The sequence below is a fragment of the Variovorax sp. UMC13 genome, assembly GCF_014170375.1.
Classification (GTDB): domain Bacteria; phylum Pseudomonadota; class Gammaproteobacteria; order Burkholderiales; family Burkholderiaceae_C; genus Variovorax.
This window is the reverse complement of record NZ_LZZW01000002.1, coordinates 1-57671: the sequence shown is the minus strand read 5'-3', so window position 1 is coordinate 57671 and position 57671 is coordinate 1. Positions and strand designations below refer to the sequence as shown.

Genomic DNA, 57671 nt, shown 5'->3' with positions numbered 1-57671 from the left:
CCCTGCTCGACCGCATAGCGGATCAGCGAGTTCTCGGGCTGCAGGTCGAGGATGTAGAACTTGTTGATGCAGGGCGGCACCAGCAGGAAGGGCCGCTCGTGGACCTTGGCCGTGAGCGGCTTGTACTCGAGCAGCTGGAACAGCTCGTTTTCGAACACCACCGCGCCCTCGGTGGTCGCGACGTTGCGGCCGACCTCGAAGGCGCTCTCGTCGGTCATGCTCAGGTGGCCCTGCTGGATGTCATGGACCAGGTTCTGCACGCCCTTGGCAATGCTCTCGCCGCGGCTTTCGAGCGCCTTCTGCTGCGCCTCGGCGTTGAAGGCCAGCGAGTTGCTGGGCGAGGAGGCCGCGAGCCATTGCTCGATCGCGAAGCGCAGGCGGGCGCGGGTTTTGGCATCGCTCTCGACCGCGTCGGCCATGCCCAGCAGCGTGCGCGCATTGAGCAGGTAGACGGCGGCGGCGAAGGCCGACAGCGGGTTGCTCGTCCAGGCTTCGCCGGCAAAACGCTTGTCGGCCGCAGGTTGCGCGCTCATGCCCTTGCGCCAGAGTTCGCCGGCCTCGGCCACGTACTGTTCCTGGATCGCCTTGAGCTTGTCGGGGGCGAAGCTCAAGCGGGGTATCTCGGGTGCGGCACCGGGCGCGCCCATCGACTGGAAGGACGACAACGCCTTCTGCCAGCCTTGGGTCAATGCTTCCTGGAACGGGGTGAAGGCATCGGAGGATGCGGCCTGCTGCTTCATGGGTTCTCCTGGTTCCTGGACTGCTTTTGATTTTGAGTATCCTGCATTCGATGGGTGCCCACAACGCGGCGCCCGCGCATTTCAGCTTTTCTCTTTCCCTCCTTCGCATCCCATGTCTCTCTACCTCGTGATCATCGCCTGGCTCTACGTCACCGTGATGATGGCCGTGGCCGAAGCCACCAACACGAACGGCACGGTGCTGGGCGCCATCTTCACCTTTCTACTCTATGGCCTGCTGCCGCTGTCCCTGGTGGTTTACCTGATGAGCACGCCCGCGCGGCGCCGGGCACTGAAGGAAAAGGAAGCCGCGGCCCGTGAAGCCGCGCGCCTCGCGGCCGCCGCCAAGGCGGCATCAGACGCGCCAGATGGCGGCGGCGAAGCGCCCGCTGACACCGTCGCGCCGGTGCGAGAAAAACCGTAACGGATTGCGCACCGTGCACCAGGCCTCGCTGCCGTCGTTGCCGTAGATCCCCGTCACGCCGGCCGAGCGCAGCCGCTGGCGCGCGAGCGCGGGCAGGTCGGCCCACCACTTGCCCGGGGCGCCCGTGGGGCGAAAGCATTGCCCAGCCTCGGCCGATGACGCCTCGAACGCGGCCTTGACCTCGTCGCCGACCTCGAAGGCCTGCGGCCCGATGCAAGGGCCGAGCCAGGCGATGGGACGCGCTTCACCGAAGCTGTCGACGCTGCGCTCGAGCACGCCCGCGGCCAGGCCGCGCCAGCCTGCATGCGCGGCCGCCACGCGCCGGCCCTGCGCATCGGTGAACAGCACCGGCAGGCAGTCGGCCACCATCATCGTGCAGGCCAGGCCCGCGTGGGTGGTGGTGCAGGCATCGGCCACCGCGCCGTCGGGCGTGCCGGGCTGCAGCGCCAGCACGTCGGCGCCATGGACCTGCTGCAGGAACACCGCCTTCGCACCGATGGCCGCGCGCAACTGCGCCCGGTTGGCGGCCACATGCGCCGGGTCATCGCCCACATGGTCGCCGAGGTTCAGCCCGCGCCAGGCGCCCTGCGAGACGCCGCCCGCGCGCGTGGTGCAGACGGCCCGCACGCCCGCGGGCGCGGGCCAGTCGGGCTGCAGCCAGTCCAGGCGCTCAAGCTGCGACATCGGCGACCCGCATCAGCACGGAACGGATCTGCGCCAGAGATACCGTGGAACCGGCTTCGCCGGGCCACTGGTATCGCCCCCTGGAGGGGGAGGCGCCGAAGGCGCATCGGGGGTGAGTCATGTTTCTGCGTCAGGGCAGTGGGAAGGTTGCGCGCGTTGAAACGCATCGAGCTGCATCGCCGCTTCATACGCCGCCATCGTGCGCGGCAGGCCGCTCAGGTCGGCGTCGAAACGCTGGGCGTTGAAGATCTGCGGCACCAGGCAGCAGTCGGCCAGCGTGGGCGTGTTGCCGTAGCAGTAGAGGCTGGCGGGCAGGCGTGCCAGCTGGCGCTCGAAGGCTTCGAGGCCGTCGCGCACCCAGTGGCGGTACCAGGCGTTCTTGGCGGCCTCGTCGACCTTGAGCTCGCGCACCAGGTACTTGAGCACGCGCAGGTTGTTGATCGGGTGGATCTCGCAGGCGATCATCTGCGCCAGTGCGCGCACGCGCTGGCGGCCCACCGGGTCGTGCGGCAGCAGCGGCGGCTCGGGGTGCAGTTCGTCGAGGTATTCGATGATCGCCATCGACTGCGAGAACAGTTCGCCGCCCGACGACGCATCCTCTTCCAGCACCGGCACCAGCATGTCGGCCGACAGCGTGTTGAACGGCGCCTGGTGGTTCTCGCCGCGCGCGATGTGCACCGGCACGTAGTCGTAGGCCAGGCCCTTGAGGTTCAGCGCGATGCGCACGCGGTACGAGGAGGAGGAGCGAAAGTAGTTGTGCAGCTTCATCATGCATCGAGCATATCGCGGCCCCTGCGCGGCGGGGCCCCGGCACACGGGCCCGAGGGCCTATCACGTCCCGATGACGAAGCGCCTTGCTTACCCCCTCGACGCACGGGTTTACCCTGAGTTGTCACACAAAGTTTCTCTAATCGGAAGGCGCCCGGCAACGGGCGCCACGCGCATGTCCGGCGCCCCGCGCAAGCAGCCGCCGGCATCCCCCCAACGAAGAAACGACTTCCATGAAAAACACTCTCGTCGCCATCGCGGCCCTGACCGCCGCCGCCGGCGCCTTCGCCCAATCCAACGTCCAGCTCTTCGGTGTGCTCGACGCCTCGCTGGCCCACATCAAGGCCGACAATTCCAGCATCACCGGCCTGGCCAACGGCGGCCAGTCGAGCAGCCGCCTGGGCTTCCGCGGCGTCGAGGACCTCGGCGGCGGCCTGGCCGCGGGCTTCTGGCTCGAAGCCGGCATCAACGTCGACAACGGCAACAGCGCCGGCCTGTCCTTCGACCGCCGCTCGACCGTGAGCCTGTCGACCAACGAACTGGGCGAGCTGCGCCTGGGCCGCGACAAGTCGCCGGCCTACCTCAACATCGAGACCTTCGATCCCTTCGGCGACGTCGGCGTGGGCGGCATCGGCGGCTCGAACCTGGTCGGCAGCGCCTCCTCGGCGGTCGGCACGCCCGAAGGCAGCGCGCCCAAGCGCACCAGCAACGGCATCAACTACCTGCTGCCCGCCACGCTGGGCGGCTTCTACGGCCAGGTCCAGTACGCCTTCGGCGAACAGGTCTCGAACGTGGCCAACGACACGCTGCGCGACTCGGTCGCCCTGCGCCTGGGCTACGGTTCGGGCCCGCTGAACGTGACCCTGGGCTACGGCGAGACGCGCGGCGGCACCACTGCCGTGGGCGTGGACTACAAGTCGACCAACATCGGCGCCTCGTACAACTTCGGCGTCGCCAAGCCCATGATCGTGTACGCCAGCGAGAAGGGCAACGGCCGCCGCGTCGACCTGCTGGGCGTGGGTGTGACCGTGCCCGTGGGCGCCGGCGAGATCCGCGCGGCCTACAGCCACTTCCAGCGCAAGGACATCGACAACGCCGACTCGGACAAGTTCGCGCTGGGCTACGGCTACAACCTGTCCAAGCGCACCCAGGTCTACGGCACCATCGCCCGCGTGAGCAACGACGACCGCGCGAACCGCGGCCTGGCCGTGTCCTCGTCCTCGCTGGCCAGCCCGACCATCGCGCTGGGCAGCAGCGTGACCGGCTACGAACTGGGCCTGCGCCACAGCTTCTGATCCCCGCCAGCGGCCTCCACGGGCCCTGACCTGACGCGTGCCGCGCCGTCCCTGCGAAGGGGCGCCGCGGCACGTCTTCGTTGCGCCTCTGGCAAACTGCCGTTCTCGCTTCAAAGGACGAACAAGCAAATGGCTTCCGAGTACGTTTTCCCCGCGCCGGCCGTGGTCAGCATCCCCGTCGCCGGCCAGCCCGCCCGCTTCCCGGTGCACCGCATCTACTGCGTGGGCCGCAACTACGAGGAACATGCCAAGGAAATGGGCTTCACCGGCCGCGAGCCGCCCTTCTTCTTCATGAAGCCGGCCGACGCGGTGGTGGTGGTCGATGCCGGCCAGACCGGCACCATGGCCTACCCTTCGCTCACCCACAACCTGCACCACGAGATCGAGCTGGTGGTGGCCATCGGCACCGGTGGCAAGAACATCGCCGCGGCCGATGCGCAAAAACACATCTTCGGCTATGCCGTGGGCCTGGACATGACCCGGCGCGACCTGCAGGGCGAGATGAAGAAGCAGGGCCGCCCCTGGGACATCGGCAAGAGCTTCGAGCAGAGCGCGCCCATCGGCCCGATCGTGCCCGTGGCTGAGGCCGGCGACGCACCCAACGCCGAGATCGCGCTGCAGGTCAACGGCAGCGACCGCCAGCGCAGCACGGTGAGCAAGCTGATCTGGAACATCGCCGAGACCATCGAGCACCTGTCGGCCGCCTGGGAGCTGCAGCCCGGCGACCTGATCTTCACCGGCACGCCCGAGGGCGTGACCGCGGTGGTCGCGGGCGACACGCTGGTCGGCACCGTGGCCGGCCTGCCGACCCTCACCGTGAAGATCGTCTGAGCGATGAGCGTCATCCACCTTCCCATCAAGCACTGCAAGAACTGCGGCACCGCCGTGGTCTACCGCGTGCCCGACGACGGCGACACACGCGAGCGCGCCGTGTGCCCGGCCTGCCACACCATCCACTACGAGAACCCGGTCAACGTGGTGGGCACCATCCCCGTGCTGGGCGAGCGCGTGCTGCTGTGCAAGCGCAACATCGAACCGCGCTGGGGCAAGTGGACGCTGCCGGCCGGTTTCATGGAACTCAACGAATCGACGGCCCAGGGCGCCGCGCGCGAGACCGATGAAGAGGCCGGCGCGCACTTCGAGATCGAAGGCCTGTTCGCCGTGATGAGCGTGATCCGCGTGGGCCAGGTCCACCTGTTCTACCGCGCGCGCCTGCTCGACGACGTGTTCGACCCGGGCCACGAGACCATCGAGGCGAAGCTCTTCACCGAGGAAGAGATTCCCTGGGACGAGATCGCCTTCCGCACGGTGCGCGAGGCGCTGCGCTGCTATTTCGACGACCGTCGGCGCGGCAATTTCGACCGCGTGCACACCCTGGACATCACTTGAACCTCTTCATGAAGACCCAACGCCTCGCCTTCGTTCTCTTCGGCGCCATCGCCGCCTGCACGGCCGGCGCCGAGCAGGTGGGCGAGGTCGACACGGTCTTCAAGCTCATCGGCCCCGACCACAAGATCGTGGTCGAGGCCTACGACGACCCGCAGGTCGCCGGCGTGACCTGCTATGTCTCGCGCGCCAAGACCGGTGGCGTCAAGGGCGCCTTCGGCCTGGCCGAGGACAAGGCCGAGGCCTCGATCGCCTGCCGCCAGGTCGGCCCAGTGAGCTTCACCGAGCCGATCAAAAAGCGCGACGAGATCTTCAGCGAGCGCCAGTCGATCATGTTCAAGCGCCTGCGCGTGGTGCGCATGGTCGACGCCAAGCGCAACACGCTGGTCTACCTGAGCTACTCCGACCGGCTGGTCGAGGGCTCGCCGCAGAACAGCGTGACCGCGGTGCCGGTCGACCGGGCCACGCCGATTCCCCTGAAGTAGACGAAGCGAACCCGCACGGATGACCACAGCCCCCGGCAACGCCGTCCGCGAACTCTATGCCGCGCTGTGGCGCTTCGCCGAAGGCGCGCGCGGGCAATTGCTGGGCGCGACCGCGCTGCTCACCGGCTCGCAGTTGGTCAAGCTGACCCTGCCCTACCTCGCGGGCCAGGCCATCAACGCATTGCAACGCGGCGACCTGCGCGGCTCGGGCGGCTGGATCGCCACGCTGACCGGCGTCTACCTGTTCTCCTGGATGCTGCACGGCCCGGGCCGCATCCTCGAGCGCAACGTCGGCGTCAGGGTGCGCGAATCGCTGGCCGACCAGCTCTATGTGCGGCTGGCGTCGGCGCCGCTGGTCTGGCACGACGGGCACCATTCGGGCGAGCTGCAGCACCGCGTGCACCAGGCCAGCCGCGCGCTCTCGGACTTCGCGCAGAACCAGTTCATCTGGCTCACCAACGTGGTCAACATCGTCGGCCCGCTGGTGGCGCTGACGCTGCTGTCGCGCAGCAGCGGCATCACCGCGCTCGCGGGCTATGTGGTGATCGGCCTGATCATCCTGCGCATCGACCGCGCGCTGATGCGGCTCGCGCGCACCGAGAACGACGCCGACCGGCGCTACGTGGCCGCGCTGCTGGACTTTGTCGGCAACACCTCGACCGTGATCGGCTTGCGGCTGCAAGGCGCCTCGCGCCTGCTGCTGCGCGCGCGCATGGCGGCCATCTCGGTGCCGCTCAAGCGCACCGTGGTGCTCAACGAAGGCAAGTGGTTCACCGTCGACATGCTGGGCCTGATGCTGACCTGGGGCCTGGTGGTGCTGTACGTGTGGCAGTCGCGCACGCCGGGCCAGGCGGTGCTGCTGGGCTCGGTGTTCATGATCTACCAGTACGCGCAGCAGGCGGCCGGCGTGGTGTCGTCGATGGCGGCCAACTTCCAGTTCTTCGCGCGCATGCACACCGACTACGGCAGCGCGGCGCCGATCTGGGAAGCGCCGCACGGCCCCGCGCTGACCACGCCGCCCGAGCAGGTGCCCGCGCACGAGCGCATCGACGCCGGCACGCGCTGGTCGCAGCTCGCGGTGGACGGCCTGCGCTGGGACTACGCGCGGCGCGGCGAGCCGGTCGAAGGCGAGACCGTGCGCAGCGGCTTGCACGAGGTGGCGCTCACGCTGCGCCGCGGCCAGCGCGTGGCGCTGGTGGGCCCCAGCGGCGGCGGCAAGAGCACGCTGCTGCGGCTGCTGGCCGGCCTCTACGCACCGCAGGCCGGCACGCTGGCCTTCGACGGCCAGCCAGCCGACTGGGGCCGGCTGCGCCAGATCGCCACCCTGATCCCGCAGGAGACCGAGGTGTTCGAGGCCAGCGTGCGCGAGAACCTCACCTTCGGCCGGCCCGGCGACGACGCGGCCCTGCTCGCCGCGCTGCATGCCAGCGCCTTCGACGAGGTGCTGGCGGCCACGCAGGGCAGCCTCGACACACCCCTGTCGGAGCGCGGCTTCAACCTCTCGGGCGGCCAGCGCCAGCGGCTGTGTCTGGCGCGCGGCGTGCTCGCGGCCCAAGGCAGCACGCTGCTGCTGCTCGACGAGCCTACCAGCGCGCTCGACGCGGCCACCGAGGCCCGCGTGCTCGAGCGCATCGCCAACGCCTTCCCCGAAGCCTGCGTGGTGGCCTCGATCCACCGGCTGAGCCTGCTCGATCGCTTCGACACCGTGGTGCTGATGGAAGCCGGCCGGGTGCTCGATGCCGGCCCGCGCGAGGCCGTGCTGGCCCGCCAGCCGCTGCTGCAACGCATGGTTGCGCCGAACTAGGGCCTTGGGGGAACCCTCGGGGGCGAATGCGTTCCAATCGGCCCATGTCCCGTTCCATTTCACTCCCCTCCCTGCGCACCGTGCTGCGCGGCGGCCTCGCGGCCCTCGCCGCGTTCGGCCTGCTGGCCTGCACCACCACGCCCACCCCGGGCCCGGGCAAATCGGCCCCGGCCGCGGCGCCGCAGGCCAAGGCGACCTTCATCCGTCCCGCGCCCGGCGCCACGCTGGCGCGCTTCGACGGCAACCGCAACAAGGGGCTCGACATCGCGGGCAACGCGGGCGACCCGATCGTCGCCGCGGCCGACGGCCGCGTGGTCTTCGTGGGCGGCCAGCTGCGCGGCTACGGCAACATGGTGATCATCAAGCACAACGAGACCTTCCTCACGGCCTATGCCCACAACCGGGCCATCGTGGTCAAGGAGAACCAGATCGTGCGCCAGGGCCAGAAGATCGCCGAGATGGGCCAGAGCGACGCCGACCGCGTGAAGCTGCACTTCGAGATCCGCAAGAACGGCACGGCCGTGAACCCCGAGCCCTACCTCAGCGGCGCGGCGCGCTAAGCCCGCGGCAGGGCCGGCGCAAGACGCTGGCCGGCGGCGGCACCCAGGCCGCCCGCGTCGCCGATCTTGCGCGTGCCGAACCAGTCGAGCAGCGCCGAGGCATCCATCGGCTTCGCATAGAAGAAGCCCTGCAGCTCGTCGCAGCCCATGGCCAGCAGCAGGTCGCGCTGCGCCTGCGTCTCCACCCCTTCGGCCACCACGCCCAGGCCCAGCGCATGGGCCAGGCGGATCACCGCATCGACCACCGCGCGCGCGTCCTCCTGCGTTTCGAGGTCCTGCACGAAGCTGCGGTCGATCTTGACCTGGCGCGCCGGCAGCTGGCGCAGGTGGCTCAGGCTCGAGTAGCCGGTGCCGAAGTCGTCGATCGAGAGGAAGACGCCGATGCGCGCCAGCCCCGCGATCGTGCGTTCGGTGGCGCGGAAGTCCTCCATTGCCAGCGACTCGGTGATCTCGCACAGCAGCAGCGAGGCCGGCACGCCATGCCGCGCCAGCGCCTGCCCCACGCGGTCGGCGAAGTCGGCCTCGCGCAGCTGCATCACCGACAGGTTCACCGCCACCGACATCGTCATGCCCTGCGATTGCCACTGCGCGATCTGGCGGCAGGCCTCGTCGATGATCCAGTCGCCCAGGCGCACGATCAGGCCGAAGCGCTCGGCCAGGCCGATGAAGTGCACCGGCGCGATCAGGCCGCGCTGCGGATGGTTCCAGCGCACCAGCGCTTCGACGCCGCTGGTGCGCGTGCTGCGGCCGTCGATCTTGGGCTGGTAGTAGAGCTCGAACTGCTTGAGCACGAGCGCCTGCCGCAGGTCGCTCTGCAGCTCGAGCTGCTGCGAGGCATCGGCGCCCATGGACGATTCGAACATCGCGTAGTTGCCGCCGCCCGCGCGCTTGGCGGCGTACATGGCGGCGTCGGCGTTCGACACCAGCTTGTCCGGCTCGCCCTGGTCGGGGTGCAGCACGATGCCGATCGAGCAGGCGATCTGCAGCTGCTTGCCCATGATGCTGAAGGGCTCGGACAGCGCGCGCAGCACCTTGTTCGCGGCCTGCGCGCATTCGGCGTCGTCGCGCACCCCCTCCAGCAGGATCAGGAACTCGTCGCCGCCCACGCGCGCGACCGTGTCGCTTTCCTTCACCAGCCGGACCAGCCGGTCGGCGGTGGCGCGCAGGATGTGGTCGCCCGCCGCATGGCCGAAGGAATCGTTGATGGGCTTGAAGCCGTCGAGGTCGACGAACAGCACCGCGATCCGCTCCTCCACCTTGAGCAGGTTGGCGCGCCCCATGCGCAGCAGCGCGTGGCGCAGGCGGTCCTCGAACAGCACACGGTTCGGCAGGCCGGTGAGCGCGTCGGTGAAGGCGCGCTGGTGCAGCTCGTGGTTGGCGCGCGTGAGTTCGGTGTTGGCCTCCTGCAGCGAATGCGCGAGGCGCTGCGCCACCACCTGCAGGCGGGCTTCCAGCGTCGAGGTGAACAACGTGCCCAGCAGCAGGATGCTCGTCGCGAGCCCGACCACGGTGGTGAGCCCGGTGCCCTGCAGCGCGTCGGTGCTCAGGCAGACCGAGCCGGCCGGGAAGGCCGCGGCCGCCATGCCGGTGTAGTGCATGCCGCAGATGGCCAGGCCCATCACCAGCGCGGCCAGCAGCTGCAGCGGCACCCGCCGCTCGGGCGCCGCATCGCCGAGGTGCTTGAAGATCAGCAGCGAGGCCGCCGAGGCGCCGATCGCGATCGCGGCCGACAGCGCGACCGTCGGCGCATGCCAGACGATGCCCGGCGCCATGTCGAGCGCGGCCATGCCGATGTAGTGCATGGCGCAGATGCCGGCCCCCATGGCCACCGACGCCAGCACCAGTCGCAGGGGCCCGTAGCGCCCCTGGCTCGCGACCCACAGCGCGATGCCGGAGGCGCCCACGGCGGCGATCCAGGAGGCCAGCGTGGCGCCCACGGTGAAGCCCAAGTCGATCGGCAGCGAGAAGCCCAGCATGCCGACGAAATGCATCGACCAGATGCCGGTGCCCAGCGTGAGGGAGCCGGCGACCCACCAGATGGCGTGGAGCCGGCCGTCCGACTGGCGCACGCGCCGCGCGAGGTCGAGCGCCACGTAGGACGCGAGCATCGCGATCAGCACCGAGGCGGCGACGGCCCACAGGTTGTGATGGGAGGGGAGGAATTCGGGCAGGAGGGAAGGGTTCACGGCAAAAGGGTACGCAGCCGATCGCACATTGGATCTGCCGCAGGAGAAATGGAAGTCGATGCCGGCCCGCGGCGTCGTGCGCGCGCGGCCGGGCTCGGTGGTGAGGGCGGCGGTGGCTAGCCCGGGCGGTCCAGTCTTTCGAGCAAGCCGCTGGCGCGCCGCGTGCGCTGTGCCAATGCCTCGCCGAAGGCCTGGGCGCGTGGCGTGACCAGCGTGAAGGCCTGGCGCGCGCGCGTGATGCCGGTGTAGACCAGCTCGCGCGTGAGCACGCGGCTCGGGTCGCGCGGCAGCACCAGCACCGTGTGCTCGAACTCCGAGCCCTGCGACTTGTGCACGGTCATGGCGAAGGCGGTCTCGACCGCGGCCAGCCGGCTCACGCCGACCGAGCGCGCCTCGGCGCCGTCGAGGAAATAGGCGCGCAGCGGGGCGCCCGGTGTGGCCGGCGGCAGCGCGATGCCGATGTCGCCGTTGAACACGCCCACGCCCGCGTCGTTGCGGGTCACCATCACCGGCCGCCCTTCGTACCAGGCGCCGCGCTTGGCCAGCAAGCCGGCCGACACCAGCGCGCGCTCGATCGCCAGGTTGAGCCCCTCCGAGCCCCACTCGCCCTGGCGCACCGCGCACAGCAGGCGGAAGCGCTCGAAGGCGTGGAGCACCGACAGCACCCAGGCCGCATGCGCCTGCGCGTCCGGCGCCGCGGGGCGCTGCTGCAGCGCGCGCAGGTAGTGGCCGAAGCCGCCGGGCGCATCGGCGCGGCCGTGCAGGGCCAGCTGCACCACGACCGCTGTCGAGGGCGCATCGAGCCAGGCCAGTTCACCCTTCGCCCTGGTGTGCAGCAGCTGTGTCGCAGCCCGCACGTCGCCGCCGTTGGCCGCCAGCGCCAGTTGCCCGATCGGGCCGCCGAAGCGCCGGCTCTCGCGCAGCATCACCGTCTGCTGCGCCAGCGGCGAGCCCGCGCCCGCGAAGCGGTCGGGCACGCGCTGCCCGGTCACGGCCTCGATGAAGGCCAGCGTCGGCGCGCTGTAGCGGCCTTCCTCGGCCGTGCGGCACAGGTCGCCCAGCACCGCGCCGGCCTCGACCGAGGCCAGCTGGTCCTTGTCGCCCAGCAAGATCACGCGCGCCTGCGGCGGCAAGGCCTCCAGCAGCGCGGCCATCATCTCCAGGTGGATCATCGAGGCCTCGTCGACGATCAGCACGTCGACCTCGAGCGGGCGCGCCGCGTCGAAACGGAAGCGCCGCGTGTCGGGCCGCGCGCCCAGCAGCGAATGCAGCGTGCGCGCGGGCTGGATGTGCGAGGCCAGTTCGTTGAGCGGCAGGCGGTCGCCGACCTGCTCGCCCAAGGCCCCCAGCGCGGCGTCGATCGACTGCTTGAGCCGCGCGGCCGCCTTGCCCGTGGGCGCGGCCAGCATCACGCGCAGGCGTTCGGGCGAGCGGTCCATCGCGAACAGCAGCGCCAGCAGGCGGGCCGCGGTGTAGGTCTTGCCCGTGCCCGGGCCGCCGGTGACGATCGACAGCCGGCCGCGCAGCGCGATGCCGCAGGCGATCTTCTGCCAGTCCAGCGCGCCGTCGGCCGAGGGCCCGAACAGCAGGTCGAGTTGCGCGCGCAAGGCCGCTTCGTCGACCTTGCGCGACGCCGCGCCGCGCGCCAGCACCTGGGCCGCGACGCGCTGCTCGTAGGCCCAGTAGCGGCGCAGGTAGAGCTTGCCGGCCTGCAGCACCAGCGGCTCGCCGCGGCCGGCTGCCGCGGCCTCGTCGCCGTTGGCGACCAACGGGCTCGCGCGCAAGGCCTCGGCCCACTGCGCCACCGGCGGCAAGGTCGCCAGCGCGGCCTGCAGTTCGACCATCGCCTCGGCCGGCCAGTTGAGCAGCGCGGCCGGGTCGCCGCGCAGTTCGTCGAGCAGCAGGCAGGCATGGCCGCGGCCTTCCATGTGCGCGACCAGCGCGCCGGCCATCAGCACCTCGGGCGGGGTGGCGGATTGCAGCTCGCCCAGGAAGGCGGCGAAGGCGCTGTCGAGCCGGCGCAGCCAGCCCTGGGCGGCCCAGCGGCGCAGCGTGTCGAGCAGCATGGGTGTCGATTCCGTCGTCATGCGTCGGCCTCCTGCGCCGTGCCCAGCAGCTGGTCGAGCCCGTCGAGCAGCGCCAGCGGCGGCTGCACGTGGTAGCAGCCGCGGGCCGGCCCGGCTACGCCGCGCAGGAACAGGAAGACCGCGCCGCCCAGGTGCTGCGCGGGGTCGTAGGCCTCGCCCAGCCGCTCGCGCAGCAGGCGGTGCAGCGCCAGCAGGTAGATGCCGGCCTGCACGTCGTAGCGGTGCGCGGCCATCGCGGCCTCGAGCACCTCGGGCGTGTAGTCGGCATCGGCGTCGCCCAGGTGGTTGGACTTGTGGTCGAGCACCCAGTAGCGGCCCTCGTGCGCGAACACGATGTCGGCGAAGCCCATCAGCATGCCGTGCAGTTCGCGCTCGGGCAGCGGCGGCCGCGCGCGGCCGGCCAGCAGGTGCGCACTGCACAGCGCATCGATCTGCAGCGCATCGAGGCTGCGGCTGGGCAGCCAGAACTCCATTTCGGGCAGCGTGGCCTGCAGACCCTCGAGCGCGCTGCCGATCGGCGGCAGCGGCGTCTGCAGCACCTGCAGCAGCCAGGCCAGCACCTCGGCCGCGCGCTCGCCCCAGCCCTGGCGTTCGCAGCGGCGCAGCAGCTGCTGCTGGCGTTCTTCCGAGGCGGCGAGGTCGAAGCCTTCGCCGGCCAGCCATTCGAGCTGGTCGTGCAGGAAGTTGCCCGCGAAGGCGCCGCGCGGGAAGCGGTGCCAGGGGGCGTCGCCCGGTGCAGCGGAGACCGCGGCGATCGGCTCGGGCGCCTCGTCGCTCGCTTCGTCGTTGCGCACCGCCGCCACGCTGGACGCCAGCACGCCCGGCATCGAAGGCAGCGTGCGCACCAGCGCCGAGAAACTGCCGATGGACCAGCGCCGGTCGAAGCGCGCGTCGTAGACCGCGACCTCGCGCAGCGCGGGCGGCGCGCCGCGCGGCTGCAAGGGCGTGGTCGCCAGACCAGCCATGTCGGCGGCCGGCACCAGCGCGATGTCGGCGCAACCTTGCACCGCTTCCACGATGCGCGCCTGCAGCTGCTCGGGCAGCACCGCCTCGGTGCCGTTGAGCACATAACCGATCGCGCTGCGGTGCAGGGTCGGCGCGTTCGCGCTGCCCTCCTTGAGCGCGGCCAGCCCGACCCAGACCGCATGCCGCGCGCGCGTGAGCGCCACGTACAGCAGGCGCAGGTCTTCGCGGTGGCGCTCCTTGTCGGCCTCGGCCACATGGGCATCGCTCAGGTGCAGGTGCAGCGTGCGCTCGCCCTCTGCATCGGCCAGGCTCAGGTGCGAGGTGCCGGCCTTCTTCACGCCGCGGAAGCCGCTGGCGAAGGGCAGGAACACCAGCGGGTACTCGAGGCCCTTGGACTTGTGGACGGTCACGACCTTCACCAGGTCGGCATCGCTTTCCAGCCGCACCACCTGCTCGTCGCCGCCGGCCGATTCGCCGCGCAGCTGGTCGCCCAGCCAGCGCACCAGCGCCTGTTCGCCGTCGAGCATGCCGCTGGCGGCCTGCAGCAGTTCGGCCAGGTGCAGGAAGTTGGTGAGCCGGCGTTCGCCGTCGGGCGCGGCCAGCCAGCGCGCGGGCAGGTCGAGCCGGTGCAAGGTGCGGCGCAGCATGGTGAGCACGCCCTGCTGCTGCCACACGCCGTGCAGTTCGCGCAGCTGCTCGCTGCGCGCATCGAAGGCCTCGTCGTCGCGCGCCAGCACGCGCAGTTCTTCGATCGACAGGCCCACGGTGCGCGTGGCCAGCGCGGCGCGCGCCAGCCGCACGTCCAGCGGCGCCGCCACGGCCTTGAGCCAGTGCAGCAAGTCGTGGGCCTCGCCGCTGGCGAACACCGAATCCTTGTCCGACAGGTAGACCGAGGCCACGCGACGGCGGCGCAGCTCGCGCTGCACGGCCGCGGCCTCCTTGCCGGTGCGCACCAGCACCGCGACGTCGGCCGGGCGCAGGCGCACGAAGGGCTTGCCGGGCTCGGCGAAGCCGGCCATTTCGTCGTTGAGCAGCGTGACGATGCGTTCGGCGCAGCGCGCGGCGAAGCGGCGCCGGCTGCCCTCGGCGTTGAGCAGCTCGGCGTCGAGCACGATCGTCACGGCCGGCTCGGCGCCGTCTGCGCTGACGAAGGATTCGCCGCGCCCGCGCGCACCCACGGCCTCGAAGGGCAGCGGGTTGTCGCCCGCGCTGCGGTACATGAAGGCGCCCTCGCCTTCGCGTGCCTCGGGCTGCGCCAGCAGGTGGTTCACGGCCGCGACCACCGAGGCGGTCGAGCGGTGGTTGGTGCCCAGCACGTAGTGCCGGCCCTCGGTCGCGCGGCGTGCCATCAGGTAGGCATGGATGTCGGCGCCGCGGAAGCCGTAGATCGACTGCTTGGGATCGCCGATCAGCAGCAGGCCGGTGGCCGGCGCGTTGTCGGCGATGCGGTAGAGCCGGTCGAAGATGCGCGACTGCACCGGGGAGGTGTCCTGGAACTCGTCGATCAGCGCCACCGGGTACTGCGCCAGCATGCGTTCGCGCAGGCGCAGCGCGGCCTCGCCGTTGCGCGCCGGGTCGAGCGCGGCATCGAGCCGCTCGAGCATGTCGGCAAAGCCGAAGCTGCCGGCCTGCTTCTTGAGCTCGGCCATGCGCTGCGCAATCTGCGCGGCCGCGTGCAGCCGCAGGCGCAGCGCGAGGGGCGGCAGCGCATCGAGCGCCGCCATCAGCTGCGCGAAGGCGCTGAACTCGGCCGGCCAGGCGGGCGGCGCATCGCTCTTGCAGGCGTCGTCCAGGCCCGCGGGCGTGAGCCGGAACTCGCCCTTGTTGAGCACCGGCCGGTCGCTGCGCGCACCGCTGGCCCAGTCGTGCAGCTCGCGCAGCCAGGGCTCGTAGTACTGCGCGCGCAGCTTGGTCTTGTTGAAGACGCTGGTCTTGCCGCCCAGCTGGCCTTCGAGCCAGCTGCGCATGGCCTCGATGCGCGCGGGCCAGCCCTGCTTGAGCGCGACCAGCGCGCGCTGCCGCTCGGCCAGCGTGGTGGCGATCAGCGCGCCCAGGCTGCCCTGCCCCGCATCGGCCGGCAGGGCCTGCTCGGCCAGTGCGCGCGCATCCTTCGCCAGGGTCTCCACGCTGCCCCAGGCGGCCAGCGCGGCATCGAGCGCCTCGCCGGTGAGCGGGTAGAACTGCTGGCGCCAGTAGTCCTGCGCGGCCTCGTCGAACATCGCACGCTCGTTGGCGGCCAGCTCCTCGTCGAACAGGCTGCCGCTGTCGAAGGCGTGCTCGCGCAGCATGCGCTGGCACCAGGCGTCGATGGTGTGGACCGCCGCATCGTCCATGCTCTCGGCCGCCATCGCGAGCCGCCAGGCGGCCGCCGTGCGGGCCGTGCCTTCGGGGTAGGCGGCCATGAGCTCGCGCAGGAACACGTCGTGCGCCTCGGGCTCGGTCTCGCCGCGGAAGCAGCGCGCGGCCTGCAGCAGCCGCGCGCGCACGCGGTCCGACAGCTCGCGCGTGGCCGCGCGGGTGAAGGTCATCACCAGGATCTCGGCCGGCACCAGCGGGCGCGCGAACGCGGTCGACGCACCGGCTTCGTCCTCGCCGCCATGGCCCAGCACCAGCCGCAGGTACAGCGCGGCGATGGTCCAGGTCTTGCCCGTGCCCGCGCTGGCCTCGATCAGGCGGCTGCCCCACAAGGGCAAGGTGAGTGCGTTCAGCGCAATGCTCATGCCAGCTCTCCTTCCGACCCGCCGGCCGCATGCAGTTCCACCGTGACCTGCGTTTCGGCCCAGCTTCGCAGCGGCGCGAACAGCGCCTCGGCCAGGTCTTCGAATTCGCCCCCTGCGCGCAAGGCCTCATGGTCGGGATAGACCCGCGCCAGGCAGGGCTCCTGCACCTCGCCACCGACGAACATGCCGCCTTCGTAGGCCTGCTCGGGCTTGCCGCCGGCCAGCCATTCGAGGGCGGTGAGCGGCGCCAGCGGCAGCGGCCGGCCCATGCCTTCGCGCCAGACGTCGAGCAGGGTCCGCAGCGTGGCCATCGCGAAGTCGGCCTGCAGCGGCTGGGCCGTGAGGGTCGCATCGCGCCCCACCAGCACGCCCTGCACCGGCGCGCCGCAGGCGCTGCTGACGAGGGTGTTGACCCACAGCGCGATCAGCTTGTCGGGCCGCACCACGCCTTTTTCCGAGGCGAGCCGCGTGGGCAGCATGCCCATCCACACCGGCTCCCCCGATTCGAGCGAGGACAGGCGCAGGCCGTCGAGCCAGTCGTCGAGCAGCAGGCCTTCGTGCGCGAAGCGCAGCGGCTCCTTCACGCCCGCCACCGGGTACAGCGCATGCAGCGCACGCCAGCGCGCGAGCATGGGCTGCAGCGTGTCGGCCAGCGCGCGCTCGGCGCGCCGGCCCAACTCGGCCATCGGCAGCCGGCCGCTGCGGCGGATGCGCTGCAGCTGCGCATCGACGCGCCGCGACAGCGCGGCCGCGTCGTCGACATCGCGCAGCACCGTCAGCGCCTCGTCGAGCAGGCCGTACTGTTCGAGGCCGTCGAGCGCGAAGGCCTCGTGGTCCTCCATCGCGGCCTCGTCTTCCTGGAACACCACGTCGAGCTGGCGGCGGAAGAAGTCCTTGACCGGGTTCTTGAGGAAGCTGGTCAGTGCCGCGAGCGTGAGCGGCACGGCGCGCTCGCCGTTGGCGGCCGCGCCTTCGGGACGCAACACGGGGGCGGCCTGTTCGGCCGTGGCCTCGTGCGCGGTGCGCCATTCGCGCGCATGGGTGAACAGCGCATCGCCTTCGCGGCCTTCGAAGTAGCGCCGGCTGAAGGGTTGCAGCGGATGCTCGGTGGTGCGAGCCTCGACCACATCCTCATGCCATCCCGCGGCCAGGTAGTCGCGCAGCTGCGAGACCAGCACCGACGGCGGCTGCTCGCTGTTGTCGCGCACGCTGCGGCCGGTCCAGCTCAGGTAGAGCACCCGGCGCGCCGACAGCAGCGCCTCCAGCATAAGCTGACGGTCGTCGTCGCGGCGCGAGCGGTCGCCGGGGCGGCGCTGGCCGGGCAGGCCCATCAGGTCGAAGTCGCTGCGCGGGCTGCTGCGCGGGTAGTCGCCGTCGTTCATGCCCAGCAGGCACACGACCTCGAAGGGCACGGCTCGCATCGGCAGCAAGGTGCAGAAGGTGACGCCGCCGGCGCGGAAGCGGCGGCTCAGGCCGGGCTCGTCGATGCCTTCGAGCCAGGCTTCGCGCGCCACGGCCAGCGACACCGGCGCATCGAAGCCGGCCAGTTCGCAGGCTTCCAGCCACTGGCCCAGCGCCTGCTGCGCGGCGGCCAGCGCCAGCCGCTCGCGCTCGTCGGTGGGCGCCATCAGCGCCTCGAGCAAGGCGCGCGAGCGTTCGGCCCAGCCGGCGGGCGTGGCCTCGGTCGAGGCCTGCACCCACCAGTCGCCCAGCACCTCGACCAGGTCGGCCAGCGCGCCCGCGATGGTGGCTTCGAGGCCGCCGACTTCGGCATAGGGCTCGATGTCCTGGAAGCTGCCGTCCACGCCCTCGGCCGCTTCGCCGCTCGCATAGCCCAGCAGCATGCGGCGCAGGCCGAACAGCCAGGTGTTCTGCTCGCCGCACTCGGCCAGGCCCAGGTCGCGCCGGTGCGCGAGGTCCAGGCCCCAGCGGATGCCCGCGCCTTCCATCCAGCGTGCCAGGCGCGGCAGCGCGTCGGCATCGAGGCCGAAGCGCGCGGCCACGGCCGGCACGTCGAGCAGGTCGCGGATCTCGGTCAGGCCGCAGCGCTGCTGCGGCAGGCGCAGCAGCCATTCGAGCGCGACCAGCAGCGGGTTGTGGCCGCGCTCGCTCAGGTCGGCGATGTCGAAGGGAATGAAGCGCGCATCGCCGCGCGAATGCTGGCCGAACACCGAGCGGATGGCCGGCGCGAAGGCCGCCACGTCGGGCACCATGACCACGATGTCGCGCGGGTTCAGCGGCGTGCCGCCCGGGGGATCGGCAAGCAGCGCCAGCAGCTGGTCGTGCAGGATCTCGACCTCGCGCTGCGCGCCGTGCGCGATGTGGAAGACGATCGACCGATCGTCCGCCTCGAGCGCCGGATGCGGATGCTCGCCCAGCGGCAGCAGGTCGCGGATGTGGGCCTGCACCTGCTGCAGCAGCGTCTCGGGTTCGGCCTCGTCGAACAGGTCGATCTTGCTGTCGCCGAAGCGCTGGCGCGTGGCGTCGGCGTCGTCAAAGGCATCGAGCTGGCGCACGAAGTCGCGGCCCTGGCGGCCCCAGGCCGCGAGCAGCGGATGGCCGTGCGCATGCATCTGATCCAGCGGCACCAGCGCCAGGTCGCGTTCGGCACGCAAGGGCTGGCGCCGGCGCTCCATGCGCAGCAGCTCGCGGCCTTCGATGATGTCAGCCCAGTGGTAGCGGCTGGGGTTGGGGATGGCCATCAGCACCTGGCTGTGCGCGGACAGCGCGGCCAGCGCCTCGAGCGTCTGCATGGGCACGTGCGTCATGCCGAACAGCATCACGCGGCGCGCCACCGGCGTGGCGGGCCTGTCGCCCGCGTCCAGCGCGGCGATGAAGCGGCGGTGCAGATTCGAGCGCGCCGCGAAGCGCTCCTCCTCGCTCAGGCCTTCGAGCAGTTCGCGCCACAGCGCGGCCTGCCAGCGTTGGTCCGGCGGCAATGCGGTCTCGCCCCGGGGGCCGGGCAGCACGTCACGCCCGGCTTCCCAGGCCGCGAGCCAGTCGCCGCGGTAGACCTGGTACTGGTCGTAGAGATCGGCGAGCCGACTCGCGAGCTGCAGTCGGCGGCCCATGTCGCCGTCGCGCAGGAAGCCGGCCAGCGGCTCGTAGCCCGGCTGCGACGCGAGCGCGGGCAGCAGGTGCATCAGGCGCCAGGCCAGCGCCTGCTTGTCGAGCGCCGAGCGCGGCGGCACCGCGTCGCGGCCCAGCACCTGGCGGTAGCTGCGCCAGAGGAAACGCGCGGGCAACTCGACCCGGGCCGCCGCGCACACGCCGCTGCGCGAAGCCAGCGTCATCTTCAGCCACTCGGCCACGCCGTTGCTCTGCACCAGGAAGATCTCTTCCTCCAGCGGCTGCAGCGGATGGCGACGGGTCCATTCGAACAACGCATCGCCCAGCAGCTCGGCGCGGTTGCCGTGCAGGACCAGGAGGCCGGGCTGGAGGTCGGTGGGTGTCATGCGGAGAAGGAGCGTCGGAAGAAAAGAAGCGTAGCCGAGTGCGCCCGATTCTCGCCGCATGCCATTTCGAGAGCGCGTGATTGTTCGTGCGATGGAAACACGGCGTGCACGAAGTCGATCGGTACAAGAAACAAAAAATCAACACACTGGGGCCTGTTCACCCTATTTCCGGGGATCGCGTTGGTTGAATCAGGGGCTGGATGCAAGGCGCCCGTGCGCAGCAAGGCTTTGGCCTTGCAAGCGCGGGCAACGCCGCAGACGGCCCCTGATTCAGCCAACCCTTCGGGAAGGCCTTCCACGGCGGGCCACTCGGCGTTGCGCTCCTTGCGCGTGCTTCAGCACGCGCGGCGTCACGCGCCTTGATTGGCCCGCCGTGGCAGGCCTTCGCGACCCCGGAAATAGGGTGAACAGGCCCTCCCCGCACGGCATCGCGATGCGATGGCCACGGATCAGACAACCGGACCACTCACTTCGAAGGACCTCTCATGAAAACGCTCTCGCTCCTCGCCGCCACCCTGTCGCTGTCGATCTTCTCGCTGGCCCACGCCGAGACCTATGACGGCGTGCACGCCGCCAACTCGGTCAAGAGCCGCGCCGAAGTCGCTGCCGAAGCCGAACGCACCGCCGCCTCGCCGAACCAGAACGTCGCCCGCGGTTCGCGCGGCGCCGAGCCCTTCACCTCGACGGCCAACCGCGATGCGGTGTATGCCGATGCGGTCAAGCAAGCCAACGCACCCGACCAGAACGTGTCGAGCGGTTCCAAGGTCAACAGCCGCGTGATCTCGACGATGACGCGCACCTCGGCACCGGTGCAGGCACAGCAGCAGCGCCCTGCCGTTGCCAACTGATCTCCTCGTGATCTGAAGACCGAGCCGGCCCGCGCGCAAGCGAGGGCCGGCTTTTTCGCGCGCCTCAGCCTTCGGTGACGAGGCGCGCGCCGGCCCACCTCTGCTGTTCGCAGAGTTCGCGCACCACGTCGCGGATCAGCTGGCAGATCGCGCGCTTGGCGTTGGTCATCGGCAGGTGCCGCGAGACGCACAGGCCGAGCCGCCGCACCATCGCATCGGAGGCGATCGCATGCGCGACCAGCCGGCCGTCCTCGACCTCGCGCTGCGCCAGGCCCAGCGGCATGATGGTCGGCCCGATGCCGGCCTCGACCGCGCTCTTGAGCACATAGACCGAGTTGATCTCGGCCGCGATGCGCTGCGCGCGGTACGACCCGGCCTCGAGCGCGGCATCGACGATCCAGCGCGTGCAATGGCCGTGGTGGTTGCTGGGCAGCACCAGCGGGCGCGCGATGGCCTGCGCCACCGTCACGTCGCCGGGTGGCGGCGCGCCCTCGTCCTGTGACGAATGGATCAGCACGAAGGCCTCGTCCACCAGCGGCGTGAAGGCGATGTCCTGCGGCAGCATGCCGGGCGTGAAGACCGCCACGTCGACGCGGCCGCGCAGCATCTGGTCGGCCATGTTGCCGGTCAGCTCTTCGTTGAGGTGGAACACGATGTTGGGGTAGCGCTTCGCCGCGGCCCGCAGCAGCGGCAGCGCGAGCGTGGCGGCCACGCTCTGCGGCAATGCCGCCACCACCGAGCCGACCACCGCATCGGCCGCGCAATGCACGGCGGCCCGCGCGTCCTCGATCTGCTTGGTGATGCCCTGGGCGTACTCGTAGAACACCTTGCCGCTGTCGGTGAGCACCACGCCGTTGCGGCTGCGCAGCAGCAGCTGGGTGCCGAGCTCGGCCTCGAGCTCCGACAGCTGCCGGCTCAGCGCCGACTGCGCCACGTGCAGCTGCAGCGCCGCACGCGACAGGCTGCCGCTGTCGGCGATCGACAGGAAATACTTGAATTGACGCAGTTCCAACGCGGGGGCCTCCGGCGGCCATTGTCGTCGGGCCTGCGCGGTGCGCGGTGTCAGTCCGTGACTTGGAAGGAGACGACCTTGCCCGGGTTGAAGATGTTGTGCGGATCGAAGGCATGCTTCACGGCCCGCATCAAGGCCACCGCGTGCACGCCGTGCTCCTCCACCAGGTAGGGCATCTTGTGCAGGCCCACGCCATGTTCGCCGGTCGAGGTGCCGCCATGGCGCAGCGCGCGCTGCACCAGCCGGTGGCTGAAAGCCTCGGCGGCCGCGACCTCGTCGGGCTTCTGCGGATCGAAGAGCACCAGGCAATGGAAGTTGCCGTCGCCCACATGGCCGAACACCGGCGCCAGCAGGCCGTGCGCGCCGATGTCTTCCTGCGTCTCGCCGATGCAGGACGCCAGCGCCGACAGCGGCACGCAGGCGTCGGTGGTCATGCTGCGGCTGCCCGGGCGCAGTTGCAGCGAGGCGAAATACGCATGGTGGCGCGGCGTCCAGAGCCGCGAGCGCTCTTCCTGCCGCGTGGCCCACTGGAATTCGCCGCCGCCGTGGCCGGCCGCGAGCTCGCGCACGATGGCCGCCTGCTCGTCGATCTGCGCCTGACTGCCGCCGAACTCGAGGAACAGCGTCGGGTGCTCGCCCAGCGCGGTGCGGCTGTGCGCATTGACCGCGCGAATCGTCAGCGCGTCCAGCATCTCGGCGCGTGCCAGCGGCACGCCCAGCTGGATCGCTTCGATCACGCAATCGACCGCGTCGCGCACCGAAGGGAAATGCACCACCGCCGCGGCCACCACCTCGGGGTGCGGATGCACGCGCACCGTCGCCTCGGTGATCAGGCCCAGCGTGCCCTCGGAGCCGCAGAAGAGCTGGGTCAGGTTGTAGCCGGCCGAGCTCTTGCGCGCCTGGGTGGCGGTGCGCACGATCTCGCCTTCGGACGTGACCACCGTTAGGTTGACGACGTTGTCGCGCATCGTGCCGTAGCGGACCGTGTTGGTGCCCGAGGCCGCGGTCGCGACCATGCCGCCCACCGTGGCGTCGGCACCGGGGTCGACCGAGAAGAAGAAGCCGGTGCCGGCCAGCGCGGCATTGAGCTGGTTGCGCGTGACGCCGGCCTGCACCGTGACGTTGAGGTCCTCGGTGCGGATCGCGAGCACCTGGTTCATCTGAGAGAAGTCGATGCAGACGCCGCCCTCGACCGCCAGCAGGTGGCCTTCGATCGAGGAGCCGACGCCGAAGGCGATCAGCGGCACCCGTTCGGCCGCGCAGGCGCGCACCACGAAGGCGGCCTCCTCGGTGCTCTGCACATAGACCACCGCGTCGGGCGGCACCGGCAGGTAGGCCGACTCGTCGCTGCCGTGCTGCAGCAGCACCGAAGCGCCGGTGGAGAAGCGTGCGCCGAAACGCGCCTGCAGTTGCGCCATCAGCGCGGGAGAAGGTGAGCGGCGCGGCGCATGCAGCGGCGCGCCCGCCGGGGTGTTCACATCGGAGGACATGGGATTCCTGTCAAGAAATGGAGGCGGTCCGTCGTTCAGCGGCCGCCGCGGGCTTGGCCAGCACGAGCACCAGCACGGCGCCGAGCACCAGCAGGCCGGCCAGCATGTGCAGGCCCGAGTCGGTGCTCTTCGTGATGTCCTTGATCACGCCGATCAGGAAGGGCGCGGCAAAGCCCGAGAGGTTGCCGAAGGAGTTGATGAAGGCGATGCCGGCCGCCGCGGCCGCGCCGCCCAGGAAGCTGGTCGGCAGACCCCAGAACACCGGCAGCGTGGCCATGATGCCCATGGTCGCGATGGTCAGGCCGACCATGGCCCAGACCGCGTTGCCGTGCATGGCCACGCTCAGCACCAGGCCCAGCGCACCGACCACCGCGGCGACGGCCGAGTGCCAGCGGTGCTCGAGCCGGCGGTCGGCGCTGCGCGCCACCAGGTACATCGCGAGCACGCCGAAGGACCAGGGGATCGCGCTCAAGAGGCCGATGTCGAGCGCGCCCTTCACGCCGATCGACTTGATGATGCTGGGCAGCCAGAAGGAGATGCCGTAGAGCCCGGCGGTGAAGGTGAAGTACACCAGCGCCAGCAGCCACACGCGGCCGTTGGTCAGCACGCTGAGCACCTTGGCCTCGGACTTGCCGCTGCCGTCGGCCGCGATGTCGCGCGCGATCAGCTCGCGCTCGGCCGGTTCGAGCCAGCGTGCGTCCTTCACGCGGTCGTCGAGGTAGCGCCAGACCAGGAAGCCCATCGCCACCGTCGGCAGGCCCTGCAGCAGGAACAGCCACTGCCAGCCCTGCCAGCCGTTGACGCCGGCCATGCTCTGCAGGATCCAGCCCGAGAACGGGCCGCCCAGGATGCCGGCGAAGGGGATGGCGGCGAGGAACAGCGAGGTCGCCTTGCCGCGGCGCGCGGCCGGGTACCAGTAGGTGAGGTACAGGATGATGCCGGGGAAGAAGCCGGCTTCGGCCGCGCCCAGGAAGAAGCGGACCAGGTAGAAGGACATCGGCGTGGTCACGAACATCGTGCCGGCCGACAGCAGGCCCCAGGTCACCATGATCCGCGCGATCCAGCGCTTGGCGCCGACCTTGTGCAGGATCACGTTGCTCGGCACCTCGAACAGGAAGTAGCCGACGAAGAAGATGCCCGCGCCCAGGCCGTAGACGGCCTCGCTGAACTGCAGCGCGTCCTGCATCTGCAGCTTGGCGAAGCCGACGTTGACGCGGTCCAGGTAGGCGACGATGTAGCAGACGAAGAGCAGCGGGATCAGCCGCCAGCTGACTTTTCGGTAGACCGCTTCGGCGGCGAGGGAGGTGCCGGCGCCCGAGGCGGGGCGCGGCATGGCAGAGGTGTTCATGGAGAAGGTCCCGGGTGGCAACCGGGCATGTTCTCACGCCCGGCGATGCGCGAATGGTCGCGCGCGCCGCCCTCGTGGCCGCAGCGGGTTAACGCGGAAAATTCATGCCGATGGGCGAAGCGCGCATCTCGCGCCGAGATGGCTCAGGCCGCGCCGCCGCGCCGCTGCGGCGCCAGCACGGGCGCCACGACGGAGCGCGCCGGGGTCGGCCCGCAGAAGGCGAAATCGACCTCGGGCCGCCGGCCCGACATCAGCTCGGCCAGCGCGCGGCCCGAGCCGCAGCCGTGCGTCCAGCCCAGCGTGCCGTGGCCGGTGTTGAGGAACAGGCCCTCCACCTTGCTGCGGCCGATGTAGGGCACGTTGCCCGGCGTCGCGGGGCGCAGCCCGGCCCAGTAGCTTGCGAGCTCGGGCCGGCTCACGCCCGGGAAGATCTCGAGCGTGCGGCGCACGATGGCCTCGCAGCGCACCGGATTCAGCGACAGGTCGTAGCCGTTGAGCTCGGCCGTGCCCGCGATGCGCAGCCGGTCGCCGAAGCGCGAGAAGACCAGCTTGTGCTCGTCGTCGGTCAGGCTCACGCTGGGCGCCTTGGCGGCATCGAGGATGGGCAGCGTCGCCGAGTAGCCCTTGGCCGGGTAGATGTCGAGCGGCACGCCCGCGCCGCGCGCGAGCTGCGCACTGAAGCTGCCCAGCGCGAGCACGTAGGCATCGCCCTGCACCACCTCGTACATGCCGCTCTCGCTCGCGATCTCCACGCCGCGCATCGCGCCGCCCTCGGTGCGCAGCCGCTGGATGCGCACGCCATAGCGGAACTGCACGCCCTGCTCCGCCGCCTTCTGCGCCAGGCCGGTGGTGAACTTGTGCACGTCGCCCGATTCGTCGGCGCTGGTGTAGGTGGCGCCGGCCAGCCGCGGGCGGATCGCGGCCATGGCCGGGTCGATGCGCACCACCTCGTCGGCATCGATCACCTGCCGCTCGCAGCCCAGCTCGCGCATGATGCGCGCGGGTTCGAGCGCCAGGTCGAACTCCTTCTGGCTGGTATAGAAGTGCAGGATGCCCTTCGTCAGGTGGTCGTATTCGATGCCGGTGTCGCGGCGCAACTGCTGCAGGCTGTCGCGGCTGTAGGTGCCCAGGTTGAGCAGCTGCACCATGTTGCGGGTCGAGCGCTTCGCCCCGCATTCGCCCAGGAACTTGAGGCCCCACAGCCATTGCGCGGGGTCGGCGCGCAGCCGGAACAGCAGCGGCGCATCTTCCCGGCCCAGCCATTTCAGCAGCTTGAACGGTGCCGAAGGATTGGCCCAGGGCTCGGCATGGCTCACCGAGATCTGGCCGCCGTTGCCGAAGCTGGTCTCGCGCGCCGCGCCGGCATTGCGCTCCAGCACGGTCACTTCATGGCCGGCCTGCCGCAGGTACCAGGCGGTGGCGACGCCGATCACGCCGGCACCCATCACGATCACTTTCATCATCATCTCCAGTTCGAAAACGCAAAAGAAAAAGGGCCGGCGACCAGGATTGGTCGTCGGCCCCACTGTCCTTTTGCCTGAGAGATTCACCGCGTCCTGCGACGCGGTTTGCACCTTCGGCGGCGGCTCGGCATGACGCCGGCAGCACTCTCCAGTTTGATGATGAATCCAGTACGGGACCTGAGCGTTTCGGGGTTGCGCCTTCGGTAGAACGAACCTCGCGGCCCGTCGCTTCTCCTGGATGGCTCGATTATCCGGGCATTGCACCTCGGCTGGCAACCGCGCGGGCTTCACACCACGATCGGCGGGCCCAAAGAAAACGGCCCCGAAGGGCCGTCGTCATCATGCTGCGAACAGCAATTACTTCTTGGCGGCAGCCTTCTTGGCCGGTGCCTTGGCGGGAGCCGCAGCGGCCTTGGCCGGCGCCTTGGCGGGTGCGGCAGCCTTCACGGGCGCCTTGGCCGGAGCGGCAGCAGCCTTCTTGGCCACGGGTGCGGCAGCGGGCTTGGCGGCCGGCTTCGCAGCAGGCTTGGCAGCCACGGCAGCCTTCTTGGGTGCAGCAGCCGGCTTCACGGCAGCGACCTTGTCGGCCTTGCGCTTGGCGGCCTTGGGGTCGATGGCGGCCTTGAAGGCAGCGCCCGGAACGAACTTCGGCACCTTTTGTGCGGCGATCTTGATCTTCGTGCCGGCTTGCGGGTTGAAGCCCGAACGTGCAGCGCGTGCGACTTGCTTGAAGGTGCCGAAGCCAACGATCTGGACCGGGTCGCCCTTCTTGACCGCGGCGACGATGGCGCCGGTGATGGTCTCCAGGATACGGGCCGCTTCGGCCTTGCTGGTGTTGTGGGCGGTGGCGATTTTCTCGACGAGTTCGATACGGTTCACTGAATTTTCCTAAGATGAATTGGCCGTTTCTTTCAACGGCCGCAAGGCCTGATACGGCTGCAATGCGGCGCGGAGTGTAGCCGGAGCCGCAGCGGTGCTGTCGAAATCGCCTTCCGAGCACCCTGCCCGGTACACTGGATAAAGACCCTATCCAGAGGCCCCATGGCCCGGCGACCCCTCTAGAAAGTACCCTCGCGCAGCAATGCGTCCAACACGGCCTGCCGTTGCATGGCCTGTCGGTAAACCGCGTGCGCATCGGCGTCGAAGGCCGCGGCGTTACGTCGTCCATGGGCATACGAGGCCAGCGCGCCCTGGCCGATGCGCTCGAGCGTGAGCAGCGCGGCACCGCGCAGCGAGCCCTCGTCGACGTCGGACACCTCGATCTCCTGGCCGATGCAGTCCGCGACGATCTGCCGCCAGACCGCGGAGCGCGACAGGGCGCCGCCCGTGACGACGATGCGCCGGGCGGCGGGCCACGAGCGCTCGAGCCGCTGCTTGAGGAAGGCGAAACGAAGCCCCACGCTTTCCAGCACCGCGCGGTATATCTGCGCCGAGGTGGTGGCGGCCGTGATGCCGGCGATGCAGGCGGTCCGGCCGTCGACCCAGTCGGGGCTGCGCGCGCCGAGCACGAAGGGCAACACGGTGAGGCCGTGCGCATCGGGCCGCATGCGCGCGATCTCCACCTCCAGATCGGCGCCCGTGCCACCCGCGAGGGTCTCCCGTGCCCAGGCGGCCGAGGCGCCGCCTTCCGACAGCGCCATGCCGCCCACCAGCCGGTGCGCATCAACCCGGTAGCACCAGAGGCTGGCGTCGGACAGCGCCCGGTCGTCGCCTGCGTTCCACATCACGCGCATCGAACCGCTGGTGCCCAGCATCAGCACCATCGAGTCCGGGTCGGTGCTGCCGACGCCGACGTTGGAGCAGGCGCCATCGCCCACCGCGGGGAACCAGGGAATCGACGCGAGCTGCGGCCAGCGCCGCGCGTAGGCTTCGACCAGGCCCTCGCGGGGCCGGTCGTCGACCATCGGCAAGGCGGTGCTCGCCAGCCCGGCGCGCGACAGGGCCGGCGCGCTCCATCGTTGATCGTGCAGGTCGAAAAGGCCAGTGCCCGACGCCATCGAGGTCGAGGTCCGGAGGTCGCCGCCGAACAGCGTGTGCATGAGCAGGTCGCAGGCCGAGGCCCAGCGGCATGCCGCCTGCCAGGCTTCGGCGTCCGTGGTGCGCAGCCAGGGAAGCTTCGCGCTCCAGTAGCTCGAATGGGCCGGGCAGCCCGTGCGGGCATGCAGCGCCGCCGCGTCGGGATCGGCGCGGCGCGCCGCGGCTACCGCCTGTGCGCGCCGGTCGGCCCAGGTCAGCACCGGCGTGACCGGCTGCATCTGCGCATCGAGCCCGACCAGGCTGTGCCAGAAGCTGCTCAGGCCGACGGCGCGGATCGGGATCCCAGGATCCGCCGTCTGCAGCGCCTCGTCGATCGCCTGTCCGATGTTGTCCAGCAGCGCACGCGCATCTAGTTCTGCCCTGCCGTCCTGCCCGGTCTCGAGCCGATGCGTGCGCTGGGCGCCAGCGCCCAACGGATGGCCCTGCGGATCGAACAGCGCCGCGCGCACCGACGACGTGCCGATGTCGATCGCCAGCACGCTGAAGGCCGTGGCCACCGGCAGCGCGCTCATCCCTTGACCGCGCCCATGGTTAGGCCCTTAACGACGTAGCGCTGGAAGAACATGGTCAGGATCAGCGCCGGCGCCATGATCGCGACCGCCGCGGCCATCACGCCGCCCCAGTCGGTCTCGGCGTAGGACAGGAAGTTGTAGACCGCGATCGGCAGCGTCTTGGTCTTCTCCATGCTGAGCACCTGCGAGAACATGAAGTTGTTCCAGGAAAAGATGAAGGACAGCGTCGTGGCCGTGATGATGCCCGGCCCCGAGAGCGGCAGGATGATCTTGAAGAACGCGTACTGCCGCGTCGCGCCGTCGACCATGGCCGACTCCTCCATGTCGCGCGGGATGGTGTCGAAGTAGCTCGACATGATCCAGACCACGATCGGCAGCGCGATCAGCATGTGGCTCAGCACCAGCGCCGTGTAGCTGTCCATGAGGTTGAGCCGCGAGAACACGATGTACCAGGGCATCAGGAAGGAGATGCCCGGCATCAGCCGCGCCAGCAGGATGAACATGCCCAGGCGGCGCTGCGCGAAGCGCGAGATCGAGTAGGCCGCGGGCAGGCCCAGCGCCAGCGACAGCCCGACCGCCAGCGTGGCCACGACCGTCGAGTTGAGGAAGTACTGCAGGAAATCCTGCTCGCCGAAGACCTTCCGGTAGTTCTGCAGGGTCGGCGTGAAGAACAGCTTGGGGGGCCAGGCGACCACATCGAGCTGCGTCTTGAACGACGAGGCCAGCATCCAGAGGAAGGGAAACAGCACCACCAGCGCCATGACGATGACCACGCCATAGAACACCGCTGTCGACAGACGTTTCTTGTTGTTCTTCATTTCTTGGTCCCCTCGCGCTCAGACATCGGAACGTCCGCGCAGCTTCACGATGCCCAGGCTGCAGGCGAACACCACCAGGAACAGCACCACCAGAATGACCGCCGACTGGCCCATCCGGAAATACTCGAAGCTGTACTTGAATCCCATGATGTTGAGCGTTTCCGACGCATAGCCCGGCCCGCCGCCGGTCATGGCGAAGATGATGTCGAAGGTCTTGAGCGCATCGACCAGCCGCAGGATCAGCGCCGTGAGGATCACCGGCATCACCATCGGGATCGTCACCCAGCGGATGATCTGCCATTCGCTCGCGCCGTCGATGCGCGCCGCCTCGACGGGCTCGTCCGACAGCGAGGCCAGGCCTGCGAGCACGATCAGCGTGATCATCGGCGTCCACTGCCAGACATCGACCAGCACCAGCGAGATCAGCACCGTGTTCTCGTGCGAGACCCAGAGCCCGGTCGGCAGGCCCACGGCCTGCAGCAGGTAGTTCACCAGGCCGATGGTCGGGTCGTAGAACAGGTTGAACACGATGCCGATCGCCACCGGCGTGGCCACCAGCGGCAGCAGCAACAGCAGCTTCGCCAGGTCCTTGCCCAAGAAGGCACGGTTGAGGATCAGCGCCGCGGCGACGCCGAGCACGCCCTCGATGCCGACCGCCAGCACCGTGAAGGCCACGGTCCGGCCGATGGCGTGCAGGAAACGGGGCTCGGTGAGCACCCGCACATAGCTGTCGGTGCCGACGAAGGAGGCCGGCATGCCCGAGGTGAGGTTCCAGTTCGTGAAGCTCAGGTAGCCCGTGTAGAGCACGGGAAAGACCATCAGCATGGCAACGAAAACAATGGCGGGGAGCGGAAATATCCAGTGCAGGTTCCGGTCCGCGAGGCTCGACTGGATCATGAATTGTCTCGTAGCTGGGGAAGCGAAAAGCCGGGGAAGGGTTCATCGGGAACCCTTTCGGCCAAGGAATGAAGGGGCGGCCGCCCGCCGGCGACCGCCCCATGGATGGCGCGCGACGCCGGGCCTTCGCCCGTCAGGGCCCGCGCACGCCTCACTTGCCGTACTCGCCGGTGTCCTTCAGCAAGGCGTTGACCTTGGCGGCCCGATCCTTGGCCATCGCGTCGAGCTTGGTCGACGCGCCCTTGGTGTTGATCGACTCGAGCACCACTTCGCCGATCAGGTCGCGCGCCTCGCCGACCGCGCTCATGAAGGGCTTGTCGAGCGGGTTGCCGTTCTTGGCGGCGAACGCACGCGTCTCGACCAGGCCGGGGCTCACCTTGGCCAACACCGCCTTGTCGTCCCAGACCGAGGAGCGCGCCATCGTGATGTTGGTCAGCATCGCCTTGGTCGCCAGTTCCTTGCTGGTCGCCCAGTCGATGAAGATCTTGGCCATGTCCTTCTTGCGCGACTGCTTGGCCATGGCCAGGCCCCAGGCGGTCACGTAGAAGGGCGTGTTGGTCTTGGGGCCGGCAGGGAAGTTCGCGATGCCGAACTTGTCGGCGCCGATCGCGGTTTTCGAGGGATCGATGATCTGCCCGTAGAAGACCGAGGCATCGGTCCACATCGCGATCTTGCCGGCCTGGAACAGCGGCATGATGTTCTCCCACGACATCGAGGTCACGCCCTTGGGGCCGTAGTTGCCCAGCAGCTTGCCGTAGAAGCGCGTGGCCTCGACGGCCGCCGGCGCATCGAACACCGCGACGCCCTTGTCCAGGTAGAGGCCGCCATAGTTGTAGATGTAGCTCGAGAGCTGCGTGACCGAGGCCGCGCCCTTGCCGCGCGAGGCGAAGCCCGCCACCGCGTCGGTGTTGAGCTTCTTCGCCGCGTCCTCGAGCTCGGCGAAGGTGGTCGGGACCTTGATGCCGGCCCCGGCCAGCAGGTCCTTGCGGTAGTACAGCACCTGCCACTCGGTCACCAGCGGCACGATGTAGGGCTTGGCGTCGTAGGTCACGACACTCATCGCGTTGGCGGGGTAGTCGGAAAAGTCGTAGCCGGCCAGCGCCTCGTACCAGCCGTTCTTGTTGAACATTTTCCCTTCCTGCACCGGCCGGGTCATGAACACGTCCACTGACGAGGACTTGGTGGCGAACTCGGTCGTGAGCTTGGTCGTGAGCTGGCTCTCCTGCAGGCTCTCGGCATTCACCTTGATGCCGGTGCTCTTCTCGAACTCCGGGATCGAGGCCTTGAGCAATTCGCCATAGGGATGGTTCGCGAGCAGCACGCGAATCTCCTTGGTCTGGGCCTGCACCGAGGCGCTGGCGACCAGGCCCAGGGCGAATGCGGCGGCCAAGGTGGCCTTGACTGTTTTTTTCATGATGTCTCCTTCAAAGAACGGGGGAAAGCTTGGCGTCGTCCGGCCCTGCGGACCGGTCGCTACACGACGGCGTCCGAGGTCTGCGGATCGAACACATGCGTCTTGTTCATCTTCAGACCGACCTGCAGCGTCTCGCCGACGCGCAGCGGCACCTCCGGCATCTCCATGCGCGCGACGATCGAATGCGCACCGCAGCGCAGGTAGGCGAAGATCTCCGAGCCCAGCGTCTCGACGACCTCGGCCTGCACCGTGAGCGTGTGGCCGTCGTCGGCCTGCGCCGATCCGCCGGTCGCGAAGATGTCCTCGGGCCGCACGCCGAAGACGACCGCGCGCCCGACATAGGGAAGAAGCCGCGCATGGAAGGCCGCCGGGACCCTGACCCGGAAGGCCTCCGCGTCGATGAAGATCTCGTCGCCCACGGCCACAGCCCGGGCGTCGATGAAGTTCATGGCCGGCGAACCCACGAAGCCGGCAACGAAGCGGTTGACCGGCCGCGAGTACACGTCCATCGGCGCGCCGGTCTGCTGCAGCACGCCCTTGCTCATGATGAACATGCGGTCGGCCATGGTCATGGCCTCGACCTGGTCGTGCGTGACGTAGATGATGGTCGCCTCGAGCCGGCGATGCAGCTTGCTGATCTCGGCGCGCATGGCCACGCGCAACTTGGCGTCGAGGTTCGACAACGGCTCGTCGAACAGGAACAGCTTGGGCTTGCGCACGATGGCCCGGCCCAGCGCCACGCGCTGCCGCTGGCCTCCCGAGAGTTCCTTGGGCTTGCGCCCGAGCATGTCGGTGAGCCCCAGGATGTCAGCCGCTTCCTGCACGCGGGCGTCGATCTCCCTGGTCGGCATCTCGCGGATCTTGAGGCCGAAGCCCATGTTCTCGCGGATGTTCATGTGCGGGTAGAGCGCATAGCTCTGGAACACCATCGCGATGTCGCGGTCCTTGGGCGCCATGTCGTTGACCCGCACGTCCCCGATGTAGATGTCGCCCGAGGTCGCGGTCTCCAGGCCCGCGATCATGCGCAGCGCCGTCGTCTTGCCACAGCCCGACGAGCCGACGAGCACGGCGAATTCCCTGTCCTTGACGTCGAACGACAGGTTGTCGACGACCCTGCTCTCACCAAATTGCTTGACGACGTTCGTCAGCCTTACTCCGGACATGCGGCGGATCCTTCTCGCTTCAGGCAGGCCGCCCCGGCCTGGAAGCCGGGACGCTGCGTGGTTTCTTCAATGGTTCGACGGCGGACGCGTGCAGGAGGACGGTGCCCCGCTGCCCGCCTCATTCACTGCAGGTTGGCATGGCGTTCGTCGAGCGTGCGGTCCGCGACGCCCAGGCGCTGCTGCACGTCCCAGGCCAGTGCATCGCCCACCAGCAGGAAGGCCTGCTCGAACAGCGAGCCGGCATGCTGCACCGTGGGCACGGTCGCGCGGATCGGCAGCGTCAGCCGCAGATCGGCATGCTCGACCTCGCGCTGCACCGTGGTCACGAGCGCGACCGTGGCGCCCTTCTGCTTCGCGACCCGCATGTGCTCGAGCGTGGCCTTGGTGGTGGCCGAGGCCGAGACCGCGATCAGCAGATCGCCGGCGCCGATGGCCCCGGCCGTGGGCTCGCCGGCGACGTTCACCGCCAGCCCGATGTGCGTGAAGCGGATCGCTAGCGCACGCACCATGTTGCCGGAGCGGCCCTGGCCGCTCAGGAACACCCGCTTCGCGCCCACGAGGGCGGCCGCGAGCGCATCGACTTCCTCGGCGCGCAGCACCGCGGCCACGCTGCGGTGTTCCTCGATGATGGTGTCGAGCCGCTCCAGCACCGCGCTCATGCGGCACCGCCGGTCTTCATCACGGCATGGCCGCCGATCTCGCCGCGCAAGGCGGCGATGCTCTTCATGGTCGGCGAATCGTCCTGCTGCGAGCGGAAGCGCGTCTGCAGCGCGGCGGAGATCGTGGGCGTGGGCACGCGCAGGCGGATCGCCTCCTCGACGGTCCAGCGGCCCATGCCCGAATCGGCGACATAGCCCTTGATGCCCTCGAGCGTCGGGTTGCCCGCGATCGCATGGCACATCTTTTCCAGCAGATGCGAGCGGATCGAGCAGCCGCCCTGATAGGCCTCCAGCGCCGCCACCACATCGACCTCGATCTCGGAGGCGGTCAGCAGTTCGTAGCCTTCGCCATAGGCCTGCATCAGCGCGTACTCGACGCCGTTGTGCACCGCCTTCGCGAAATGGCCCGCACCGCTGCGCCCCACCAGCGCGTAGCCGCCGGGTGCGGCCAAGGCCTCGAACGCTGGCTTCAGCCGCTCGAACACATCCTTCTCCGCGCCGACCAGCAGCCCGCAACCGTTGACCGCCCCCTGCGTGCCGCCGCTGACCCCGGCATCGACAAGCGTCAGGCCGCGGGCCTTGAGCACGTCGGCACGCTTCTTCGAATCGCGGAAGTCGGAGTTGCCGCCGTCGACGATCAGGTCGCCGGGTGCGCACAGGTCGGCCAGATCGGTGATCAGCGCCTGGGTCGCGGCGCCGGGCGGCGTCATGATCCAGATCACGCGCGGCGCCGACAGGCCGGCGACCAGGGCCTCCAGCGAAGCGGCCACGCGCAGGCCCCGGGCCTGCGCCGAAGCGACCGCCGCGGCGTGGCCGTCGAAGGCCAGCACCTGGTGACCCGCCACATGCAGGCGATTCGCCATCGCCCCGCCCATCTTGCCCAGTCCAACGAATCCGATTTCCATTTTTGCTACTGCTTCAGCCCCGGTGAATTGATGATTCCGGGCGGCAGTAGAGCACAGCGTCTCTCGAGGGCAAAGAAGTAAATGATCTACATTTTCGAGCGTCCGGATGAATCATCTTTTCACTGATTTCCGGTGCCCTTTTCAGCCCTAAAACGTGGGCTCGACGCTCGGCGTAAGTCCTCTGTCGGCCTGCCATGCGCAGCCGTACGATGAAGCTCCTGCCTCCCCCCGATTGCCACGCATGCGCGCCCTTCCTCCCTCCCCACACACCGACCCGCCCAGGCCACGCGAGCGTCCGGTCAACGACGTCGCCGGCGCCGTCTCGCGCTCCCATGTGCGGCTGCGGCTGGAAGCCGTCTACAGCTCCCTGACGCCGGCCAGCCAGCGGCTGTGCGACTTCATCCTGCAGAACCCCGAGGCGCTGCTGCAGATGACGATCACCGAGCTCGCGCAGGCCGCGGGCGTGAGCGATGCCACCGTGACGCGGCTGTGCCAGTCGGTGGGCTATCTGGGCTTCTCGGAGTTCCGCGTGCTGCTCGCGCGCGACGTGTCGCTCACGCACCCCCATGTGATCGGCGAACTCAAGGCCACCGACGCGGTGGAGAACATCTGCGACAAGCTGATCGCGGGCTCGATCGCGAGCCTGAGCGACACGCGCCACACGGTCGATCTCAAGTCGCTGCAGGGCGCCGCGGAGATGATCGCGAAAGCACGGCGCGTCGATGTCTATGGTGTGGGTGGCAGCGCAGCCGTCGCGCTCGACATCCGCCACAAGCTGCTGCGCCTGGGCATCCCGATCTCGGCGCATGCCGACGTCGACATCATGATGATCTCGTCGTCGATCCTCTCCGAGCAGGACGTGGTGATCGGCGTCAGCCACACCGGCCGCACCGAGCCCGTGGTGGCCGCGGCCCAGCGTGCAAAACTCGGTGGCGCGGGCGTGATCGCGCTCACGCACAACGCCATGTCGCCGCTGGCCAAGGCCTCGGATTTCGTGCTCAGCTACTCCGCCAAGCCCACCGCGTTTTCCAACGAGTCGCTGACCGGTCGCATCGCGCAACTGGTGATCGGCGACATCCTCTACGCGATGATCGCCTGCTCGCAGTACGAGCGGTCCTCGCACCTGATCGACCAAGCCAACGACCTGGCCAACAAGCGGCGCATCAAGACCGTGCGCTGAGGCCTCGCGGCGCTGCTGCAGGCGCGCCGCCGCTCAGCACTCGACGATGTTCACCGCCAGCCCGCCGCGCGAGGTTTCCTTGTACTTGGTCATCATGTCGGCGCCGGTCTCGCGCATGGTCTTGATCACCTGGTCGAGGCTCACGTGGTGCACGCCGTCGCCATACAGCGCCATGCGCGCCGCGTTGATGGCCTTGACCGAGGCCACGGCGTTGCGCTCGATGCAGGGGATCTGCACCAGGCCGCCCACCGGGTCGCAAGTGAGGCCCAGGTGGTGTTCCATGCCGATCTCGGCCGCGTTCTCCACCTGTGCGGGGCTGCCGCCCAGCACCGCGCAGAGCCCGGCCGCGGCCATCGAGCAGGCCACGCCGACCTCGCCCTGGCAGCCCACCTCGGCGCCGGAGATCGAGGCGTTCTCCTTGTAGAGCAGGCCGATGGCCGCGGCGGTCAGCAGGAAGTCGACGACGCCGCGCTCGCTGGCACCGGGCACGAAGCGCATGTAGTAGTGCAGCACCGCGGGCACGATGCCGGCCGCGCCGTTGGTGGGCGCGGTCACCACGCGCCCGCCCGCGGCGTTCTCCTCGTTGACGGCCAGGGCGAACACGTTGACCCAGTCGATGACCATGAGCGGATCGGCCATGGCCGCGCGCGGGTCGCCCAGCCGCCGGGCCAGCGCAGCGGCCCGGCGCCGGACGCGGAACGGGCCGGGCAACGCGCCCTCGGTGCGGCAGCCGCGCTCGACGCAGGCCTGCATCGTCCGCCAGATCCGCAGCAGGCCGGCCTCGGTTTCGGCGTCGCTGCGCCAATGGCGCTCGTTGCGTCGCATGACGTCGCCGATGCTGCAGGCGTGCTGCGCGGTCAGCCGCAGCAGGTCGGCCCCGCTGTGGAAGGGCCATTCGAGGATCTCGGTGTCCGGTGCGATCGCCTTCTGCCGCGACCCGTCGCCGGCCACGGTCTCGCTGACGACGAAGCCGCCACCCACCGAGTAGTAGGTCTTCTCCAGCAGCGGCTGCCCTGCGCCGTCGACGGCCGTGAAGCGCATGCCGTTGGGATGGAAGGGCAGCGCCTTGAGGCCGTAGAGCAGCAGGTCGGCCTTCTCGTCGAGCGCGATCGCATGGACGCCCGCCAGTGGCAGCGACCGGCGCGCGCGGATGTCGGCCAGCAGCGCGGGCACGGCATCCACGTCGACGCTGTCGGGCTCGTGGCCGGCCAGGCCCAGCAGCACGGCGACGTCGGTGCCATGGCCCTTGCCCGTCGCCCCCAGGGAGCCGAACATCTCCGACACGACGCGGTGCACGGCGCCCAGCAGGCCTGCGTCTTCCAACGCCTTCGTGAACAGGCGCGCGGCCCGCATCGGGCCCACCGTGTGCGAGCTCGAAGGCCCGATGCCGATCTTGAAGAGGTCGAAAACGCTGACTGCCACGGTGGTATCCGTTCAGGGGTGGAGGGAAGGAGAACGCGGCGATCCTAGGCCTTCCGTCCGATCAATACCATTGATCATTTCTTTGGATATATTCAAGTAATTCTTAACATTGACGGGCCTGCCATGGACTTCGCACGACTCAGGGCGCTGCGGGAACTCTCGAACCGCCAGACCATGACGGCGGTGGCCGACGTGCTGTGCCTGACGCCGTCGGCGGTCTCGCAGCAGCTGGCCCAGCTCGAAGCCGAGGTCGGTGTGCCGCTGACCGAGCGGCGTGGCCGGGGCGTGAAGCTCACGCATGCGGGCGAGGTGCTGGTGGGCCATGTCGAACGCGTGCTCACCGTGCTGGACGAGGCGAAGTCGGAGCTCGCGCAGATCCGCGAGGAGATCGCGGGCACCTTGCGCGTCGCGGCCTTCGCCACCGCCGCGGCCGCGCTGCTGCCGCCCGTGATCCAGGCGCTGCGCGCGGCCTACCCGCGGCTGCAGGTCACGCTGGTCGAGATGGAACCCGCCGAAGGGCTGGCGGCGCTGGGCTCGTGGAGCACCGACATCGCGATCGTGGACGACCTCGGCGGGCGCCCGGCCCGCGGCGGCCAGACGGTGAAGCATGTGCCGCTGATCGACGACGAGCTGCACGTCATCCTGGCCACCGGGCACCGGCTGGCGCGCAAGAAGACGCTGGGGCTGGCCGAACTCAAGGACGAGGAATGGGCGCTCGATTCGGCCAGCAGCGTGTACGGCGAGTTCGTGCTGGGCCTGTGCCGGCGCGCGGGCTACGCGCCGCGCGTGAGCGCCGAGTGCCTGGGCTCCGAGATCATCGCGGCCATGGTGAGCTCGGGCTGCGCCGTCTCCATCATTCCCGGCCTGCGCCTGGGCCAGATGCGCGGCGCCTTCGCCGCGGTGCCCCTGCGTCCGCGGGTCCACCGCCACATCTCGGCGGCCTTCCGCCAGGGCGAGCGCACCCACCCGGCGATCCGCGTGTTCGTCGACCAGCTGCTGCGCACCGCGAAGTCGCTGCGAGCCTGAGCGCGCGCCGGAAAGCTCAGGGGTAGCGCGCCAGCGCCTGCCGGTCGGTCACGGTGATGTAGCCGTAGCCGCGCTGGATAAGCCCCGCCGATGCCAGCTCGTTGAGCGCGGTGTTCACGCGCTGGCGCGAGACGCCCACCAGCAGGCCGATCTCCTCCTGGTTGATGTGCAGGGTCGAGTCGGTGTTGGGGTAGAGCACCGGATGGAACAGGCTGGAGATGCCGCGCGCCACGCGCGCCGTGGGTTCGAGCAGGCGGTCGAACTTCACCATCGCGATGAACTGGCCGAGGCGCTCGTTGAGGTGCGAGAGCATGAAGTGGTTGAAGGGGATGCTGCGCTCGAGCAGCCAGGAAAAGGTGCCGCGCGGCAGGTGCACCGTGACGGTCGGGCGCGTGGCCATGATCTCGTACTTGCGGTGCTCGGGCTTGAGCAGCGAGCCCTCCCCGATCCAGCCACCGGCCGCCACGCCGGTGAACATCACCAGGCGGCCATCGGCGGTGGTGTCCTGCACGCGCAGGAAGCCTTCGAGCACGCCGATCCAGCTGTCGGCGATCTCGTCGCGCTGGCACACCGAGGCATGGGTCTCATGCTGCTTGACGTAGAGCGAATCGAAGGCCCGGGTGCACTCCGCATGGGTCAGCGCGCGCGGCCAGATGCAGCGTTCGAAGAAGGGACGGAGTTCCCGTGGAGGGGGCATGGGTCGAGGTGTGCGACGAGGGGTGGGCGGCGGGCCGCGATCGGCTGAATGTAGAGCACCGGACCGCGGCCCGGTGCCCGCCGACTCAGAACGATGTCGAGCTCGGCGCCGCGGGCAGCGGCTGCCCGCCCGGTCCGGCGCGGAAGCTGGTGGGCGCCCAGGCGACCTGGCCCACGCCCGGCTTGTTCCAGTCGCACACGCCGTCGCTGAACACCGCGCGCAGCCGCCCCTGCTGCCCGGCCGTGAAGACGGTGCTGCCGTAATCGGCGGAGGCGAAGTCCAGCGGCTTGAGCTGGCACTTGAACACGTCTTCCGACAGCGGCCCGCCTGACACGATGCGCGGCGATTCATAGGGCTTGACCGCGCAGGCCGCGCTGCCGAAGCCCACGTCCACCAGTTCGGCATCGCTCACGCCGGCCGTTGCGATGCAGAAGTCCGCCGCGTCGCCCGGCTTGTTGCGCAGCACCTTGGCCGGCTTCGCATCCGCCGACCTGTCCTGCTCGATGGCCGTGAGCCAGCGGTCCATCGTGCGGAAGGCCTTGCGGTTGAGGGCCGTCCCGTCGACGTAGTAGGACGCGCTGCCGAAGATCACGTGGTTGCCGTGGCCGCCGTTGGCCGCGTCGAGCCGCGCGCGCTGCGAATACGAGCGCCAGGCCATGTGGATGTCGGGGCCCATCTCCGGGCGCAGGTCGATGATCGGCACCTGCGCCAGGTTCCGGCCCACGCTCACCAGGCCGCTCTTGTAGAAGGGCACCATCGCGGTGGGCGACACGCGGGCGCGCGGCGCCGGAATGACCGGTGCCGTGGCCGAGCCGCCCGACCAGGCCATGTCCAGGTCGTAGCTGCCCACGCCTTCGTTGAGCGCGACGAATTCCTCGGGCGTGATCGCGCCGGCCTGCAACGCCTTCAGGCCGTACTGGACGCCGGCGTTGTCGTAAGGCAGGTTGGGCTTCACCGTCCGGTCGGTGTCGGTGACGGTGCCGATCACCGGCGTCAGCACGTCGTGGATGGAGCAGCGCACGCCGGTCGGCCGCAGGCGGGGGTCGTAGACGATGCCCGCGGGGAAGCCGTTGCCGCAGTTGTCGGGCAGCTTCGGGTCCTGCGGATTGACGAAGCTCAGGGACCAGATGAAGCAATGGGTGGCGCTCGGGTGGCCGTTCACCGCCGCGCGCGCCGTGGGGCTCAGCGCCGAGCCCGCGGGCGTGTCGTAGTAGTGGGTCAGCATGCCGCACTCGCGCGTCTCCATCCAGGTGCTCACCGCATCGGGATAGCTCACGCCTGTCTGCAGGCCGTCGAGCAGGCCGCGCATCACCGAGGCCGGCACGGTCTGCATCATCGAGCCGCCCGAGCCGCCGTCGCTCATGGTGTAGCGCACCTCGCCGTAGGTGTCGATCAGGTGTTCCTTCACCATCATGATGTTCTCGGTGGCCAGCACTTCGTTGTTGTTGTCCTGGTGGTTGGTGAGTTGCGAGTTCACCGTCGCGAAGCCCGCACGCAAGGCGTTGTCGTCGAAGATCGCGCTGCCCGGCTGCTGCTGGAAACGGTTGCCCGAGGCCGAGGCGCCCATCTTCCAGAGCAGCTTGCCGTTCCAGCCCTTCTGCGGCGCCCAGGGAGTCCAGGGCTGCGCCGGGTCGAACCAGGTCGCGATCTGGTACATGCCGCGGCCCATGGTGCCGAGCTCCACGCGCAGCAGCGCCTTGACGGTGTCGCCGCGGTCGTTGGTGAAGTCGGCGATGTCGGCGTCCTTGGGCCGCGCATCGGCGGCATAGGGCAGCAGGCAGGCATTGGGGTCACCGACCGTGAAGGTGCAGGCCGAGCCTTCCTTGGCCTTGGGCTGGTAGTAGTAGCTGTACTTCGTCGGCGCGTTGCAGTCCGCGTCGACCGCGTCGGCGTCCAGCCCGCTCACGCGCGTGGTGGTGGTGCCCGAGAGATTGGTGCCCGCCGGCGAGACCGTGGCGGGGCTGCCCGTGCGGGTGGCGCACACCCAGGGCTGGATCGGCGCGCCGGCGAAGATGTTGCCGCCGCGCGAGAAGTTGGTGATCGCCAGGCGCGCGCCGCCGGCCTTGCCCTTGACCGTCGCGGTCAGCAGGTTCTCGCCGTTGCGCAGGCCGGTCAGCAGGCCCATCACGCGCCCGTTGTCGCGCCTGGTGAAGGCGCCGGTCACGTCCGAGCCATCGAGGTCGAGCCGCACATCGGCCACCGCCAGGCCCGTGGGCAGCACCACTTCCACCAGCGCATCGCCGTCGCTGATCATGTCGGCGCGGTTCGACAAGGTCTTGAGCACCAGCGGCCCGCTCACGACCGGTGGCGTGCCGCCGCCACCCGGGGTCGGCGGGGATGTGGCATCGCCGCCCCCGCTGCCGCCGCAACCCACCAACAGTCCCGCGGCGACGGCCGCGGCCGTCGCATGGAAGATGAATCTCGACTGAACTCGCATGGCTTGTCTCCGTTTTTTTGTGAAAGCCAGCGAATGCTAGGACTGCACCTCCGATGAGTTTGTGGCGGTGACGACAATTGGCGGGACGGCTGGGTCGGGACTAACCCTAGGCCTGCACCGGGACGGCGGCTCGAGGAAAGGACCGGCGTCAGAGCACGCGCTGGCGTTGCGTGCCCAGCGGTCCCGCGCTGAGTGTCATGACGTCGCCGCGCTGCAGGTACTGGGGCGGTTTCATGCCCATGCCCACCCCCTGCGGCGTGCCGGTGATCACCAGGTCGCCGGGCATCAGCGTCATGAACTGGCTCAGGTAGGAAATGATCTGCGCCACCGGAAAGATCATGTCGGCGGTGCTGCTGCGCTGGCGCACCTGGCCGTTGACGGCCAGCTCGAGCGGCACATCCTGCGGATCGGGCAGCTCGTCGCGGGTTACGAGCCAGGGGCCGACCGGGCCGAAGCCGTCGAAGCTCTTGCCCTTGCACCATTGGCCGTTGCGCCGGATCTGCCAGTCGCGCTCCGACACGTCGTTCACCAGGCAGTAGCCCGCGACGTGCGACAGCGAATCGGCCGCGGAGACACGCCGCACCGGGCTGCCGATCACCACGCCCAGCTCGATCTCCCAGTCGCCCGCGACCGAGCCTTCGGGCAGTGTCACGTCGTCGTTGGCCCCGCCCAGTGCACCCAGCGCCTTGTTGAACACCACCGGCTCGGTCGGCACGTCGAGACCCGACTCGATCGCGTGCTGCCGGTAGTTCAAGCCGATGGCCACGAACTGGCGTACGCCGGCCACCGGCACGCCCAGGCGAACGCCTTCGGGCACCAGCGGCAGCCGCTCCAGGTCGATCGCGGCAAGGGCCTGCAGGCGGGCCGGTGCCAGCCAATCGGGCGTGAGATCGTGCACCAGTGGCGACAGATCGCGCACCCGGCCGGCGGCGTCGAGGGCCCCGGGTTTCTCGGCGCCGATGGGGCCGTAACGCAAGAGTTTCATAAGGTCGTTGTCCTTCGTGGGTTGTGAATCATTCGGTGCGCGGCCTCACTTCGAACACGCAATGCGCATGCCCTGGCTGGCCGGCGCAGGCGATCTCGCGACAGCGCAGCCGCCAGGGTCGCCGCTCGCCGCGGCCGACCCACTCGAGCGAGCCCGGAAACCAGCCCTCGAACAAGTCGCACAGCGTCGACTCACTGGAGCCCCGCCCGGCCTGCTCGACGAAGATCGAGTGCGCCAAGCGGATGCGCGCGGCGCCCGTCGCCTCGTCGAGCGACTCGATGTGGAAGCGCCCCCAACCGCGCTGCGAGATGCGCGCCAGGTAGTGGCGGAACACGGCGATCCCGTCGAGCTCGCCCTGCGCCGCGACACGGCTGCTCCAGGTCCAGGCCGACTCGTAGCCCGATTCGTAGAGCAGGCGCGCATGGGCTGCCCGCCCCATCGCCGCGCGCACCAGCCGGTGGTTGTCGATGAAGAAGTGGCGCGGCAGGTAGACCATCGGCAGGCCATCGCTGCGCCAGACGCCGCTGTCGGGGTCGACGTCGATGGGAACCTGGGGATTGCGTTGGTCGTTCATGCCCGGGCGAAGCGCTGCGAACGGAAGGGCGCGAGATCGACCGAGGTCGGCGCGCCGGCCACCAACTGGGTCATCAGGCGGCCGGTGATCGGTCCGGACGTCATGCCGAAGTGCCCATGGCCGCAGGCGATGAACAGCCCGTCGGCGATGCGGGCGCGTTCGATCACCGGCAGGTTGTCGGGAAAGGACGGACGCGAGCCCATCCAGACCGAACGCTCCTCCCCGCGCACGCCGGGCAGCAACTGCTGCACCAGGTTCAGCAGCGACTGCGCGCGCCGCTCGTTCATCGGCCGGCCGGGCGCGGCGATCTCCACCGTGCCGGCCACGCGCAGCCCGTCCTCCATCGGCACCACGCCGAAACCGCGGGACTTGTACAGCAGCGGCAGCGGCAGGTGGAAGCCCGGGTCGCGCAGCATCACGTGGTAGCCGCGCTCTGCTTCCAGTGGCAGGTGGATGCCCAGGGGCGCCAGCAGCTCGCGCGAGGCCGCGCCGCCCGCCACCACCACGCGGCCATGGTGCGTGTCGTCGTGCGAGCTGATCAGCCGCCAGCCCTGCGCGTCGCTGGGCGGCACCAGCTTCATCACGCGCTCGTGCCGCACCCGGCCGCCGGCCTGGCGAAACAGCTCGGTGAGCACGGTGAGCAGGCGCAGCGGGTTGACCACGAAGCCGCCGTTGCTCAGCAGCGCTCCGTGGGTGATGACCGGCGAGATGCCGGGCACCAGATCGGCGACCTCGGCACGGTCGAGCACGCGCACCGCGATGCCGTGGCGCTCGCGCAGGCGCTGCACGATCGCGCGGGCGGCGGCCGATTCCTCGGACTCCCAGATCTCCAGTTGCTCGCTGCAGCGGATCAGGTCGGCGAAGTGCGCCGGCCCGAGCAGCTCGCGGTAGGCGTCGAGCGCCCCCTTGTGCAGCAGGCGCAGGCCGTCGGAGGTGGCGACGATGCGCTCCATGCTGCCGGAGCGCACGCGCGCCAACAGCCAGGGCAGCGCCTTGAAGGCGTAGCGCGGGTCGACGGCCAGGGGGCCGTCCGGGTCCATCAGCCAGCCCGGGATGCGGCGCATCATGCCCGGCATGGCCAGGGGCCCGCAGCTGTCCACCGCCACCAGGCCGCTGTTGCCATACGAGGCACCGCCACCGGGCGGCAGCAGGTCGTACAGCGTGACATCGCCCAGCGCACGCTGCAGGGACAGCGCGCAGGCCAGCCCGACGATGCCGCCGCCGATCACCGCGATGCCGGGCCCCGAGCGGGCCGTCGCGCCGGAAAGTGAGGCGCTCACGGTTCAGTCGCCCAGGTGGGCATAGGCCAGGAACTCGATCAGCATCCCCGGCGCGATCAGCTCCTTGACCACCACCACCGAGCGGTTCGGGAACGGGTCGGCGAAGAACTCGCGATAGATCTCGTTCATCGCCGCGAAGTCCTCGCGATCGACCAGGAACATCACGATCTGGGTCACGTCGGCCAGGGTGCCGCCGGCGGATTCCACCGACTGCTTCAGGTTGGCGAAGGCGCGTCGCGCCTGCGCCTCGAAGCTGCCGCCGATGAAGGCTGCGGTCTCCGGGTCCTTGGGGATGTGGGACATGTAGAGGGTGCGTCCCGCGCGCACGGTGCCATTGAGCGGGGCGCCGGGCGTGCGGGCCAGGCCGGTATCGACGATGTGGAACATGGCGGTCTCAGGCCTTCACGATCCACTTCGACCAGCGGTCGTTGACCACCGTCCGGTTGTCGGCCCACCACTTCGGGTCGAGCAGGAAGCTCTTGTCCGCCAGCCTGGGGTTGCCCGGCACGGTGTCTCGCAATGCGGCCGGCAAGGCATTCATCGCGCGGGTGTTGACCGGTCCGGTGCCCGCATAGTTCTCAGAGAAGCGCTGCTGCACTTCGGCGCTGACGCAGTAGTCGATGAGCTTGACCGCCGCGTCCATGTTGCGCGCGCCCTTCACGAGCGCATAGGACTGCAGCTGGATCATGTTCTGGTTCCATTGCGCCTTGACCGGCACGCCGCTCTTCGCCATCACCTCCAGGCGCGGGTTCCAGATCGATCCCATCACGACCTGCTTGTCGGCCAGCATCTGCGCGCCCAGTCCGCCGGAGTCCCAGAACTTGGGAATCGAGGGGCGGATCTTCGACAGCGAGGCGAAGGCCCGGTCCAGGTCGATGGGATAGATCTTGTCCATTGGCACGCCGTCGGCGAGCAGTGCGAACTCCAGGTCGGGTGCACCGGTCACCATGTCGGCCAGCGTGCGCGCACCGGGGAAGTTCCTGGTGTCCCAGAAGTCGGCCCAGGACGACGGTTCGCGTCCGGCCGGCAACGCCGCCGTGTTGAAGCCGAGCACACGCGAGAACACGTGATTGCCCACCAGGTACTGGCGGCGGTACGGCGCGCCGATGTCGTCGGGCCGGGTGAAGCTGAAGCGGTCGTAGGGAATCGGCGCCAGGCCGCCGGACGCCTCGAGCTGGTAGACCGCATCGGCGCCGACGTCGATGGCGTCCAGTTCGCCGCCGCCGGCCTTCATCATGGCCAGCATCTTGGCGATGTTGGCCGCCACCACCACCACCTCGATGCCGGTCTGCTTCTGGAACGGTTCGTAGATCAGCTTCTTGCGGATCTCGTCGTAGGAGCCGCCCGAGGAACGCAGCACCACCCGTTGCGCGGCCGATGCCCGGCGCGTCCACAGCAGGGGCGCGGCCACGGCGGCGCCGGAGGCGAGGAGGAAGTTGCGGCGTGTCGGTGCGGCACCGGGGCGGGAGTCTGGTGGTCTCTTCGAAAACATGGGGCCCTTTCTGTCTCGGATTGGCGGGAAGCGCCGCAAGGTCGGCGTCGTTGGCGAATGTGCCAGCGAACGGCCGCGCTTTGAACTGACCTTTTGTTATGGGCCATGTTCAGAAATCAATGCGGGGCCGCAGGACCTTGCGGCAGACTGGCCCATCACCCCGTTTCACCTCCGCCATGAAGCCGTCCGCCGCCACCGAACTCACGCGCACGCTGGTGCGCATCGACACCGTCAACCCGCCCGGCAACGAACGCGCGTGCATCGAGGTGCTCGCCGGCGTGCTCGGCGACGCCGGCTTCGCGCTGCACCGCCAGGAGTTCGCGCCGGGGCGCACCAGCCTGGTGGCGCGCATCGGCAAGGGCGAGTGGCCGCTGGCGTTCACCGGCCATGTCGACACGGTGCCGCTGGGCCATGCGCCCTGGTCCGTCGACCCCTTCGGCGCCGAAATGATCGACGGCCGAATCTATGGCCGCGGCGCCAGCGACATGAAGGCCGGCGTTGCCGCCTTCGTGCAGGCTTGCCTGAACCGGCTCGATGCGCTGCGCGCGGGGCCGGGGGCGCTGCTGGTCATCACGGCCGGCGAAGAGACCGGCTGCGAAGGCGCCTTCGACCTGCTGCAAAACGCCCCGCTGGCGCTGCCGTCGGCCCTGGTCGTCGGCGAGCCGACGGCCAACCGCATCTGGCTCGGCCACAAGGGCGCGCTGTGGCTGCGCGGCACGGCACGCGGCGTGACGGCCCACGGCGCCATGCCCGAGAAGGGGCGCAACGCGATCGGCATGGCGGCCGGCGCGATCGCGCACCTGGCCGACTTCCGCTTCCATGCCTGCCGCCACGCTGCGCTGGGCCAGCCGACGCTGAATGTCGGCACCATCCGCGGCGGCCTCAACATCAACTCGGTGCCGGACCACTGCGAGTTCACGCTCGACCTGCGCACCGTGCCCGGCCAGGCCCACGCCGACGTGCGTGCGGCCGTGGCGGCCCACGTGGGTGAACACATCGAGCTCTCGCCGCTGCTGGACGTGCCCCCGGTCTGGACCGATGCCGCGCATCCCTGGATTGCGCGGGTGCAGCAGGCCGTGCGCGAGACCACCGGGCGCGACGAAGGCATTGCCGGCGCCTCCTACTTCACCGATGCGGCCGCGCTGCAGCTGGCATGGGCCGAGGTGCCGGTGGTGATCCTCGGGCCCGGCGAGCCGGCGATGGCGCACCAGACCGACGAGTACTGCCTGGTCGAGCGCATCGACGAGGCGGTGGCGATCTACGAGCGCTTGATCGACGGGACCTGAGGGTCAACCGCGATATGCGCTGCCCGAGGGCCGGGCTAGCATGGACGCTCCATACCCTGTGCCCCTGCCTTTACACCGTGCCCAGCCGCCTGACCTATCGCCATGTCGAAACCATTCGTGCCGTGATGCTCACGGGCTCGATCACAGGCGCGGCCGCGCGGCTGCATGTCACGCAGCCGGCCATCAGCCACCTGATCCACGACATCGAGGACATCCTGCAGTTCCCGCTGTTCGACCGCCGCCTCGGGCGCATCGTGCCGACGCGGCGCGCCGAGCTGCTGCTGGAGGAGATCGAGCGCTCCTTCGTCGGACTGGACGGCATCAACGAGTTCTGCACGCGACTGCGCGAATCGGAGCACCGCAGCATCGTCATCGCGGCCGTGCCGGTGGTGTCGATCGCGGTGCTGCCGGCGGTGATCCGTGACTACCGCCAGAGCGTGCACCCCGATTTCTTCCTGGTGCGTTCGCCGCCCAACGAACAGGTGATCGCCTGGGTCAACTCGCAGAAGGCCGACATCGGCATCGCACTCGACACGGTGGGTGTGCCGGGCATCCGCACCGAAGCGATCGGCCGCTTTCAGGCGATGTGCCTGCTGCCGCCGGGCCACCGGCTGGCGAACGCAGAGACGGTCAGCAGCGCCGACCTGCGCGGCGACGCGATGATCGCGACCACCCGCAGCAACGGCCTGCTGGACGTGATGGTCAACGCCTTCCATGCGGTCGGCGGCGCGCCGACGCCGGTGGTGGAATGCCCGGCGGCCACCGCGGCGTGCGCGATGGTCGAGGCCGGTGTCGGCTTCACGCTGCTCGACCCGGTGGCGGCCCAACCCTTTCGCCATTCGCGCATCGTGTTCAAGCGCTTCGAGCCGAGCATCCCGATCGTCTTCTGCGCCTACTGGGTCGAGGCGCACCGATCGGGCGTGGAGCGAGAGCCCCTGCTCGCGCTCCTGCGCGAGCGCATGGAGGCCATCGCCGCGGAGTTCCCTGAAGGCGCGGCGGCGCCGGCCGCCCCCGTGCCTTCGTCCCTTCCGGCGGCGCGTTCAGGCGAGGGCGGCGGCCGCGTGGCGCGCCGGGCGCGCAGCGGCTGAGCGCCTCAGGCCTTCGGCGTCGCACTTGTACAGCTCGCCATCCTTCATGATCACCAGCAGCTTGCGGGCATCGGGCAGCAGCGACAGGTCCTGCAGCGGGTCGCCATCGATCAGCAGCAGGTCCGCCAGGTAGCCCGCCTTGACCATGCCCAGCTCGTGGCCCATCTGCATCACCTCGCCCCCGATGCGGGTGCCGCACTGCAATGCCTCGCTCGGCGTGTAGCCGAACAGCTTGACGAAGTGTTCGAAGTCGCGTGCGTTGGTGCCCTGGGGCGTCCAGGCGAAGCCGTAGTCGCCGCCGATCAGCACCCGCACGCCCCGCTTGCGCAGTTCGGCATAGGTGCGCGCGCTGCTGTCGAGCACCCGCTGCATGCCCATGTCCAGCGCCATCTGGCGCGTGTGGCCCCAGGGCTCGGCCTCGTACATCATCGAATAGATCAGGCCGATCGCGGGTCCGACGAAGATGCGGTCCTTCGCGGCCTCGAGCATGTCCAGCGCCTCCTCATCGGCCGATTCGCAGTGGTAGATCACGTCGACGCCGCAGCGCACGGCGCGCTTGACCGATTCGGCCGATCGCGCGTGGCAGCCGACGCGCTTGTTGAAGTCGCGCGCCGTCTCGACCGCCCGTCGCACCTCTTCCTCGCGCATCACCGTCACGTCGCCCTTGGCGAGCGGGCCGGTGTCGTCGCCCGAGATGTTGATCTTGATGTTGTCCACCCCCTCGCGGCAGCACAGCCGCACCGCGCGCGAGATCTCCTCGGGGCCGTCGGCCACCATGCCGAAGCTCTCGCGGTACATGTGGTTCTTGCGCTCGTCGCCCAGGCCCGCGGTGACGGTGATCTCGGGCCCGGCGGCGCGAAAGCGCGGGCCTGGAATGCGGCCGGCGTTGATCGCGTTGCGCACCACCACGTCCAGCCGCAGCTTGGCGCTGGCGGCGCTGTAGACGCTGGTGAAGCCGTGGTCGAGCAGCGTCTTGGCGTTCTGCACGGTGAGCAGCAGGTGCTCCTCGGGCTGGATGTCGCCCAGGTCGGAGTCCTTCACCGCACCGCCGAAGGAGACGTGCGCATGGCCTTCGACGAAGCCGGGCATCAGCGTGCGGCCGCCGCAGTCGATCACCTCGGCATCGTCGGCCGTGCCGGCGACCGGACCGATGGCGCTGATGCGCTGGCCCTCGACCAGCACATCGGCGCGGTACGCGTCGGCCCCGCTGCCGTCCCACACCATGGCATCGCGAAAAAGGGTTCGTTTCATCGTGATTTCACTTTCCTGTCAAGTGCTTCGAACAAGGGCGGATGGGCCGCACCGCGTGGCCGCAGGCGCTCGCCTCATCGTCATGGCGGGCTCCTGCGCCGCCGGATGGCGCGGTCGGCCAGCAGCACGGCCACGGTGACGGCGATGAGGAAGGCGCTGACCGCCGCGATGGTCGGCTCCACCGTCATCTGCAGGCTGTTCCAGATCTGCACCGACAGGGTCTGCGACGACACACCGCTCAGGAACAGCGCGACGATCAGTTCTTCGAACGAGGCGAGGAAGGCGAACAGCGCCGACGAGATCACGCCCGGCAGCGCCAGCGGGACGACCACGCGGCGGAACATCATCGGCCGGCTGCAGCCGAGGCCGAGCGCGGCTCGCTCCAGGTTCTCGTCGACCGCCTGCAGCGCCGAGATCAGCATCACGACAACCACCGGCAGCGCCAGCATCGCGTGGCAGATCGCGATCCAGAAGCGGTTGCCGACCAGGCCGAGCGAGATCGACATCTGGTAGATCGCGATCGCGGTGATGATCTGGGGCACGATGATCGGCAACAGCACGCCCGACAGCAGCATCTTCTTGCCGCGAAAGCTGCCGCGCACGAAGGCGTAGGCGCCAAGGAAGCCGATCACGCTGGCGAACAGGCAGCTGACGGCGCCGATGACCAGGCTGGTCCACAGCGCGCGCTGCCAGGCGGTGTCGAACAGAAAGCGTTCGTACCACTGCACCGAATAGCTGCGCGGTGGAAACTGCAGGTAGGCCTCGCCGGTGAACGACAGCACGACCAGGATGACGATGGGGCCGATCAGCACCAGGGCGTAGAACGCCACCAGCGCGCGCAGGATGCGGTTGGTCTTCATGGGGTGCTCGCGTTCAGCGCAGCATGCGCTGCAAGTCGGTGAATCGGGTGTAGACCGCGTAGAGGACCAGCGTGACGGCCAGCAGCACCAGCGACATGGCGCCGGCCACCGGCCAGTTCATCGACAGCTCGACCTCGCGCTCGATCAGCATCGCGATGGTGATGTTGGACGGGCCGCCCATCAGCGCCGGCGTGATGAAGAAGCCCAGCGCCAGGATGAAGACGATCAGGCTGCCCGACAGCACGCCGTGCATGCTCAACGGCAGGAAGACGCGCCAGAACGCATAGGCGCCCGACGCGCCCATGCCGAATGCGGCGCGGACCAGGTTCAGGTCGATGCTGCGCATCGCCGCATAGAGCGTGAGCACCATGTAGGGCAGCAGCACGTAGGTCATGCCGATCACGACGCCGACGGTGTTGTAGAGCAACGGCAGCGGCGTGCCGATCAGGCCCAATCCCAGCAGCATCTTGTTGATCAGGCCCTGGCTGCCCAGCAGCACCATCCATGCGTAGGTGCGCACGATGATCGAGGTGAAATAGGGCAACACCACGCACAGGATGATCAGCGAGAACAGCAGGCCGCGCGCCTGGCTGAGCACATAGGCCATCGGGTAGGCCACGAAGATGGTGGCGGCGGTGACCACCGCCGAGGTCCACAGCGTGAGCACCATCGCCTGCGGCACGGCGCCGGTGCTCAAGGTGTGGCGCGTCAGTTCGGCAAAGGCGCCGATGCCGCCGCTTTCGCCGATCACACGCACGAAGAACCAGATCAGCGGCAGGACGAAGACCACGAGCAGCGTGGCCAGCAAGGGCAGGCCCAGCCACGCGATGCGGCTGTCGGGCGCGCGCGCAGCGGCGGCGAGGGGCACCGCCGGGGTCGGCGTGCCGACAGCGACCACGGCGCGGCTCATGTCGCCTCCAGCAGGTGGGTGTCTTCGAGCGGCCATTCCGCTTCCACCGCATCGCCGAGGGCGTGCACCGGACGGCCGCGGGTGTTCGGCACGTCCGCAATCAGGATGTCGCGCTCGCCGACGTCGACGCCATAGCGCACGATGTGGCCCAGGAAGGACACCCGGCGGACGATGCCGGGCAGGCGGCCCGCGATACCGCCGGCCGCTCCCCCGATCGGCTGCAGCACCACCTTCTCGGGCCGCAGGAACAGCGCGGCCGTCTTCCCGGGCGGGCGTGGCAGGCCGGGCGCCAGCGCCAGCCGCCGCCCTGCGCCCGTGATGAACACCGACGCCTGCGCGCCGGATTCGATGCTGCCCAGCAGCACGTTGGCCTCGCCGAGGAACTTGCCCGCGAACACCGTGCGCGGCTGCTCGTAGATCTCGCGCGGGGCGCCGACCTGCTCGATGCGACCACCGTTCATGATGACCATCAGGTCCGACATGTTCATCGCCTCCTCCTGGTCGTGCGTGACATAGACCACGGTGGTGTTCAGGCGCTGCTGCAGTTCCTTGATCTCGACCTGCATCTGGTAGCGCAGGTTCTTGTCGAGCGCGCCGAGCGGCTCGTCCATCAACACCACCGGCGGCCGGAAGACGATGGCGCGCGCGAGCGCCACGCGCTGCTGCTGGCCGCCCGAAAGGGCCTGCGGCTTGCGCTCGGCATAGGGCGACAGCCGCACCATCTCGAGCGCCTGCGCCACGCGCTCGCGGATCTCGGCACGCGGCGTGCGCCGGATCTCGAGCGGAAAGGCGACGTTCTGCGCGACCGTCAGGTGCGGAAAGAGCGCGTAGTTCTGGAACACCATGCCCAGGCCACGCGACTGCGGTGTGAGCGCCGTGATGTCCTTGCCGTCGAGCAGGATGCGGCCGCTGTCCGGCGGCACGAAGCCGGCGGTCATCATCAGCGTCGTGGTCTTGCCCGATCCGCTGGGGCCGATCATCGAAACGAACTGGCCCGTCGGGATGCGCATCGACACGTCGTCGACGGCGTTCGAGCCCTGGTAGTTCTTGCGCAACTGTTCGAGCACCAGCTTGTCGGGCGCTGCTGCAGACTTCGGTCGCGGGGCACGCGGACCGGCCGCTGTGGGGCATTCGGGAGCATGGGTATCAAGCATGTCCGAAATGTGCCATGACGATAAAAATGCGCGACTGACCTTTGCTAATGAGGCATTACGCAGGGTCACGCCGCCGCTCGGCGCGCATCGACGGGCACGAGCTCGGACCCCGGAACCGGGTGCGGCGATCGCGCCCGGGCGAGTCCCTCGGCGAAGAAAAAGAACGCAGCCGCCGGCTAGCGCTGCCCATCCCCCGCCGCGATCTGATCGGCCCTCAGCCCGCCCACGCGCGCATGCACGCGCCCGCCATCGGCCATCACCAGCGCGAACAGGATCTCGTCGGGCCGCGGCGCGTCCTGGAGGCCGATCTCGGCCGAGGAGAAATGGCTGCGCACATAGGCCGCCTGCACGTGGTGCAGCGGCACCATCAGCCGGTAGCCCGTGCCCGCCACGGCCTTGACCGAGGGCACGATGGCCCGGGGCGCGCCCAGCGCTTCGCGCATCGCCCAGCCGCCGGCCTCGTGCCAGACGGCGCCATGTTCCATCTCGCCGTTCACGCCCACGATCGCGGCCTTGCCGTAGGCCTCGACCCGGTCCCGGCCCAAGGTGGCGACCAGTTCCTCGGCCAGGCTTGCGCCCAGCGGCTTGAGCGCTTCCATGAAAGCCAGCAGTTCGGGCTCGTAGCGTCCCGCATAGGGATTGCGCACCACCGCGCAGGCCGCGGCCACACGGACCGGGCGGCTGGCCGGCGGGCCGCCTTCATGGAAGATCGTTTCGATCTGGAGGCTGCGCTTGCGCAGCTGGATGGTCGGCGAGGAGATGGAAGGCATGGCACCGAGCCTAGGCCGGCCGCGGCGGCGCGAACAGCATCAGTGGCCGCGTCGAAGACCGGCGCAGCAGCGCTTCATGCCATATCGCGCGACCAGAATTGCGGCGATTCAACTTTTGTGTATAATGCGCATTGCCCGAGGTTGCATTGGGCTTGCCCTGCAGGCAGCGCCGAATCTCACGGCGGTACGTCGATACAGAACGCTCACGACGAGAAAAACTACAGAGTGTTCCTGCATGTGAATGTGCCGTAACGTGGGTCGCGTAAGAGCCCACGACCAATCTCCCGCAAAAAAGCCGCCCCTCGAGGCGGCTTTTTCGTGGGCGCTGCAGAAGGCTCAGCGGCCGGCGCGGTCGAAGGCCTGGGCCAGGCGCGCGACGCCTTCGGAGATCTGAGCCACGTCCGGGGCCGCATAGGTCAGGCGCATGCAGTGCGGATCGGCCTCGGCCGCGAAGAAGGCCCGGCCCGGCACGAACAGCACGCCCGCCTCGACCGCGGCCTCGAACAGGCGCTGCGGATCGATCGAAGGCAGCGTGCGCAACCACACGAACATGCCGCCCGCCGGCTCGACGAAGGCCACGCGCGAGCCCAGCCGCTCGCGCAGCGCGCCCACCATGTGCCGCATGCGCAGGCCGTACTCGGCGCGCATCGCGGCGATGGCCGCGTCGGCGCTGCCACCGACCAAGTACTCGGCGGCGATGGCCTGCGCCAGCGCGGAGGTGCAGAGGTCGGCGGTCTGCTTGGCGATCGCGCAGCGGCGCAGCACCTCGGGCGGCGCGACCATCCAGCCGATGCGCAGGGCCGGCGCCACGGTCTTCGACAGGCTCGACAGGTACAGCACCGGGTTGCGCCCGGGCGCCAAGGCGCGCGCGGTCTCGAACAGCGTGGCCGGCGTGCCGTCGCCGAAGTCGAGCGCGCCGTAGGGATCGTCTTCCACGATCAGGAAGCCGTATCGGAGGGCCAGTTGCACCAGCGCCTCGCGCCGCGCGGCCGGCAGCAAGGTGCCGCCGGGGTTCGAGAAGTTGGGCACGGTGTAGAGCAGCTTCGGGCGGCGCGCCGGCGGCGTCTCGGCCAGCAGGCTTTCGAGTGCATCGACCTGCAGGCCCTGTTCGTCGGCAGGCACCTGCACGATGTGCGCCTGCGCGAGCTTGAGCGCCTGCAGCGTGGCCGGGTAGGTGGGCGACTCGACGTACACCGCATCGCCGGGCTCGATCAGCACGCGCACCAGCAGGTCGAAGGCCTGCTGCGAGCCGGTGGTGACGATCAGTTCGTCGCTGGCGCAATGGACGCCGCGCGCCGCGCTCAGCTGCTGCAGCGCTTCGCGCAACGCCGGGAGGCCCTCGGTCGCGCTGTACTGCAGCGATTGGCCAGGCTTGGCGATTGCGCGCAGGCTGGCTTCCTGCAGGCCCGCCTGGTCGAACAGGCTGGCCGAGGGGTAACCGCCGGCCAGCGAGATCATGCCGGGCCGGCTCAGGTAGGGAAAGAGTTCGCGGATCGGCGAGCCGGCCGGGTCGGCGAAGGGCGCGGCGAAGGGGATCGGCGGCATCGGCTTCATGCGGCCAGGGCCGCGCGCAGCTCGGCGATCGAACGCTGCTCGGCTGCTTCGTAGAGCGCGATCTCGTCGTGCACCGCGCGGCCCAGCGCGCGTTCGAACTCGGCCCGGCTGCCGGGCGCGTCGTAGGTCGGGCCGCTGGCGTCGCCGAGGTTCGAGCGGAAGATGCCGGCCGCGCTCACGGGCAGGAAGTCCTCGTAGGTAATCGGCTCGGCCTGCACGATGCCGCGCGCCACCAGCTCATCGATCGATTGCGAGGCCGCATCGGCATCCGCCGGGGCCACGGCCCGGTAGCGGAAGAAGGCCAGGCCCGCGCGCCGCATCTGATCGAGGTCGTCGGGAAAGGCCTCGAAGGCGCGCGCGAGCCGCTCGGCATAAGGCACGGCGGCGTCGCCGTCGCGTGCCTCGTTCAGCAGCCGGTTGTAGAGCGCGCGGCCGGCGCGGGTGAGCGCCGCGCCGCGCTGCTCGATCTCGCCGAAGCGCGCGGTGTGCGCCCCGCTGACGCCTTCGGCGCCCGCGAAGGCGATCGGCTCCTCGAGCGCCTTGAAGCTGGTCTGGCGCAGCAGGATCGGATGGCGCCGCGTGGGCGGCCCTTCGATCAGCGCCTTGGCGCCGATGCCGCGGCGCGGCATCTCGGCCTGCGCCGCGTCGATGTCGAGCGTGCGCGGCGTCAGGTGGTTGATGTGCGGGCCGCGGAAGCACACGACGTCGGCCACCAGGCGGTGCGAGGCGAGCAGGTGCTCGTAGGTCGCGGCGTCCACCGTCGCATCGCCATGCCAGCGGAAGGTGTCGAGCAGCGCGGGCACGAAGGCCGCGGCCTGCTCCGCATCCAGGCCGCCCTGGACCTCGGCCAGCTGCAGCAGCTCCAGCGCCCGCGGCGTGAAGATGCGCCGGCGCGCGAGGATGGCCGCGGCCTCGTCGCGCAGGGCCGGGTCCTCGATCAGCGGCAGGCGCAGCAGCGAGGTGAAGACGCGAAAGGGATTGGCCGCCAGCGATGCATCCGACACCGGCCGGAAGGCCGTCGAGTGCACCGGCACGCCGGCTTCGGCCAGGTCGTAGTAGCCCACGGGCGCCATGCCCATCACGGCGAACATGCGCGCGATCAGCGCCAGTTCTTCTTCGGTGCCCACGCGGATCGCGCCGTGGCGCTCCTGGTCCAGGCGCGCGATCTGCTCGCCGGCCGCCAGCGCATCGTGCAGCGCCGGGTCGGCCTGCAGCGCCTGCGCGTTGATGTCGGCCACCAGGTCCATGAGCACGCCGTACTGCGGCACTTCCAGGCGGTACATCGCCGACAGCGCGGCGGAGAAATCGGCGCGGATCGCGTCGGGGGAAAGCAGGAGGCTGGCTGGCATCGGAGGGCTTGGTTCTCGGGGGTTCGGCCTGGCCATGCCGTCTGCTCATGAGCAAACGGAATGGCAGGGCCATGCGAAGAAAGCCATCGTAGGCAGCGGCGGGCGCTCGCGCAAACGACAATATGGAAGGACTTCATCTGATTTCAGAATGACCTACGCGCGACCAGCCCTCCGGCGGCCGCGCGCCGCTCAGGATGCGGCGGCCGCGCGGAACAGCACCTTGCCACCGCGCAGCGCATGCGCGATGGCGTCCCGGGCCTGGTCCAGGCCATAGACGGCCGCCACCGGCACCTGCAGCCGCCCCTGCGCCATCAGCTGCGCCGCCTGCTGCACGGCCGCCGCGACCTTGGGGTCGTGGCGCCAGCGCGCATGGCCCAGCCAGAAGCCCCGGACCTCGATGTTGCGGAAGATCACGTGCAGCGGGTTCAGCTGGCCCGGCGCACCGCTCATGCCCGAGTACGCGACCAGCACGCCGTCCTGGGCCAGGCAGGACGACAGGGCCGCCGTCGATTCGCCGGCCACGCCATCGAGCGCGAGCCGGATCGGCGCCCCGCCCGTGGCCTGGGCCACGCGCTTGGCGATGCCCGGGCCCTCCAGCAGCACGGCGTCGGCGCCCGCGGCCAGCAGGGGCTCGATCAGTTCGGGTCGGCGCACCAGGCTCACCGTCTTCAGCCCGCGCGCCGCGGCGAAGGCGATCACCGAGCGGCCGACACCGGAGTTGCCCGCGTTCTGGATCACCCACTCGCCCGGCTGGAGATCGACGAATTCGCTCAGCAGCAACGCGGCCGTCGGCGGGTTGATCCGGGCCATCGAGAGCTGCTGCGGGTCGACGTCCGCCGGCACCCGGACGACGTCGGCGGCCGCCACGATCAGCTGCTCGCGCCAGGCCCCGGCATCGGGCGGCAGCACGACCCGGTCGCCCACCGCCAGCCCGTCGACGCCCGCGCCGACAGCCAGCACCTGCCCCACGCCTTCCTGGCCCAGGCCCCAGGGCAGGGGCGGCCTGAAGCCGTACAGGCCGCGGACCATCAACAGCTCCGACGGGTTGATCGGCGCGCAGTCGACCTGGACCCGCAGTTCGCCCGGGCCCGGTGCCGCAGGAGGGTCCACGTCGACCACCTGGACGACGGCCAGCGGATCGCCGAAGGAAGAGAGCTGGATCGCTTTCATGGAAGAGGCCTTTCTCAATGTGCGAGGAACGGATGGGGCTGCCGCTTCGAGAGAACAAACGACAGTTAGGTAAACGGTTTATAAATCATCTTTCTTCGCCGCGCTGCGCGCGGACACGACCTGCCCACCATTCCTCCGGACATCCCATGAACCCAGAAGACGCCACCGTTTCCTTCGACACCGGCACGCCGCAACTGCGCTTCCACCTGGACGGGCGCGTGGCGGTCCTCACGCTGAACCGGCCCGAAGCGATGAACGCGCTCTCGGGCGAACTCACGCCGGCGATCCGGCGCGGCATCCAGCGCTGCGCCGACGATCCCGCCATCGGCGCGCTGCTGATCACCGGGGCCGGCAAGGCCTTCTGCGCGGGTGGCGACGTCAAGGGCATGGGCGATCGCTTCGAAGGTGCGCAGCGCAGTGAGTCCGAGCAGATCGCCGACCTGCAGCACAGGCAGCGCACGCTCACCGGCGCGCTGTACCGCCTGCCGAAGCCCTCGGTCGCGGCCCTGCCCGGCGCGGCGGTCGGCGCGGGCCTGGCGCTGGCCCTGGCCTGCGACATGCGCATCCTGGGCACGTCCGCCTTCATGGCAACGGGCTATGCGCGGCTCGCGATGAGCGGCGACTACGGCGTGAACTGGTTCCTCACGCGGCTCGCCGGCCCCGGCGCCGCGCGCGACATGATGCTCACCGGCCGCCGCGTGGACGCCGCCGAATGCAAGGCCTTCGGCCTAGCCAGCCAGGTCGTGGACGATGCCGAGCTGCAGGCCACGGCCCTGCGGACGGCCCATGCGCTGGCCGCGCTCGCCGGGGCCGCGGTGCGCGACATCAAGAAGAACCTGGACGAGGCACTGCACCTCGCGCTCGAAGACGCGATGGACCATGAGGCCGAACGCCTGATCCGCCTCGTGGACAGCGACGAGCATCGGCAGGCGGCCGCCGCATTCAGGAACCGCTCGCAGGCCAGGCGCTCACCAAGCTGAACGCGCCGTTCAGGCAGAAAAGGCCATCGCCCCCTAGACTCGCGGCACAAAGTTTTAAACCGCCTCCCCGCCCTCCCCTCCCC

At 69.8% G+C, this 57671-nt stretch carries 48 protein-coding genes and 1 riboswitch (1 of these 49 running past the window's edge); of the genes, 13 read left to right on the top strand and 35 right to left on the bottom strand.

The features are described 5' to 3' along the window. A protein-coding gene (phaC, locus tag A9977_RS00550; protein ID WP_183022911.1) for a class I poly(R)-hydroxyalkanoic acid synthase crosses the window boundary here: on the bottom strand, positions 1-740 show its 5' end (the start). Its footprint begins 958 nt before the window's first position; the window shows 740 of its 1698 coding nt (coding positions 1-740); the start codon lies at positions 738-740; the stop codon falls past the left edge of the window. A gap of 112 nt (positions 741-852) precedes the next feature. Between phaC and A9977_RS00545 the strand changes: the two genes are divergently transcribed. Next, on the top strand, positions 853-1161 hold the full coding sequence (locus tag A9977_RS00545; protein ID WP_183022910.1) for a hypothetical protein: 309 nt from the start codon (positions 853-855) through the stop codon (positions 1159-1161). Here the strand turns inward: A9977_RS00545 and pgeF are convergent. Together pgeF and maiA are read right to left on the bottom strand one after the other, a co-directional pair. Further along, positions 1093-1845 (bottom strand): peptidoglycan editing factor PgeF, encoded by a 753-nt coding sequence (gene pgeF / locus A9977_RS00540; RefSeq protein WP_183022909.1) that lies wholly within the window; start codon positions 1843-1845, stop codon positions 1093-1095. The genes A9977_RS00545 and pgeF overlap by 69 nt on opposite strands. A gap of 117 nt (positions 1846-1962) precedes the next feature. Beyond that, complete coding sequence (maiA, locus tag A9977_RS00535; RefSeq protein ID WP_183022954.1) at positions 1963-2613, bottom strand: maleylacetoacetate isomerase; 651 nt, start codon at positions 2611-2613, stop codon at positions 1963-1965. Positions 2614-2846: 233 nt separating this feature from the next. On the opposite strand from maiA, the gene A9977_RS00530 reads away from it, so the two are divergent. The 6 genes from A9977_RS00530 (at position 2847) to A9977_RS00505 (ending at position 8143) form a co-directional block, all read left to right on the top strand. Beyond that, positions 2847-3908, top strand: a complete 1062-nt coding sequence (locus tag A9977_RS00530; protein ID WP_183022908.1) for a porin — start codon at positions 2847-2849, stop codon at positions 3906-3908. A gap of 129 nt (positions 3909-4037) precedes the next feature. After that, a complete protein-coding gene (locus A9977_RS00525) occupies positions 4038-4739 on the top strand; it encodes a fumarylacetoacetate hydrolase family protein (protein WP_183022907.1) in 702 nt (233 codons plus the stop codon). 3 nt (positions 4740-4742) lie between these two features. After that, positions 4743-5297 carry an NUDIX hydrolase gene (locus tag A9977_RS00520; RefSeq protein ID WP_183022906.1) on the top strand — a complete coding sequence of 185 codons (555 nt, stop codon included), beginning with the start codon at positions 4743-4745 and terminating at the stop codon, positions 5295-5297. Between the two features lie 8 nt (positions 5298-5305). Then, entirely contained in the window at positions 5306-5779 is a 474-nt protein-coding gene (locus A9977_RS00515; protein ID WP_183022905.1) for a CreA family protein, read from the top strand. A 19-nt stretch (positions 5780-5798) separates the two neighbouring features. After that, the gene (locus tag A9977_RS00510) at positions 5799-7583 is read left to right on the top strand and encodes an ABC transporter ATP-binding protein (RefSeq protein ID WP_183022904.1); all 1785 of its coding nucleotides are present in this window, start codon (positions 5799-5801) and stop codon (positions 7581-7583) included. Positions 7584-7627: 44 nt separating this feature from the next. Then, on the top strand, positions 7628-8143 hold the full coding sequence (locus A9977_RS00505; protein WP_405054659.1) for a murein hydrolase activator EnvC family protein: 516 nt from the start codon (positions 7628-7630) through the stop codon (positions 8141-8143). Here A9977_RS00505 and A9977_RS00500 read toward each other — a convergent pair. The 4 genes from A9977_RS00500 to recC form a co-directional block, all read right to left on the bottom strand. Further along, positions 8140-10329, bottom strand: a complete 2190-nt coding sequence (locus tag A9977_RS00500) for a putative bifunctional diguanylate cyclase/phosphodiesterase (RefSeq protein ID WP_405054658.1) — start codon at positions 10327-10329, stop codon at positions 8140-8142. The genes A9977_RS00505 and A9977_RS00500 overlap by 4 nt on opposite strands. 116 nt (positions 10330-10445) lie before the next feature. After that, positions 10446-12416: an exodeoxyribonuclease V subunit alpha gene (gene recD, locus A9977_RS00495; protein WP_183022902.1), complete on the bottom strand. Its 1971-nt coding sequence runs from the start codon at positions 12414-12416 to the stop codon at positions 10446-10448. After that, a complete protein-coding gene (recB, locus tag A9977_RS00490; RefSeq protein ID WP_183022901.1) occupies positions 12413-16102 on the bottom strand; it encodes an exodeoxyribonuclease V subunit beta in 3690 nt (1229 codons plus the stop codon). The genes recD and recB overlap by 4 nt, the downstream gene beginning before the upstream one ends. Further along, the gene (recC, locus tag A9977_RS00485) at positions 16099-19557 is read right to left on the bottom strand and encodes an exodeoxyribonuclease V subunit gamma (RefSeq protein WP_183022900.1); all 3459 of its coding nucleotides are present in this window, start codon (positions 19555-19557) and stop codon (positions 16099-16101) included. The genes recB and recC overlap by 4 nt, the downstream gene beginning before the upstream one ends. A gap of 485 nt (positions 19558-20042) precedes the next feature. Between recC and A9977_RS00480 the strand changes: the two genes are divergently transcribed. Continuing rightward, positions 20043-20405, top strand: a complete 363-nt coding sequence (locus tag A9977_RS00480; RefSeq protein WP_183022899.1) for a DUF4148 domain-containing protein — start codon at positions 20043-20045, stop codon at positions 20403-20405. Positions 20406-20469: 64 nt separating this feature from the next. On the opposite strand, the gene A9977_RS00475 is transcribed toward A9977_RS00480, so the two are convergent. The 12 genes from A9977_RS00475 to A9977_RS00420 form a co-directional block, all read right to left on the bottom strand. Further along, entirely contained in the window at positions 20470-21417 is a 948-nt protein-coding gene (locus tag A9977_RS00475) for a LysR family transcriptional regulator (RefSeq protein ID WP_183022898.1), read from the bottom strand. Positions 21418-21467: 50 nt separating this feature from the next. Beyond that, positions 21468-22907 carry an FAD-binding oxidoreductase gene (locus A9977_RS00470; RefSeq protein ID WP_183022897.1) on the bottom strand — a complete coding sequence of 480 codons (1440 nt, stop codon included), beginning with the start codon at positions 22905-22907 and terminating at the stop codon, positions 21468-21470. Between the two features lie 10 nt (positions 22908-22917). Then, entirely contained in the window at positions 22918-24255 is a 1338-nt protein-coding gene (locus A9977_RS00465) for an MFS transporter (protein ID WP_183022896.1), read from the bottom strand. Between the two features lie 143 nt (positions 24256-24398). Beyond that, positions 24399-25715, bottom strand: coding sequence for a D-amino acid dehydrogenase (locus tag A9977_RS00460; protein ID WP_183022895.1), 1317 nt, complete (start codon positions 25713-25715; stop codon positions 24399-24401). 55 nt (positions 25716-25770) lie between these two features. Further along, positions 25771-25880: riboswitch (glycine riboswitch) on the bottom strand. A 195-nt stretch (positions 25881-26075) separates the two neighbouring features. Further along, a complete protein-coding gene (locus tag A9977_RS00455; RefSeq protein ID WP_183022894.1) occupies positions 26076-26597 on the bottom strand; it encodes an HU family DNA-binding protein in 522 nt (173 codons plus the stop codon). Between the two features lie 179 nt (positions 26598-26776). Continuing rightward, positions 26777-28267, bottom strand: a complete 1491-nt coding sequence (locus A9977_RS00450; RefSeq protein WP_183022893.1) for a gluconokinase — start codon at positions 28265-28267, stop codon at positions 26777-26779. Then, complete coding sequence (locus A9977_RS00445; protein WP_183022892.1) at positions 28264-29085, bottom strand: carbohydrate ABC transporter permease; 822 nt, start codon at positions 29083-29085, stop codon at positions 28264-28266. Before A9977_RS00445 ends, A9977_RS00450 begins: the two co-directional genes overlap by 4 nt. Positions 29086-29103: 18 nt before the next feature. Next, a complete protein-coding gene (locus A9977_RS00440; protein WP_183022891.1) occupies positions 29104-29982 on the bottom strand; it encodes a carbohydrate ABC transporter permease in 879 nt (292 codons plus the stop codon). 151 nt (positions 29983-30133) lie between these two features. Further along, positions 30134-31396, bottom strand: a complete 1263-nt coding sequence (locus A9977_RS00435) for a sugar ABC transporter substrate-binding protein (protein ID WP_183022890.1) — start codon at positions 31394-31396, stop codon at positions 30134-30136. 59 nt (positions 31397-31455) lie between these two features. Then, positions 31456-32559, bottom strand: a complete 1104-nt coding sequence (locus A9977_RS00430) for an ABC transporter ATP-binding protein (protein WP_183022889.1) — start codon at positions 32557-32559, stop codon at positions 31456-31458. A gap of 122 nt (positions 32560-32681) precedes the next feature. Continuing rightward, positions 32682-33218 carry an SIS domain-containing protein gene (locus tag A9977_RS00425; RefSeq protein ID WP_183022888.1) on the bottom strand — a complete coding sequence of 179 codons (537 nt, stop codon included), beginning with the start codon at positions 33216-33218 and terminating at the stop codon, positions 32682-32684. Next, the gene (locus A9977_RS00420; RefSeq protein WP_259651753.1) at positions 33215-34180 is read right to left on the bottom strand and encodes an NADP-dependent phosphogluconate dehydrogenase; all 966 of its coding nucleotides are present in this window, start codon (positions 34178-34180) and stop codon (positions 33215-33217) included. The genes A9977_RS00425 and A9977_RS00420 overlap by 4 nt, the downstream gene beginning before the upstream one ends. Before the next feature lie 184 nt (positions 34181-34364). Between A9977_RS00420 and A9977_RS00415 the strand changes: the two genes are divergently transcribed. Continuing rightward, entirely contained in the window at positions 34365-35303 is a 939-nt protein-coding gene (locus A9977_RS00415) for a MurR/RpiR family transcriptional regulator (protein ID WP_183022886.1), read from the top strand. 33 nt (positions 35304-35336) lie between these two features. Here A9977_RS00415 and A9977_RS00410 read toward each other — a convergent pair whose 3' ends face one another. Continuing rightward, on the bottom strand, positions 35337-36725 hold the full coding sequence (locus A9977_RS00410; protein WP_183022885.1) for an L-serine ammonia-lyase: 1389 nt from the start codon (positions 36723-36725) through the stop codon (positions 35337-35339). Positions 36726-36848: 123 nt separating this feature from the next. Between A9977_RS00410 and A9977_RS00405 the strand changes: the two genes are divergently transcribed. Continuing rightward, the gene (locus A9977_RS00405; RefSeq protein WP_183022884.1) at positions 36849-37751 is read left to right on the top strand and encodes a LysR family transcriptional regulator; all 903 of its coding nucleotides are present in this window, start codon (positions 36849-36851) and stop codon (positions 37749-37751) included. A 16-nt stretch (positions 37752-37767) separates the two neighbouring features. On the opposite strand, the gene A9977_RS00400 is transcribed toward A9977_RS00405, so the two are convergent. From A9977_RS00400 to A9977_RS00370, 7 genes are all read right to left on the bottom strand, one after another. Continuing rightward, positions 37768-38448 carry a Crp/Fnr family transcriptional regulator gene (locus A9977_RS00400; RefSeq protein ID WP_183022883.1) on the bottom strand — a complete coding sequence of 227 codons (681 nt, stop codon included), beginning with the start codon at positions 38446-38448 and terminating at the stop codon, positions 37768-37770. 85 nt (positions 38449-38533) lie between these two features. Further along, a complete protein-coding gene (locus A9977_RS00395; RefSeq protein WP_183022882.1) occupies positions 38534-40885 on the bottom strand; it encodes a DUF6351 family protein in 2352 nt (783 codons plus the stop codon). A gap of 148 nt (positions 40886-41033) precedes the next feature. Continuing rightward, positions 41034-41870, bottom strand: coding sequence for a fumarylacetoacetate hydrolase family protein (locus A9977_RS00390; protein WP_183022881.1), 837 nt, complete (start codon positions 41868-41870; stop codon positions 41034-41036). A 28-nt stretch (positions 41871-41898) separates the two neighbouring features. After that, positions 41899-42444, bottom strand: coding sequence for a 4-vinyl reductase (locus tag A9977_RS00385; RefSeq protein ID WP_183022880.1), 546 nt, complete (start codon positions 42442-42444; stop codon positions 41899-41901). Continuing rightward, on the bottom strand, positions 42441-43724 hold the full coding sequence (locus A9977_RS00380) for an FAD-binding oxidoreductase (RefSeq protein ID WP_183022879.1): 1284 nt from the start codon (positions 43722-43724) through the stop codon (positions 42441-42443). Before A9977_RS00380 ends, A9977_RS00385 begins: the two co-directional genes overlap by 4 nt. A 3-nt stretch (positions 43725-43727) precedes the next feature. Further along, on the bottom strand, positions 43728-44111 hold the full coding sequence (locus tag A9977_RS00375; protein ID WP_183022878.1) for a RidA family protein: 384 nt from the start codon (positions 44109-44111) through the stop codon (positions 43728-43730). 7 nt (positions 44112-44118) lie between these two features. Then, on the bottom strand, positions 44119-45135 hold the full coding sequence (locus A9977_RS00370; RefSeq protein ID WP_183022877.1) for an ABC transporter substrate-binding protein: 1017 nt from the start codon (positions 45133-45135) through the stop codon (positions 44119-44121). Between the two features lie 257 nt (positions 45136-45392). Between A9977_RS00370 and A9977_RS00365 the strand changes: the two genes are divergently transcribed. Next, the gene (locus tag A9977_RS00365; RefSeq protein ID WP_183022876.1) at positions 45393-46502 is read left to right on the top strand and encodes a M20 family metallopeptidase; all 1110 of its coding nucleotides are present in this window, start codon (positions 45393-45395) and stop codon (positions 46500-46502) included. Positions 46503-46579: 77 nt separating this feature from the next. Continuing rightward, positions 46580-47590: a LysR substrate-binding domain-containing protein gene (locus A9977_RS00360; protein ID WP_183022875.1), complete on the top strand. Its 1011-nt coding sequence runs from the start codon at positions 46580-46582 to the stop codon at positions 47588-47590. Here A9977_RS00360 and A9977_RS00355 read toward each other — a convergent pair. The 8 genes from A9977_RS00355 to A9977_RS00320 all read right to left on the bottom strand — a co-directional run bounded on the left by A9977_RS00355 (position 47543) and on the right by A9977_RS00320 (position 56608). Then, positions 47543-48841, bottom strand: coding sequence for an amidohydrolase family protein (locus A9977_RS00355; RefSeq protein ID WP_183022874.1), 1299 nt, complete (start codon positions 48839-48841; stop codon positions 47543-47545). The two genes, A9977_RS00360 and A9977_RS00355, sit on opposite strands and share 48 nt — an antisense overlap. A gap of 80 nt (positions 48842-48921) precedes the next feature. Continuing rightward, on the bottom strand, positions 48922-49701 hold the full coding sequence (locus tag A9977_RS00350) for an ABC transporter permease (protein ID WP_183022873.1): 780 nt from the start codon (positions 49699-49701) through the stop codon (positions 48922-48924). A gap of 13 nt (positions 49702-49714) precedes the next feature. After that, positions 49715-50611 (bottom strand): ABC transporter permease, encoded by an 897-nt coding sequence (locus A9977_RS00345; RefSeq protein WP_183022872.1) that lies wholly within the window; start codon positions 50609-50611, stop codon positions 49715-49717. Further along, positions 50608-51678, bottom strand: coding sequence for an ABC transporter ATP-binding protein (locus A9977_RS00340; protein WP_220811413.1), 1071 nt, complete (start codon positions 51676-51678; stop codon positions 50608-50610). The genes A9977_RS00345 and A9977_RS00340 overlap by 4 nt, the downstream gene beginning before the upstream one ends. Before the next feature lie 263 nt (positions 51679-51941). Continuing rightward, positions 51942-52535, bottom strand: a complete 594-nt coding sequence (locus tag A9977_RS00335) for an amino acid synthesis family protein (RefSeq protein WP_183022870.1) — start codon at positions 52533-52535, stop codon at positions 51942-51944. Positions 52536-52871: 336 nt separating this feature from the next. Further along, positions 52872-54089 (bottom strand): PLP-dependent aminotransferase family protein, encoded by a 1218-nt coding sequence (locus A9977_RS00330; RefSeq protein ID WP_183022869.1) that lies wholly within the window; start codon positions 54087-54089, stop codon positions 52872-52874. Continuing rightward, positions 54086-55438 carry a VOC family protein gene (locus A9977_RS00325; protein ID WP_183022868.1) on the bottom strand — a complete coding sequence of 451 codons (1353 nt, stop codon included), beginning with the start codon at positions 55436-55438 and terminating at the stop codon, positions 54086-54088. Before A9977_RS00325 ends, A9977_RS00330 begins: the two co-directional genes overlap by 4 nt. Positions 55439-55627: 189 nt before the next feature. After that, the gene (locus A9977_RS00320) at positions 55628-56608 is read right to left on the bottom strand and encodes a zinc-dependent alcohol dehydrogenase family protein (RefSeq protein ID WP_183022867.1); all 981 of its coding nucleotides are present in this window, start codon (positions 56606-56608) and stop codon (positions 55628-55630) included. Between the two features lie 146 nt (positions 56609-56754). Here A9977_RS00320 and A9977_RS00315 point away from each other — a divergent pair, with 146 nt between their 5' ends. Next, on the top strand, positions 56755-57588 hold the full coding sequence (locus tag A9977_RS00315) for an enoyl-CoA hydratase-related protein (RefSeq protein WP_183022866.1): 834 nt from the start codon (positions 56755-56757) through the stop codon (positions 57586-57588). The last annotated feature ends 83 nt before the right edge of the window (positions 57589-57671 follow it).

Coding starts and splice junctions, on each gene's coding strand:
- A9977_RS00545 (WP_183022910.1), top strand. CDS start 853: ATGTCTCTCTACCTCGTGATCATCGCCTGGCTCTACGTCACCGTGATG.
- pgeF (WP_183022909.1), bottom strand. CDS start 1,845: ATGTCGCAGCTTGAGCGCCTGGACTGGCTGCAGCCCGACTGGCCCGCG.
- maiA (WP_183022954.1), bottom strand. CDS start 2,613: ATGAAGCTGCACAACTACTTTCGCTCCTCCTCCTCGTACCGCGTGCGC.
- A9977_RS00530 (WP_183022908.1), top strand. CDS start 2,847: ATGAAAAACACTCTCGTCGCCATCGCGGCCCTGACCGCCGCCGCCGGC.
- A9977_RS00525 (WP_183022907.1), top strand. CDS start 4,038: ATGGCTTCCGAGTACGTTTTCCCCGCGCCGGCCGTGGTCAGCATCCCC.
- A9977_RS00520 (WP_183022906.1), top strand. CDS start 4,743: ATGAGCGTCATCCACCTTCCCATCAAGCACTGCAAGAACTGCGGCACC.
- A9977_RS00515 (WP_183022905.1), top strand. CDS start 5,306: ATGAAGACCCAACGCCTCGCCTTCGTTCTCTTCGGCGCCATCGCCGCC.
- A9977_RS00510 (WP_183022904.1), top strand. CDS start 5,799: ATGACCACAGCCCCCGGCAACGCCGTCCGCGAACTCTATGCCGCGCTG.
- A9977_RS00505 (WP_405054659.1), top strand. CDS start 7,628: ATGTCCCGTTCCATTTCACTCCCCTCCCTGCGCACCGTGCTGCGCGGC.
- recD (WP_183022902.1), bottom strand. CDS start 12,416: ATGACGACGGAATCGACACCCATGCTGCTCGACACGCTGCGCCGCTGG.
- recB (WP_183022901.1), bottom strand. CDS start 16,102: ATGAGCATTGCGCTGAACGCACTCACCTTGCCCTTGTGGGGCAGCCGC.
- recC (WP_183022900.1), bottom strand. CDS start 19,557: ATGACACCCACCGACCTCCAGCCCGGCCTCCTGGTCCTGCACGGCAAC.
- A9977_RS00480 (WP_183022899.1), top strand. CDS start 20,043: ATGAAAACGCTCTCGCTCCTCGCCGCCACCCTGTCGCTGTCGATCTTC.
- A9977_RS00470 (WP_183022897.1), bottom strand. CDS start 22,907: ATGTCCTCCGATGTGAACACCCCGGCGGGCGCGCCGCTGCATGCGCCG.
- A9977_RS00465 (WP_183022896.1), bottom strand. CDS start 24,255: ATGAACACCTCTGCCATGCCGCGCCCCGCCTCGGGCGCCGGCACCTCC.
- A9977_RS00460 (WP_183022895.1), bottom strand. CDS start 25,715: ATGAAAGTGATCGTGATGGGTGCCGGCGTGATCGGCGTCGCCACCGCC.
- A9977_RS00450 (WP_183022893.1), bottom strand. CDS start 28,267: ATGAGCGCGCTGCCGGTGGCCACGGCCTTCAGCGTGCTGGCGATCGAC.
- A9977_RS00445 (WP_183022892.1), bottom strand. CDS start 29,085: ATGAAGAACAACAAGAAACGTCTGTCGACAGCGGTGTTCTATGGCGTG.
- A9977_RS00440 (WP_183022891.1), bottom strand. CDS start 29,982: ATGATCCAGTCGAGCCTCGCGGACCGGAACCTGCACTGGATATTTCCG.
- A9977_RS00435 (WP_183022890.1), bottom strand. CDS start 31,396: ATGAAAAAAACAGTCAAGGCCACCTTGGCCGCCGCATTCGCCCTGGGC.
- A9977_RS00430 (WP_183022889.1), bottom strand. CDS start 32,559: ATGTCCGGAGTAAGGCTGACGAACGTCGTCAAGCAATTTGGTGAGAGC.
- A9977_RS00425 (WP_183022888.1), bottom strand. CDS start 33,218: ATGAGCGCGGTGCTGGAGCGGCTCGACACCATCATCGAGGAACACCGC.
- A9977_RS00415 (WP_183022886.1), top strand. CDS start 34,365: ATGCGCGCCCTTCCTCCCTCCCCACACACCGACCCGCCCAGGCCACGC.
- A9977_RS00405 (WP_183022884.1), top strand. CDS start 36,849: ATGGACTTCGCACGACTCAGGGCGCTGCGGGAACTCTCGAACCGCCAG.
- A9977_RS00400 (WP_183022883.1), bottom strand. CDS start 38,448: ATGCCCCCTCCACGGGAACTCCGTCCCTTCTTCGAACGCTGCATCTGG.
- A9977_RS00395 (WP_183022882.1), bottom strand. CDS start 40,885: ATGCGAGTTCAGTCGAGATTCATCTTCCATGCGACGGCCGCGGCCGTC.
- A9977_RS00390 (WP_183022881.1), bottom strand. CDS start 41,870: ATGAAACTCTTGCGTTACGGCCCCATCGGCGCCGAGAAACCCGGGGCC.
- A9977_RS00385 (WP_183022880.1), bottom strand. CDS start 42,444: ATGAACGACCAACGCAATCCCCAGGTTCCCATCGACGTCGACCCCGAC.
- A9977_RS00375 (WP_183022878.1), bottom strand. CDS start 44,111: ATGTTCCACATCGTCGATACCGGCCTGGCCCGCACGCCCGGCGCCCCG.
- A9977_RS00365 (WP_183022876.1), top strand. CDS start 45,393: ATGAAGCCGTCCGCCGCCACCGAACTCACGCGCACGCTGGTGCGCATC.
- A9977_RS00355 (WP_183022874.1), bottom strand. CDS start 48,841: ATGAAACGAACCCTTTTTCGCGATGCCATGGTGTGGGACGGCAGCGGG.
- A9977_RS00350 (WP_183022873.1), bottom strand. CDS start 49,701: ATGAAGACCAACCGCATCCTGCGCGCGCTGGTGGCGTTCTACGCCCTG.
- A9977_RS00345 (WP_183022872.1), bottom strand. CDS start 50,611: ATGAGCCGCGCCGTGGTCGCTGTCGGCACGCCGACCCCGGCGGTGCCC.
- A9977_RS00335 (WP_183022870.1), bottom strand. CDS start 52,535: ATGCCTTCCATCTCCTCGCCGACCATCCAGCTGCGCAAGCGCAGCCTC.
- A9977_RS00330 (WP_183022869.1), bottom strand. CDS start 54,089: ATGAAGCCGATGCCGCCGATCCCCTTCGCCGCGCCCTTCGCCGACCCG.
- A9977_RS00325 (WP_183022868.1), bottom strand. CDS start 55,438: ATGCCAGCCAGCCTCCTGCTTTCCCCCGACGCGATCCGCGCCGATTTC.
- A9977_RS00320 (WP_183022867.1), bottom strand. CDS start 56,608: ATGAAAGCGATCCAGCTCTCTTCCTTCGGCGATCCGCTGGCCGTCGTC.
- A9977_RS00315 (WP_183022866.1), top strand. CDS start 56,755: ATGAACCCAGAAGACGCCACCGTTTCCTTCGACACCGGCACGCCGCAA.